Below are 56,565 nucleotides of genomic sequence, written 5' to 3' on the forward strand. Positions count from 1 at the left end.
CCCCGCACAGGGGCGACGCGTGAAGCTAGATAACGCATCGCGGATGCCAGCGAAAAGGCGTATAGACCGCCCGCGCGGCGGACACCTGAACCACGAAGGCAAAGCGCGAATGTCATCACAAACCATAGCAGACGACCCAGCGTCGCAGACAAAAAACCCATGCGTCGCATACAGACAAGTAAACGTCGCAAACCCGACCACCTGATGCATTCTGGTTAGCGATTCTAAAGCCACACCGCGGCAAGCGGCCACAAGGAGATCGACCATGAAGCACCTTAAAAAACTGATGTTATGCGGTGCACTGCTCGCCGCGATGAGCGCAATCGGCACGGGCACGGCGGCAGCCGACACCAAACCGACAATCAAGATCGGCTACGTAGAAGGCTGGGACGACAGCGTCGCCACATCGAACGTTGCTGCACAGATCATCGAAAAGCGCCTCGGCTATCCAGTGCAACTCGTACCCGTAGCGGCAGGCATCATGTGGCAAGGCGTGGCGCGCGGCGACCTGGACGCGACACTCTCGGCGTGGCTGCCCGTCACGCACGGCGCGTACTGGGATCAGTTCAAGGGCAAGGTGCAAGACCTGGGAGCCAACTATAACGACGCCAAGATCGGCCTGATCGTGCCCGCCGACGTGCCGGAAAAGACCATCGGCGATCTGCAGGCACACAAGGCAGACTTCGGCGGACGCATCGTCGGCATCGACGCCGGCGCGGGCGTCATGAAGAAAACCTCGGACGCAATCAAGGCCTACAACCTCGACTATCAACTCATGCCGAGCTCGGGCAGCGCCATGACAGCGGAACTCGCGCGCTCGATGAATGCCAATAAACCTGTGATCGTCACAGGCTGGATACCGCACTGGATGTTTGCCAAGTGGAAGCTGAAGTTCCTCGAAGACCCGAAGAAGGTGTTCGGCGAATCCGAGCATGTGGATAGCGTCGTCAATCCGGGCCTCGATACGAAGGCGCCACAAGTAGTCGCGTTTCTGAAGAAATTTCAATGGAAGCCGGGCGAAATCGACAGCGTCATGCTGGCGACCGAGAACGGCGCCAAGCCTGCCGACGCAGCCGGATCGTGGATCGCCGCACACGGCGACCGCGTGAACAGCTGGGTAGGCGGAGCACAATAACCGTCCTTCCTTAACGCGTTCTGATGAGCGTTTTGTGGTGATGCCGATGCGCTGCGCGCGCATCGGCATCACCGATGTGTCTTTCGGTTGTTCGTGTTCCAGCCAGCGCGCAGGCTCCTTCTCATTCTAAAGACGGAGACTCTGGATGGATCAGGCAAGACTGCGTACCCGCAGTATCGAAGGCGCTGCCGATAGCGCCGAACATGAAGGTCATTCGCTGCAACGCGGCCTGACCTGGAAAGACGCATTCTGGGTGACCAGCGGCGTGCCCGGCGGCGTGCTGTTTACGATCGGCGGCGTGTCCGCGACGATCGGTCAACCCGCGTGGGCCATATGGGTCGCCGCGATCCTGATGGGCCTGATTCAAAGCGCGACTTACGCCGAAATTTCAGGGCTTTTCCCGCACAAGTCGGGCGGCGCGTCGGTATACGGCGCGATGGCCTGGGTGCGCTACAGCAAGACGATCGCGCCCGTTTCGGTGTGGTGCAACTGGCTCGCCTGGTCGCCGATGCTCGCATTGGGCACGGGCCTCGCCGCCAATTACGCGCTGTCCAGTCTCTATGCCCCCGATGCTGCGATCAACACGTGGCGTCTGACACTGCTCGACCTCAGCTTCATCAAGCAAGGGCTGTCGCTGCGCATCAACGCGACGTTCATCATCGCGGCGATCTTTCTGCTGATCACATTCAAGCTGCAGCACAGCGGCGCGTCGAAGGCCGCGAAGACGCAGCGTATTCTCGGCATCGCTTCGCTTGCGCCCTTGCTGATCGTCGGCATCGTGCCGTTCGTGACGGGCGACGTGCCCGCTGCACATCTATGGCCGCTGCTGCCGCTCGGGCACGATGTGCAAGGCAACGTGACGGCGTCGACGTTCGGCTCGTGGAATGGCGCAGGCATCACGATGGCGTTCGGTGCAATGTTCATGGCGGGCTGGGCCGCGTACGGCTTCGAAACGGCCGTCTGCTACACGCGCGAGTTCCGCAATCCGCGTAGCGATACGGTCAAGGCGATCTTCTGGTCCGGCATGGCGTGTCTGGTCGTGATGACGCTGGTGCCGCTGGCGTTTCAGGGCGTGTTGGGCACGAAGGGCATGCTCGATCCGAAGATCGCCGACGGCACGGGCGTGGCGGCCGCCATGGCGCATATGGTCGGTGGCGGCGCGATCGTGTTCGACGTGGTCGTGATCATGCTGATGCTGACCATCCTGCTGATCGTGATGACCTCGATGATGGGCTCGTCGCGCACGCTGTATCAGGCATCCGTCGATGGCTGGCTGCCGAAGTATCTGTCGCACGTCAACGAGCACGGCGCGCCCACACGCGCAATGTGGACCGACCTCGGCTTCAATCTGATCCTGCTGCTGATGTCGGACTACATGACGGTGCTGTCGATCTCGAACGTCTGCTACATGATCTTCGTGTTTCTGAATCTGCAATCGGGCTGGATTCACCGGCTGGATCGCGCGGATGCGGACCGGCCGTTCCGTTGTCCGGCGTGGCTGCTCGCTGCGGGCGCGTTGTGCGGTTTTCTGGATCTCGCGTTCATTGGCGCGGGCGCGGACATGCAGGGCGTGGGAACGATGCGCAACGGCCTGATCGCGATGCTGCTGATCGTGCCCGTGTTCATGTTCCGTCATTACGTGCAGGACCGTGGGCGTTTCCCCGCACGCATGCAGCAGGATATGGAGTGGAAGGGCGGTATGCGGCCTGCGGGGCTGCGCGGCTTGCTGCCGTATGGTGCGTTGGTGCTGGCCGTGTTCGTCGTATGGTTCTCGCACTATCTGGCGAAGCCGTTCCTTTGAGCGCCCTCAGGTGATGTTGCCGCCGCGTCTGCCATGCAGCGCGGCGGCTTTTGCGCTCAGAGCACCACGGTTCGGTCGCCATTGATGAACACGCGTCGTTCGACGAACGCCTTCACGGCACGCGCCAGCGTGATGCATTCGACGTCGCGGCCCACGGCCAGCAGGCGCTCAGGCCCATACGAATGGTCGACGCGCTGCACTTCCTGCTCGATGATCGGGCCTTCGTCGAGATCGTCGGTGACGAAGTGCGCCGTCGCGCCGATCAGCTTCACGCCGCGCGCGTGCGCCTGATGATAAGGCCGCGCGCCCTTGAAGCCGGGCAGGAACGAGTGATGGATATTGATCGCGCGGCCTGCGAGCTTGCGGCTCGTTTCGTCGGACAGAATCTGCATATAGCGCGCGAGAATCATCAGCTCCGCGCCGCTCGAATCGAACAGGTCGAGAATTTGCGCTTCCTGTTGCCGCTTCGTTTCAGGCGTCAGCGGCAAATGATGGAACGGCAGACCATGCTGCACGGCTAGCGGCTCGAAGTCGGGATGATTCGATGCAATACCGACAATGTCCATTTTCAGTTCGCCCATGCGCCAGCGGAATAGCAGGTCGGCAAGGCAATGCTCGAGCTTCGACACCATGATCAGTACTTTGGGCCGCGTATCGAGATCGTGCATCGCCCACTGCATATCGAAGTCGGCGGCGATGGGGTGGAACTCGCGCCGCAATGTGTCGATATGCAGCGCCGCTTCGGGCGCGCTCGCCACGCCATGAAACACGCAGCGGACGAAAAAACGCGCGCTGATGTCGTCGTCGAACACAGTGAGTTCGTCGATATAGCAGTGGTGCCGATCGAGAAAGCCGACGACGGCAGCAACCTGGCCGGCGGCGCTCGGGCAGGAAAGGGTCAGCGCGAACTGATGCGGGCGTTCGGTGGTGGGCATGCGGGTCCTCTGTCATTCGATATGGGATTCCCGCATGACCGTGCCATTGAACCTGTAGCGCAGCGCGGCGCGGCAAGCGGGATGATCAAGTAAATCAGCCCAATTTGCGCGCGCATAGAACCGATGCGCCGTGCTCGTGGTATCGGAACGTCAGGCGTGCGTGTGCTCGCCGACGTCGATCAGTTCGTTGAAAACCCAGCGCCGGAACAGCGGCACGGCGGCCGGCGCGGGGCGCGCGGGCGGGCAGACGAGGTAATAGCCGCGTTCGGTGGTGACGGGCGTGTCGAGCAGGTGCACGAGCAGGCCGGATGCGATGAGTTCGTCGGTCAACGGCGTCCAGCCGAGCGCGACGCCCTGGCCCATCAGTGCTGCCTGCACGACGAGTGAATAGCTGTTGAACATCATGGCCTGGCTGTCTTCCGGCGCTTGCAGACCGTGCGCGGCGAACCATGTGTGCCAGGCAAGCCAGCGCTCGGGGTCGGTGGGCTGCACGTGCAGGAGCGGCAATGCGGCAAGGTCGGCGGCAACGCGCACGGATGCGTGAAGCTCGCGAAAAGCGGGCGAGCAGACGGGCGTGACGGCTTCGGCGAAAAGCCGCGTGGAGGTGCAGGGCGGCCAGTGGCCGTCGCCGAATGCGATGGCGATATCCGCGTGGTCGCGGTGCGGGTCGTAGCCGAGTTGCGACGTGACGATCTTCACGTTGACGCCGGGCATCGACGCCTTCAGGCGGGCTAGGCGCGGCAAGAGCCAGTAGGTGGCAAAGCCGGCGTCGGTGAGGATCGTCAATGCGCCTGTGGCGCGGCGCGCGCGGATGTCGGTTGTCGCTTCGCGGATCGTGTCGAGGCCGCTGCGCACGGCTTCATAGAGCAATACGCCTTCGGGCGTGAGTGTCACACCGCGATGACCGCGTTCAAACAAGGGCGCGCCGAGGTCTTCTTCGAGCTGCACGATGCGCTGGCTCACGGCAGGCTGGGTCGAACCGAGCTCTCGCGCGGCGGCCGTGAAGCTCGCGAGGCGCGCGGCTGATTCGAAGGCCGATAAGGTCTGCATCGGCGGAAGACGGTCTGGTCCCGGCATAACATTCCCTTATGGGCCGATAAGCGCACGCCGCCTTCACAACGGTTTAATGAGCGGCAATAGTGAAGTGGTCGCGGCGCTCGCTGAAAAGCGCCGCTGGACCTCGATACGTAACCACACGATTCTAATCCGCCCCGTTCATGAGCCTTAATACAAAGCAGAATATCGTTATCTTGATGGCCGACCAGATGACGCCGTTCGCGCTGCGCGCCTATGGCAATCAGGTCTCGCTGACGCCGCGCATCGACGCGCTGGCGAAAGACGGCGTCGTATTCGATTCCGCGTACTGCGCGAGCCCGCTGTGCGCTCCCTCGCGCTTTTCGATGATGGCGGGCAAATTGCCGGCCGCAATCGGTGCTTACGATAACGCCGCCGAATTGCCCGCGCAAACCCTGACGTTCGCCCACTATCTGCGCGCGGCGGGCTATCGGACGATCCTCTCGGGCAAGATGCATTTCTGCGGCCCTGACCAGTTGCACGGCTTCGAGGAACGCCTGACCACCGACATCTATCCCGCCGATTTCGGCTGGGTGCCGGACTGGGAACACCCGGACGTGCGGCCCAGCTGGTATCACAACATGAGCTCGGTGCTGGACGCTGGCCCATGCGTGCGCACGAACCAGCTCGATTTCGACGACGAAGTGACCTACACGACGCGTCAGAAGCTATACGACATCGTGCGCGAGCGTGCGGCGGGCGGCGACGCGCGGCCGTTTTGCCTCGTCGCGTCGCTCACGCATCCGCATGATCCTTACGCGATTCCGCAGCAATACTGGGATCTGTACCGCGATGAAGAGATCGACATGCCGCGTGTGACCTTGACGCGCGAACAGAGCGATCCGCATTCGAAACGTCTGCGCGATGTCTATGAAGCGGATATCACGCCGCCGACCGAACAGCAGATCCGCGACGCCCGACACGCATACTATGGCGCGCTTTCGTACGTCGACGCGCAATTCGGCGCGATTCTCGACACGCTGAAAGCAACCGGTCTCGCCGAAGACACCATTGTCATCGTCACATCGGATCACGGCGAAATGCTGGGTGAACGCGGCCTCTGGTACAAGATGACTTGCTTTGAAGGCGGTGTGCGTGTGCCGCTGATCGTGCATGCGCCAAAGCATTATCGCGCGCATCGCGTGGCTGCATCCGTCTCGCACGTCGATCTTCTACCGACTTTGGTCGAAATGGCAACGGGTACGCCGCGCGCAGAATGGCCCGACGCCGTGGATGGACGGAGCCTTATCCCGCATCTGCACAACGACGGCGGGCACGACGAAGCGATTGTCGAGTACTTTGCTGAAGGCGCAATTGCTCCGATGATGATGATCCGGCGCGGCAAGTACAAGTTCATTCATACGCCTGTCGATCCCGATCAGCTTTACGATCTTGGGAACGATCCGGGCGAGCGCATCAATCTCGTGCAAGATCCGAAGCATGCCGTGCTCGTCGACGCGTTTCGCAAGGAGATCGCGCAGCGTTGGAATATTCCCGCACTGCATCAAGCGGTGGTCGCGAGCCAGCGCCGCCGGCGCTTTCATTTCGAAGCGACGACGCAAGGCACGATCCGCTCATGGGACTGGCAGCCTTTCACCGACGCCAGCCAGCGCTATATGCGCAATCACATCGAACTCGATACGCTCGAAGCGATGGCGCGTTATCCGCGCGTCGCCGGCGGCCAATGACAGGCAAGAGAGAAGTCTTCAATACGGGAGCCACACGATGAACATACGCTGGAGAAGTTCGCTTGCGAAGGGCGCATTGATGCTGACCGCATGCTGCATTGCATTGACAGGATCGTCGCAAGCAGCAGAGCCGCAGAGCTGCACGCAGGTCCGCATGGCAGACCCCGGCTGGACGGATATCGATGCGACCAACGCGGTCACCGGCGTGCTGCTGAAAGCGCTCGGCTATCAGCAGAACGTGTCGAATCTGTCGGTGCCGATCACGTATCAGGGCTTGAAAAAAGGACAAATCGACGTGTTTCTCGGCAACTGGATGCCCGCGCAAGCTCCGCTCGTCAAGCCATTCGTCGATGAACGTTCGATCGACGTGCTGCATGCGAATCTGACCAACGCGAAGTTCACGCTTGCCGTTCCCGACTATGTCGCCGCTGCGGGCGTGCATTCGTTTGCCGATCTCGTCAAGCATGCCGACCAGTTCAACGGAAAGATCTATGGCATCGAGCCAGGTGCGCCCGCCAATCAGAACATCAAGAAGATGATTTCCGATAAGGCATTTGGACTTGGCGACTGGAAGATTGTCGAGTCGAGTGAAACGGGAATGTTGACGCAGGTCGAGCGTGCCGTGCGAGACAAGCAATGGATCGTGTTTCTTGCGTGGGAGCCGCATCTGATGAACACGAAATTCCACTTGACCTATTTGTCGGGCGGTGATGCGTATTTCGGTCCGAACTACGGTGGCGCGACGGTGAATACGGTAACGCGCGCCGGTTTTTCCAGTCAATGCACAAATCTCGCCAGGCTCTTTCAGCAATTGACATTCAATGTCGATCTGGAAAACCAGATCATCACGAATGTGCTGCAAAACAAGGTGGATATCAATACCGCGGCGTCGAATGCGTTGAAGAGCAATCCAACTTTGCTGAACACATGGCTCAAAGGCGTGACGACCGCAAATGGGAGCGACGGATTGCAGGCAGTGCAGACACAACTCGGCATTCATTGAATTGACATTGTCGGGACTGTCAACTGACGCGCGGCTCCGCAAGGGGTCGCGCGTTTTTTTATGCGGTACGTGTGTTCCTTTTGTTGTGTGTGTCGCTAACAGACCAAAGTACGTCGTGTTTGGTCGAGTTGCCCGAAAAATGGATTTGTACTGTGCATTCATCGTCGTGCGAATTGAACAAGCCGCGAAGTCAGCTTCGCATCCCTATCCCCTCAAAGTCAGGCAAGAGAGAACCACACAATGAAAAAGCTGAATGCCGCAGCACTGACGGGCGTCGCACTCGCGCTCGCTGGAATGTCGAACACGAGTCACGCGCAGAGCAGTGTCACGTTGTATGGGATCGTCGACGCGGGTATTACCTGGGTCAATAATACGGGCGGCTCGCATGTCGTGAAGTTCGACGACGGCATCTCATACGGTAACCGCTTCGGCGTCAAGGGCACGGAAGATCTGGGCGGCGGCTTGCAGGCGGTGTTCGTGCTCGAAAGCGGCTTTCACCTCGGCAATGGGCAACTGGGCTTCGGCAGTGCGTTATTCGGGCGTCAGGCCTATGTCGGGCTGAAGAACCAGTGGGGCACGATTTCGTTCGGCAATCAGCTGGATATGACAGAAGAGATGGTGTACCTGTACAACGTCTCGGCGTGGGGAAGCGGCTATGCGATTCACCAGGGCGACTTCGACCGCTTCAATGGCGACCGCCTGCCGAATTCGGTGAAGTTCCTGTCGAATGAATTCGCCGGCTTCATGTTCGGCGGCATGTACTCGTTCGGCAACGTCGCGGGCGATTTCCACCAGGACAGCGCATGGAGCGTCGGCGCCCACTATGCGAACGGACCGTTCACAATGGGCGCGGCCTATACGCAGCTGAATAATCCGCACGGCATCTACGCCTTCGATCCGTACGCCATGCTCGGCGTGCACACCTTCCTCGGCCAGCAGACGGTGACCGTCGATCCGGCGACTGGCGCGAGAACCGATCTCTTTGCGAGCAATCCGTTTCCCGTGGACAAGCAGGGCACATTCGGCGTCGGCACGAGCTACGCGATTGGCGACGTGACACTGATGGGTAACTTCACCTATACGACGATCAAGGGCCTGGGCGTCACGTCGCACATGAAGGTGGGTGAAGGCGGCGCGAGCTGGCAGGTGACGCCGGCGTTCAGCGTGGTCGGCGGGTACCAGTACACGAACTTCGAAGGGCATCACTGGAATCAGGGTTCGCTGGGCGCGCACTATCTGCTGTCCAAGCGCACAGACGTCTATATTTCAGGTGACTATCTGAAGGCGTCGAGCGGCGTGGATGCGGTGATCGGCTATAGCTTCACGCCGTCCACCACGACGACCCAGGCCGATGTGCGTATCGGCATGCGGCACTCGTTCTGACGCTGGTTTGATTTGCCTTGTTCGCAAAGAACAAGGCAAATCGGTCAAATAGCACCGCATTCAAGGCACTGCGCTTTCTCGTGGCATATTTGCATTGCCACCACCACCATGACGCAGCGGACTCCGGTCGCTGCGCGGACTCGTGCCGAACCGCGCGCGATAGGTCCGCGAGAAGTGTGACGGCGACTCGAATCCGCACGCCACGCAGATCGCCGTAATCGACATGTCCGTCTGCCTCAAAAGCTCGCGCGCGCGATCCAGCCGCAATTGCAGATAGAAATGCGTGGGCGTGTCCTTTAGCGATGAACAGAAAAGCCGCTCCAGCTGTCTGCGCGTGACGCCGATTTCCTGCGCGAGATCGGCGGGCGCGAGCGGTTCTTCCATGTTCTGCTCCATGACACCGATCACCTGAATCAGCTTGCGGTTATGCACGCCGTAACGCGCCGCGATTTCCATGCGCTGATGATCGGAGCGCTGGCGGATGCGGCTTACGACGAATTGTTCCGAGATCGACGAAGCGAGCGCCGCGCCATGACTGCGCGAGATCAGGTCGAGCATCATGTCGATCGAAGCCGTGCCGCCCGCGCAGGTGATGCGCCGCGCGCCGATCTCGAATAGCTCTTCGCTCGCATTCACCGACGGGTAGCGCTCGCGGAATGCAGAGAGCGCTTCCCAATGCAAGGTCACGCTGTCGGTGGCGCGCAGCAGCCCCGCTTCCGCCAGGATGAACGCGCCTGTGTCGATGCCGCCGAGCGTCGCGTGGGTGTGGTCGAGCCGCCGGAGCCAGTCGCCGAGCGCGCGGCTGTAGCACGCAAGCGGATCGAAACCCGCGACGATAAAGACGGTTCGGGCGTGATCGACATCGCCGAAGGCGGCTTCGGCGTTCATCGAAATGCCGTTGCTCGCGGCGACGGGCGCGCCGTCCACGCTCAGAATATGCCAGCGGTACAGGTTTTCGCGAAAGCGGTTGGCGACGCGCAGAGGCTCGATAGCCGACATGAAGCCGATGGCGGAAAAGCCCGGCAGCAGCAGAAACGAAATGTCTTCGGGCATCGCTCGATCTTCTGGATGTCAGGTTGGCCGGATTCGTCGAATCCGGCGAGCGTAGCAAGCGGCATGCAATGCGGCAAGCCGACAAAAAACCCTAGGCGTATGGCGCAGCGCACCATCGCGCCGACGCATGCTGGTTTTCCCTCATGGTCGCGCGCAAGCAAGAACGGGTCGCTGATAGTCGATTTTGCCGGAATATGGATTTGTACCTTTAATGCACGTCGCGTCTTTCCAGAGTCGTCTCACTCGCCGCCCGTCACGCGGGCGTTCCAGAACATTACGAGCTGTGTCGAAGGGGATCGTCATGAAGTTGATCATCAAAGCCGTTTCCGCATGTCTTGCTGGCCTGCTGGCCGCACTGTCGCTGCCCGCGCTCGCGCAGGACCCGCCGAGCTGTCGCGCCGTCCATTTCGCGGATATCGGCTGGACCGACATCACGTCGACTACGGCGCTCGCGTCGACGGTCTTCGAAGGGCTCGGTTATCAGCCGGTGACGACGGTGGCATCCGTGCCGATCTCGTTTGCCGGGTTGAAGAGCAAGCAGCTGGACGTCTCGCTCGGGTACTGGTGGCCTGTACAGGAGAAAGCGCTTGCGCCGTTCGTCGACGCGAAGTCGATCAACGTCTTGCAGCCGCCCAATCTGACGGGTGCGCGAGCGACATTTGCGGTGCCCACTTACGAATACGACGCCGGACTGAAGACTTTCGCCGATATCGCGAAGCATCGTGCGGAACTCGACGGAAAGATCTATGGCATCGAGCCGGGCAGCAGCGCGAATGCCGCAATCCAGAAGATGATCGCGACCAATCAGTTCGGTCTGGGCGGATTCAAGCTGATCGAGTCGAGCGAGGCGGGCATGCTCGTGACCGTCGACCGCGCGGTGCGTGAAAAGAAATGGGTGGTCTTTCTCGGCTGGCAGCCGCATCCGATGAACATTCAGATTGATATGAAGTACCTGAGCGGGAGCGAAGGCGTATTCGGTCCGAACGATGGCGAAGCGCGTGTTTATACGCTGACGTCGCCGGATTTTCTGACGCGCTGCCCGAATGCTGGAAAGTTGGTGAGCAATCTTCGCTTTACCACGCAGCTCGAGAACGTCGTGATGCAGTCGGTGATGAACAAGGAGAAGCCCGCCGAAGCTGCTAAAGCGTATTTGAAAAAGAATCCGCAAGTACTCGACGAATGGCTCGCAGGCGTCAAGACGTATGACGGCAAGGATGGTTTGCCTGCCGTGAAGGCTTATCTCGGTCTTTGAGATCCGACATTCGAATACGGGAAGTACTTTTCCATTGCAACCAGTCAGATCCCACAGTTAACAGGAATTTCACGCATGAACCATGAAGTGATCGTGACCTGCGCTGTCACGGGTGCAGGCGACACCGTCGGCAGACATCCCGCCATTCCCGTCACGCCCAAACAGATCGCCGATGCCGCAATCGAAGCCGCAAAAGCAGGCGCAACCGTCGCGCATTGCCATGTGCGCGATCCGAAAACGGGACGCGGCAGCCGCGATCCGAATCTGTACCGCGAGGTCGTCGACCGCATTCGCTCCGCGGATACGGATGTCATCATCAATCTGACGGCTGGCATGGGCGGTGACCTGGAAATCGGTCCCGGCGAAGATCCGATGCGCTTCGGCGCGGGCACTGATCTGGTCGGCGGGTTGACGCGGCTTGCGCACGTCGAAGAGCTTTTACCGGAAATTTGCACGCTCGATTGCGGCACGCTCAATTTCGGCGACGGCGACTATATCTACGTATCGACGCCCGCTCAATTGCGGGCGGGTGCAAAGCGCATTCAGGAACTCGGCGTCAAGCCGGAACTGGAGATCTTCGATACGGGCCACCTGTGGTTCGCCAATCAATTGCTGAAAGAAGGCCTGCTCGATGCGCCGCCGATGTTTCAGCTGTGCCTCGGCATTCCATGGGGCGCGCCCGCCGATACGACGACCATGAAGGCTATGGTCGACAACCTGCCGTCCGGCGCGCAATGGGCGGGTTTCGGTATCGGCCGCATGCAGATGCCGATGGTCGCGCAGGCGATGCTGCTGGGCGGTCATGTGCGCGTGGGTCTTGAAGACAACATCTGGCTCGACAAGGGCGTGCCTGCGAGCAATGGCTCGCTCGTCACGCGCGCCGTTGAAATCATCGAACGGCTTGGCGGCCGCGCGCTGACACCTGCGGAGGGCCGCAAGAAACTCGGCCTGCGCGCACGCGGCGAACGGCTGCTCGAAAAGCGCGCCGCAGAACAGTTCGCATAGCAGTTGCAATAACGCTTTGAATCATTCGAGAGGATCATCGGCAATGGCAGTGATTACGGATATCAAGACTTTTGCAGCAATCGGCGCAGGCGTGATCGGTAGCGGCTGGGTGGCACGCGCGCTCGCGCATGGGCTCGACGTCATTGCATGGGACCCCGCGCCGGGCGCGGAGAAGCAGTTGCGCGACAACGTCGCGAATGCGTGGCCCGCACTCGAACGTGTCGGACTCGCGGCGGGTGCTTCGCAGGAGCGCCTGCGTTTCGTGAAGACGATTGAAGCGTGCGTCGCGGATGCCGACTTCATTCAGGAAAGCGCGCCTGAGCGCGAGGAATTGAAGCTCGCGTTGCACGAGCAGATCAGCCGCGCGGCAAAGCCTGACGCGATCATCGCGTCGTCGACATCGGGCCTGCTGCCGACCGATTTCTATGCGCGTGCGCTGCACCCCGAGCGCTGCATTGTCGGGCATCCGTTCAACCCTGTGTATCTGTTGCCGCTTGTCGAAGTACTGGGCGGTGAACAAACCGCGCCGTCGACCATCGACGCCGCGATGAACATCTATCGTGCGCTCGACATGAGGCCGCTGCATGTGCGCAAGGAAGTGCCGGGCTTTATCGCCGACCGCCTGCTCGAAGCGCTGTGGCGCGAAGCACTGCATCTGGTCGACGAAGGAGTCGCGACGACCGGGGAAATCGACGATGCGATCCGCTTTGGCGCGGGCATCCGCTGGTCGTTCATGGGGACGTTCCTCACGTACACGCTTGCTGGCGGCGACGCAGGCATGCGGCATTTCATGCAGCAATTCGGGCCCGCGCTGGAATTGCCGTGGACGAAGCTCGTCGCGCCGAAGCTGACGGATCAGCTGATCGACCGCGTGGTGGACGGAACGGCAGAGCAGGTGGGTCCGCGTTCGATCAAGCAGCTCGAGCGCTATCGCGACGAATGCATCACGAACGTGCTGTCCGCGATTGCCGAAACGAAAGCGCGTCATGGCTTGCGTGCCGACGAATAAGGTCGAGTAATATCTGTGCGTGTGCGGGGCATTGAAACCGATATCCCGCGCGTGCCGTACCTCGTTCAAAGCGACGGAGACATTCGCCATGCCGCGACACGCGGAATTGCCTGCGTATCAGGACGTCGTGCGCGCCGAGTGGGTCGATTACAACGGCCATCTGCGCGACGCGTTCTATATGCTGATTTTCAGCTTCGCCACCGATGCGCTGATCGACCAGATCGGCCTCGACGACACCGTGCGCAAAGCGCGTGGCCGCTCGATCTACACGCTCGAAGCACACATTCACTATCTGCACGAAATCAAGGAAGGCGCCCGGGTGCGGGTGGAGATGCGTGTGCTCGCGCATGACGCCAAGCGCATGCACCTGTACCTCGAAATGTTCGCGGACGACGGCGCTGAAGCCGTCGCGGCGGGCGAGCAGATGCTGTTGCACGTCGATATCGGCGGGCCGCGTTCAGCGGTGTTCGACAGCGACGTCGAAGCGCGCGTGCGCGCGCTCGTCGATGCGCAAGCGGCGCTGCCTGCGCCGCAATACGCGGGGCGGGTGATTGGCTTGCCGGGGCAAACGCGCAAATAGCGCCGCGCGCATTCGCGTGCATGATCGGACAACCTGAGCGGAGCATGCCAGATGCTCGAACCTGAGATGATCGCGTTCGTTGAGCGCACGAAGGGTCTTTATCCGCGCGATCGATCTGTATCGACGTTTGCCGAACAGCGGGCGGTGTACGAACAGTACGCCGCCGCGCTAACGCCGCCATTGCCCGATGGCGTGACGACTCACGACGCGCCTTTCACATCGCCCGATGGACACACGTTCGGCGTGCGCCTGTACGCGCCAGCTGAGCGTGCGCGGTCGATGGGCACGGTGCTGTATTTTCATGGCGGCGGGTTCGTTGTCGGATCGCTCGACAGTCACGGCCTGATCACAGCGCGCATCGCGGCGGATACCGGCTTGTGCGTGGTGACCGTCGATTATCGGCTTGCGCCCGAGCACGCCGCGCCGGCCGCGCACGACGATTGCCTTGCCGTGACGCGTGCCGCGCTCGACAGCCGCCTGCCGTTCGGCCCTTTGCCGCGATCGCTGCAACTGGCAGGCGACAGCGCGGGCGGCACGCTCGCGGCGAGTGTCGCGATGCGTCTGCGCGACGAGGGGAAAGCGGGCGTGCACGGCGTCGCGCTGGTTTATCCGATGCTGGGCATCGAACCGCAATGGCCCGCGCGCGACTCGGAAGCCGATGCGCCGATGCTCACGCTTGCCGATGTGCGACGCTACGGCGCGCTGTATTGGTCCAGTCGGGCACGCGATCACGCGTGGACTGTTCCGCTCGAAGCATCACGCTATGATGGATTGCCGCCGACGCTTGCGATCGGCGTCGAGCACGACCCGTTGCGCGACGACGCGCGGGTCTTTGCGGAACGCATCCGCGCGGCGGGAGGACAGGCGAGTGCGCCCGTCGGCATCGGCCTCGTGCACGGATCGTGGCGCGCGCTGGCGACGAGCCCCGGCGTTCAATGGATGCATCGCGAAGTGTGCCGCTTCCTCGTCGAACACGCTGCCGGTTGACGGCGGGAATCCCGGCCGCCGATTGTTGCCAGAAACGCTGGTTATGCAGCGAATGCGTGCTCGAGCACTTCGGCCGCGATCATGGCGGCGGCGTTTGCGGGAGCAGGGCGTTCGGCTGGCTTGAAGACGGCGTCGCCGCGCCGGATCTTTCGGCGCGAAACGGCGCAGGTGCCGGAGGTGTGCGCCGAGCGGCGGCGCCAGCGCTGCTCGCCGTAGTGGCAGCGGCCGGGTTCGATCCAGCGGATCACCAGCGTCGTGTCAGAGTGTTCGAGAATCTCGATGCGCAACCCGTTAGCGCCCATCAACGGTAAACACTCCAGAGTGGTCATGGTCGGCTCCGTATTTGTGGTGTGCCGAATGTAGACCCACGCGCGCGTGAGAGCCATTGTGCCCGCGTAGAAACACTGTTCCCGATTCCGCAATAATGAGATGGTGGACATGCACACGAACGGTAATAAGGGGATTTGCGGCTCGTCATAGCGATTACTCGCAAATATGCAACGAACTGTTGTATGAAAGGCAGAAAAGGGCCGGACCGTTTGTCTGGTCTGCCGGGGAACGTTGCATCCTTTAAGATGGACGGCTGGCAACCCGCGGCGAGCACGCGCAGGCATCGCGCATGCGCGTGCGTTGACGATGCTGCCCGCCCCACCATTGCGATGCGCGATCGTTGAACGCGCATCGAGTTCCATCACGAGGTCACATGAACCAACGCCCGCCCGACGTTCCATCCGAGGCCGACATGCCGAATCGCCGCAAGGCGCAGCGGATTGCTTCGGCGGCGCTGTATGCCGTCATGGTGGCGCTGGCGATCTGGGTGATCCGCGATTTCGTGCCGGCCATTGCCTGGGCTTGCGTGATCGCGATTGCGCTGTGGCCGGCGTTTCACCGGATCGAAGAGCACAGGCTGTTCAAGGGGCGCTCGACGCTGATCGCAACCGTTCTGACCATTGCCATCGGCTTGCTGTTTCTGCTGCCTGTCGGAATCGGGATTGCGCAGGCCGCGGCCGAGGCGCACGACGTGATCGAATGGGCGCGCGACGTCCAGGAGAACGGCATTCCGTTGCCGGACTTCGTTCAGCATTTGCCGTTTGGCGCGGCGCAGATCGGGGCGTGGTGGCAGGAAAACCTGACGCAGCCGCTGCGCGATTCGCCCGCCATGAAGGGCTTGCACGGCGGCGCGGTCGTCACGTTCGGCCGGCATTTCGGCGCGCGGGCGGCGCACGCGCTGATGCTGTTCGGCTTCATGCTCGTCACGCTGTTCGTGATCTTTCAGGCGGGGCCGAAGCTGTCGGGCGAATTGATGAAGGGCGTGCGGCGCGCGTTCGGCTATGACGGCATGCATCTGGCCGAACGGATGGCGGCGGCTGTGCGCGGGACGGTGTCGGGGCTGGTGGTCGTCGGGATCGGCGAGGGCGCGCTGCTGTTGCTCGCGTATATGTTGACGGGCGTCCCGCACGCGGCGTTGCTCGGTTTCGTCACGGCGATCGCTGCGATGCTGCCGTTTTGCGCGCCGATCGTATTCTGCGGCGCCGCGCTGTGGCTCTTCATCGAGCAAGGCGCGCTCGTGCCTGCGATTGGCCTTGCTGTGTTCGGCTTCGTCGTCGCGTTTGTCGCCGAGCACTTCGTGCGGCCGGTGCTGATCGGCAGTTCCGCGCGGCTGCCGTTTCTGCTCGTGCTGTTCGGGATTCTTGGCGGCGCGGAGACGTTTGGGCTGCTCGGGCTGTTCGTCGGCCCGGCGCTGATGACGGTGCTGATGGTGCTATGGACCGAGTGGGTCGAGCGCTGATGTGGCTTTCCTGATTGCAGCGTTGAGTTTGGCGTGGCTCGCGTGACGGGCTGATCGCCGATCTCAGGCGGGCCCCGAGCCGCGCAGGCGCAGCGTCAGCACGCGCGAGATCGGCACCGATACCTTGGCGACGGCGAACAGCGAGCCGATCGCGACGGCATCTGCGACGAGACCGAGCGGTACGTTCAGATAGCCGTCTGTTGCCGTATAGAGCAGCGAGTCGACGACCAGCGAGATCACTGTCCCCGCGACGAAACACAAGAGGCCCTTGCGCCCGACAAGTCCTATCCACGGCAGGCGTTGAGCCAGCGCTCGCGCCCAGCCGATGCGCACCATATTCGCGACGAGCCATGCGATCGCGAGGAAATTGACGGCGCGCAGCCACGACAGATTCTGTTTCAGGCTGCTGTCCAGCGGCCCCACTTCCACGAACAGCTTGAACCAGGCGGCAGCTGCGACGATGCCGCAGGCGAACACTGTCAATAGCCACCCGTGGCGGTGCGCACTCGCGCGCTGATAGACGGGTTGCGTCTGCGCGATCACACCGAGCACGAACATCAACTGCCACGCGAAGGGGTTGAAGTCCCACTGCGCGTCTTCCGCGACAGGGAGATGGGGGAGCAACGACGGCGCAATCGACCACACGGCGAGGCTGCCCGCCAGCAGCAGCCACGGCTTGCTGCGCGCGAGCGGCAGGATGGCGGGCACGGCAAACGCGAAAAACGCGTACATGGGCAGTACCGACGCCAGGTACGGCTGGCGACGGAACAGCAGGATGTCGCGCAGGACCGCAGTGGGCGTGTCCATCATGTCGTCGAGATCGGTCGTGGCCATGTTGGGCGCGTCGATGCTGAACGCGCTCATCACGGCGCTTACGAGCAGCATCAGAACGGCTGTAATCAGAAACGCCCTATACAGCTCGAGCGAACGCTTGAAGAAGCGGTTGCGTGCGTCGGCTTCCGTGTGGCGTTTCGCAAGCGAAGCGTAAGCCGTGGCCGTCGCGAATCCACCGAGGAAGACGAAGACTTCGGCCGCGTCGCACAGCGCGTACGCGTGCAGCGTCGCGCGCGACAGGATGCTGCCGCCGATGTGGTCGACGACGATAAATACAAGAACTAGCCCCCGGAAGAAGTCCAGTTCGATCAGACGGTTTTTGGATGGTTGCATGCGGTTTTTTGGGCGAAAACGCCTCCGCGAGACGGTGCGCGGGTGACGCGCAGCGCAGGCTCGGTGAGGCTGGAATTTGGGGTGTTGCTGTGTGGCTGTTGCGCTGGTCGCGGTCCCTGCGATGTGCGTGGGAGGGCTTTGGCGCGGTGGCGCGGCGTTGCTTCGTGGCGGTTTCTATGCGGTTTCGCAGCATAGGGACCGGACGTGGAATCGCCGCACGACCCCATGTGGACCGACATTATCTCTCAGAGTTCCTCCTGGTTGTGTTTTTCTTGGGAACGTGGTTGGGGTGGGCGAGGTCGGGGCTTGAATTTGAGATGGGGGTTGGCGAAAACGGTTCGGGTATTGGCGGGAAAGGTGGTGGGTGGGTTCGTATGCTGGCGGGTCGCTGAAATGCAGCATGTTTTGTGATGCATAGGCGGAAGCGGGAATCCGACGGTACACATCGAACACCTATGGACGACGAGGGGAGTCCTGGCTCGATCGGCGTGACGGTGTGCATCGATGCTGAGCTCTGTGCGACAGAACCGCGACGCGATCGTCTGAGGGCGGGGGCGAGTGAAGATAAAAGGATGGGCAATGAAAGCGGCTTCAAATGTACCGCGCAATCGATCGAGCTTGGGCTGCTGGTTTGCAGCAGTGATCGCGGCGTGTGCGGGATTGTCTGGGTGTGCAATGGCGCCTGGTATGAAGATGACTCCCCCAGTCGAATTGTCGACGAGCGCGATGGGTGTTCAATCCAGCGTTAAGGACTCGTTCGTGCCCATCTCCACCATAGACGCCGCTCTGATCGCGCGGATGAAGGACGACCTGTCGCGTACAAGTTCGCTCCAGATACAGAGCCTTTTAACAACGGCCGAACCTTACGCGCTCGGTAAGGGCGATGTTCTTCAGATTACGGTTTGGGATCACCCCGAGTTAGTGCAGGCGCAAGGTCCCCTCGGCCAAACAGCTACTCGGCCTTCCGATCCTGTGCCCGGATTCGTGATTGACCAGGATGGCAATCTGGATTTTCCGTATGTCGGGCCAATTCATGTCGAAGGTCTGAAGCCTGAGCAGGTCCAACGACGTCTGGCCGTGGCGCTGACAAAAGTTTTCGTCAAGCCGCAAGTCACGGTGCGTGTTGCTTCGTTTCGCGCCAAGCAGATCTATGTCGATGGCGAGGTACACACGCCGGGCACGCTGCCGCTTAACGATATTCCGATGACCCTTTATGACGCTGTGAACCGGGCGGGTGGATTTGCAGCGACGGCGGATCAGAGCCGGATGGTACTCGTCCGCGATGGAAATTCTTATTCGCTTGACCTTACCGGGATGTTAGAGAAAGGAGTCAACCCCGCAAGGATCGTTCTGAAAAATGGCGACCTCCTACGTGTGGTCGCACGTGACGACAATGGCGTATTCGTAATGGGCGAGGTGAACAAGCCTGTCACTGCTGTGCCAATGAAAAGCGGAAGGTTGACGTTGAGCGAAGCGATTTCCCAGGCGGGAAGCTTGAATAACGCAACTGCAGATGCATCGGAAGTGTATGTCATTCGCGACTCCATGAGTCCGACCCCGCAGATCTATCACCTTGATGCAAAGTCCCCGGTCGCGATGATCTTCGCGAACCAGTTCGAACTCAATCCTCGTGACGTTGTGTATGTCGATGGTAATGGACTCGTGCGCTTTTCTCGCGTGCTGAGCTTGCTATTGCCCGCCGTCAACGCGGCGCTAGCTGGTGCGATCGTGGCCAAATGATCAAGTCGATACTAGTCGTATGCGTCGGCAACATCTGTCGCAGCCCGATGGCTCAGAACCTGATTAGTCGCGAAGTCCCCGGCGTCACTGTGGTGTCGGCCGGGCTCAACGCCGTCATAGGTTCGGCGCCTGATCCGATGGCGATACGCGTCGCTGCCGAAGCGGGGCTCGACATCGCCGCGCATCGAGCACAGCAGTTGAACGTCGAACTAGTTCGGTTCGCCGATCTGATCCTCACGATGGAAGCGACGCACAAGCACCAGATCATGCGCCAGCACCCAGTCGCATCGGGCAAGGTATTTCGGATTGGAGAGATCGGGCGTTTCGACGTGCCCGACCCGTACAGAAAGCCCGTGAAACACTTCCACGAGGCGTTCGAGTTGATCCGGATGGGCGCCGATGCATGGGCGCCACGCATAAAAGCAATGGCATAGCGAGAGAACAAGATGAACAAGCAGTCCGACCTGATGGTCGAGGATCACACTGACGAGCACGACGACCTCATTCGCTACCTGGACATACTGATCGCCGGTCGCTGGCTTATCGCGAGCGTCTTGGCAGCCGTTGTTCTGCTGGGGGGCGCTTATTCATTTCTAGCAAGGCCGACATACGAAGCGGACATCATGATTCAGGTCGAAGAGGATAACCCGACGAGTGCGAGTTCGCTGCTCGGCGACGTGTCTTCGCTGTTCGACGTGAAAACTCAGGCCGAAGGTGAGTTGGAGATCCTGCAATCGCGGACGGTGGTCGATCAGGCGGTGAATAACCTGCGTCTCTACATCGATGCGCGGCCACGTTATTTCCCGCTGATCGGCTGGCGTGTCGCCGACAACGCGAAATCGCTCTCCATTCCGGGCCTGATGGGGTGGGGGGGATTCTGCTGGGGAAACGAATCGATTGACGTGCGTGAATTCGACGTGCCGAAAGAACTGGAAGGCGAACGCTTTCGGCTAACGCTGCTCGGGAACCAGCGCTTCCGATTGACGCAGTCCGACCTAGACTCGCCGATCGAAGGCATCGTTGGCAAGCCACTGGACATCGAGCAGAGCGTCGGCCATCTTCACCTGCTCATCGCAGGCGTGCACGCGAAGCCGGGCGCCGCATTCTATCTGACTCGCGAATCGAAGCTCAAGACACTGACCGATCTGCAGCAAAGGCTCAATATGCAGCAGAAAGGCAAGCAAAGCGACATCATCACCGGCACGCTGCGTGGCGGCGATCCGCAGCAGATATCAGAAATTCTCAATGAGATAGGAGATGCGTACGTCGCACAAAACGTGAAGCGGAAAACTGCTGAAGCGGACAAGTCATCGCAGTTTCTTGAAGCCTTGTTGCCGGCACTGAAGCATGACCTCGAAGTCGCGGAGAAACGATACAACGCTATGCGCAACCAGAGCGGTACGTTTGATGTTAGCGTCGAGGCGCAAACCTATCTACAACAAAGCGTCGTCGCACAAAGCGGCCTGCTCGACCTGCAGCAGAAGCGCGCCGATCTCGCAACACGATACGCGCCGTCTCATCCTGCCATTGTTGCACTCGACCAGCAGATCGATGCGATGAAAGCCAAGGTGAGCGACGTGAATGACCGCATGAAGCTCTTGCCGAATCGCCAGCAGGATGCGGTGTCGCTGATGCGCGACGTGCAGGTCGCTCAAGACATCTACGTCGGAACGCTAAACAACATCCAGCAGTTGAAACTAGTTGCGGCGGGCAAGGTCGCCAGTGTTCGTCAGGTAGACGAAGCACGCGTCCCGGAAGAGCCGGTATCGCCGAAGAGGCCACTTTTTATCGGGCTTGCGGCAATCGCGGGTCTGATGCTCGGCATCGGCACCGCGTTTGTTCGGGAGATGCTATACGGCGGTGTCACAGACGCGCAGGACATCGAGCGTTACGCAGGCCTCAATGTATATGGCGCGATTCCCTTTTCGCAGGCTCAAAAATCGCTGAACGCGGGCATGCAATCAGGCAGGCCGGGCAAGTATCTGCTCGCTGAATCGAATCCAGACGAGCCATCAATTGAAAGTCTGCGTAGTCTGCGCACCGCGTTGAGCTTCGCGATGCTCGAAGCGCCGAACAATCGTTTGCTGCTGACCGGCCCTGCACCGGGTATAGGTAAGTCGTTCATCTCCGCCAACCTCGCCAGCGTGCTTTGTGGTGGCAACAAGCGGGTGCTGCTCGTCGACGCGGACATGCGGCGCGGTCACCTGCATCAGTATTTCGGCAGGGGACGTGGTCAGGGCCTGTCAAATGTGCTTGCTGGCCACTCCGCCGCCGAGACCGTCATTCAGCGCGAGGTGTCGCCGGGTCTCGATCTGCTGACGACTGGCAGCATTCCACCCAATGCGTCGGAGCTTCTATTAAGCGATAGGATGAACAGTCTTATGGAATTGCTTGGCTCGCGATATGACATGGTAGTCATTGATACGCCGCCAGTGCTAGCGGTCTCTGACACTCCGACAATGGCTGCCATCGCTGGTACGGTTTTCCTCGTTGCACGCTTTCAAAAGACGGCGATCGGTGAGATCAGTGAGAGCGCGCGACGACTGCAACGCGCAAACGCGTCGCTCAAGGGCGTGATATTCAATGGTGTAGATGCGCGCGCATTTGGATATCGATCGAAGTATGGCGCATATCGCTACATTGCTTATCAGTATCAGAAGACGAAGAGGTGAAATCATGAACGGAGTGCGCGCGAAGCGGCGTCGGGCTCTGCCCTTCCTTTGGTTGCTTCTCGGAGGCGGCGCGATCGCGTGTCTCTTCGCCGCGCTCTATCACGGTGATGCCGAGACGTTGACCGTCTGTCTTCTGCTGCTTGTCGCCGCGAGCATCTGGTGGATCAAGGCCGATAGCGAGTTGCTCCGCCTATGGCGGCTGTTCGCGCTTGCGTATTTTTGCGTGCTGCCAGCAGGCCAGTTGATCGCACGCGATGAAATCTATTTGACGCTCTTACCCGAACAAAACTCCGCGACGATCACGTGGTTTGTGTTGAACATCGCCGGAATCTGGGTGATGAACTTTTGGCTTCTCGCGATGCGTCGCAAGTGCAGGGCGTCCGCCGCGATGGCCGCCATGTGTCCATCCGCCGCCGTCGTGAGTCGCTGGGTATATGGATATGCGGTGCTCGCTCTGGCTGCACTCGCGTTCATCTACCTGAAGCTCGGCGGCTATGCTCAGATCGTACAGCTTTACGCGGATCGCCTCGAAACGTCGGTGACAACAAATGATCCCTTAGAGGGGCTCGGCGTCGTGCAGGCGTTCGCCAATACCGCCCCACTGTGGGTTTTTGTGTGTGTCACCCTCAGGCCGTGGCGCAGCCGTTTGATAAGGATTGTTGCATTCGTCCAACTGATCGTGCTTGGATGGCTATCGTCCGGTGTGTTCGGCAACAGACAAGGCATTGTGTTTGTCGTGCTGTTCGCCTGCCTCATCTATCACACGTTCGTTGTGCGCATCAGCCGTCGCGCAGCGAAGATCATTGGCATTTGTGTCGCCGCTGGTGGTCTGGCAATGCTCCCACTGAAGTTTGGCATCGACTATTCGCAGATTGGAAGTTTGTCGAAAAACTTCGCAGACCAGCGGATGCTCCAGTTGTCGATGGGGCCGCTTAGCTTTTTCCTGTTTCGCGATCTCTCACGTTTCGACGTGCAAGTGCAGGCACTCGATTCGGTGTCGAAGCCTGGCTACACACTAGCCATGGGCCGAAGCTTGGTTGGCGGGATGGCGGCAATTGTCCCGAAGGCAATCTGGAAAGACAAGCCTGAAACCTTCGCTCGCGAGAAGAGCGATATTGTTCGAGAAACAGAGACCAACCAGTCCGACGAGACGACACTGCTGTTTGGAATGCCGGGGGAGTTTCTCGTTAATTTCGGCATATTTGGTTATCTTCTGTCGTTCATCGTACTGGCATGGATGATCGCGAAGATCACGATGATGGGGGGCGGATCAAGCTGGCGATGGATGCCCGTCAAGATTGTGTCGTATCCACTGCCTTTCCTGTTTCTTCTGTTCGACTCGAACGTCCTTGCTTACTACGAAATGCGATGGATCGTGTTATTCGCTTTTCCAATGGCGCTGCTGCTCAGACAAAAGAAGGTGCGGATCATGCCGCTTTCATCGAAAGGCAGGGGTGCGCGTTGAAGATAGTCCACGTAGTTGAAACTTGGGTGGGTGGTATCTCGAGTTACGTGACAGCGCTGATGATCGAACAGCGCAGTTACGGGCACAACGTAGTGCTTGTATGCGACCCACACAACATGGACGCGGCAAGGTTCGAAGTTGATGGCATTAACGTCGTGCCTTACCGGTCTAGTCGCAATCCACTCAGGTTCGTCAGTATCTCGTGCGCAATACGCAAGACTATCAAGATGCTACATGCGGACGTGATTCACTGTCATAGCTCCTATCCGGGCGTATATGTACGTCTCGGCTCGTTCGGTGAAGCGAAGGTGCTGTATACACCGCACGCGTGGTCCTTTATGAAGAAGGACATCTCGCGCATGACCGCGTTCGCCTTCGCGATGATTGAGAAATGGCTGGCGCGACGTTGCACGCGGATTCTCTGCATGTCGTTTGACGAAGTGCGTGCGGCAAACAAGTATGGTATTGAGCAGGACAAGCTCGAACTTGTATATACGGGCATCCCGACGGACATGGCGGCTGAGCAAATCGACACCGATACGGAGGCGGTCGGACACTCTGCTCGGCATATACATGTTGGCTATTTCGGTCGACTCGACTATCAAAAGGGCTTTGACATTCTCGTCGACGCTTTGCCACTACTCAAGGATCACCTGCAGGTCCACGTGTTCGGGACCGCAGTACGCGGCGGCGTGGCGATGCCAGACGGAACCCCGTGCGTTACGTATCACGGGTGGGTTGGCCCGGAAGAGGCGGGGCGAGCGATGCGGAAGATGGATGCGATCGTAGTTCCGTCACGCTGGGAAGGACTCGCGCTTGTACCGATCGAAGCTATGCGAGCTGGCAAGGTGCTGGTCGTATCGAGCGAGAGTTCGCTGCCGGAGCAGGTCATTCATGGTTACAACGGTCTAATGCTGCGCCAACTCACGGGTGCTTGCCTTGCCGAGCAACTTAACTCACTGTCCATTGACGAATGTCGTCGCATGGGCGCGAATTCGCGCCACGTATTCGATCAGGCGTTTAGTGCAGAAAAGTTTTTCAAGTCCTTGATGAATTACTATGAGAGTGCCTGATATCTATCTGTTGCACGCGTACAGCTCGCGAAACAGTGGCGATGGGCTGTTGGTTAAATTGAGCTTGCGCGCTATTCGCGAGGCCGGTTTCAAGCAGATCGTCACTGTCGTGTGTCTGGATCCGGCGTCATTCATCGGCTATCTTGACGATTCGAAAATCAGCCTGATCTCACTAGGTCAGTTCGTTATACGAACGATGACGCATGCGTGGCGCCGGCGCGGCGCGATATTCTTCGGTGTCGGCGGCGGCTATTTGCGCGCTGGTACATGGAAAGAAGGCTGCAAGACGCTAACTGCGCATGGATTGCAGATTGTCTGCGCATCCTTATGGGGCCCCCGCGTGCGGATCTATCTCCCGCAAAGCGTCGGACCTTTTTCGACGGGGCCGGGCTGGGTGCTCAAGTGGCTCGTGCGCCATCATGTCGATACCATCTTCCTGCGCGACGACAAGAGCGTGCGTGAACTGAGTCATCGGCATGCGGTGCGGATCGGCGATCTTGTCGTGCTGGAAATAAGCAAGCGGCCGCATGCGTTGCAACTCGCGGCCGGAAAATCTTTCACATCCAGTGCGCGACGCAAGGTATATTTTGTATTTCGCGACTTGGGTGAGAAGCCGTACGCGGACGCCTATATCGCGAAGCTGCGGCATCTGATCGCACTGACGCCGGACGCAAGCCTCGCCCTACAGAGCGCGGGGCGTGGGAATAGCGATGACGTGTTCTATCACCACGTGCTCGGCGACGACTCGGCGCCTGCGCTGCGCGATGTAATCCGGGACGAGGATGCGATCGTTGTGTCCGTGCGGCTGCATGGCAGTCTCGAAAGTGTGCTTGGCGGGCTGCCAAGCATTCATATCGCATACGAGCGAAAAGGGCAGGCTGCGTATGGCGACCTCGGCGTGTCTGAATACGCGTTCCATGCGGAAAGCTTCGATCCCAATGCCGTTGCTTCTGCAGTTGAAGAACTCCGGTGTAACCCGGCCCCTTTTTGGCAGAAGTTGGCTAGCTCATCGGCGAATCGTTACGCGGAACTCGTGAAGGTGCTCCAGGACGAAAGCAGCCCGTCCGTAACACTTCTGATTGATGGTAACTTCCAGAAGGTCGGCGATCAGATATATAGCCCACACATGGGACATCGCAAGTTTGCGGCGCGCTTCACGGAGAGCTTCGCAAAGGTGAGGATCGCGGCCCGGTCGTTTCCGGTGCTGCACGCACGGGGCGAACTCGTTACCGGTACAGGCGTGCAATTCATTGATCTTGGCGATCCACGCGGCGTCAAGGCGTGGATCACACAGTTGCCGCAGTTGGTGTGGGGTATCTGGAATGTGATTCGCACTGCGGATCTGCTGGTATTGCGATTTCCGGGAAATCTTTCGCTGCTAGCGATGTTGCTGTGTCACGCGAGATGCAGGCCGTTTTCCGCGGAGATCGTTGCCGATCCGGCCGACTATTTCAGCGATTCAGCTTCGCGTCATCCACTCCGCCGTATCGCCCGCTGGGTACATTGCTGGGCTACGCGTCATGCGGCCAAGTACGGACGGACTGTGCGCTATGTAACAGACAGCGCGTTGCAGATAGCATATCCACCACGAACGCAGGCACGATCATTCGGTTTCAGTGATGTGTATCTCCCTGCCGAGTTGTTTGACCGCTGCGACGATGCGTGCAACGTGCACGACGACGGGGGTGTATTCCGCATCGTCAATGTCGCAATGATGCACAACGAAAGCAAGGGCCACGGGATTTTGCTACACGCGGTGGCTGCGCTGCGTGAACGAGCGCTGAATATCGAACTCACGCTTGTCGGCGATGGTGTGTTACGCAAAGATTTTCAACAATTGGCAGTGCGACTTGGCCTTAGTGATGTTGTGCGTTTCGCGGGTGCATTGAATGGGGACGATGTGCTCAGCACTGTGAGCCGACATGAACTCTTCGTTCTGCCGTCGCTACAGGAAGGCATGCCGAGAGCGCTGCTCGAAGCCATGGCGGTTGGAGTTCCGGTCATAGCGACACGCGTAGGCGGCGTTGCAGAGGTGCTTGATCCCCAGAGTCTAGTGGCGCCAGCTGACATTGGCGCGTTGACAGAAAGAATCGCGAACGCCTTGACGGATGTGAAATGGCGTGAGCAGCAGAAACAACGGCAGCGCGAAGTGGTGCGGCGGTTTTGCTATACGGAGTTGCAAGCGCATTACAGCCGCTATTGCGAGGCACTGAAAGCGCATGGCTGACATGAATCGAGATGTAGTCTACGTAATGCTCGCGTCGGCATTGCCCGCCTTCGGAAATTTCGTAGCGGTAGCACTTGCGCTGCGTTATCTAGACGCGGTGTGGCTGGGTAAATCGTACGCGCTGTTGGCATTCTTTTTCGTCGCAATCGACCTTTTTAACTTCGGATCGCCTCGGATCTTCACTGTCGAGAAAGTGCGATCGCGCGTATCCACATTGATTTTCCTTGATTGCATCAGCGCGGTGGGTTCGACGGTGGTGTTCTCGGTTTTTGGCACGCTGTTCGCGCATTACGGTGTATTTGCGAGCACGCAGCTTGGCGTGCCGATGGTGCTGGCGCCGATGTGTTATGGGTTGTCGCACTACGCGCTAGGCGTTATGCGGTTTTACAGGCGCAGCGGCACCGTCTGCGTGATCTCGACGGTATCCGCGGTCAGTCGAGTGCTGATCGTCGTATTGCTGATCAAGAAACGCTCTCTCGATCCATTTCTCCCAGATCTGCTGTTGTTTGTGGAAACCATCTATGGGGCGATGTTACTGATCGCGTATCTGCACTCGACGCGTCGCGGGCCTCCGTGCGGATCTGAATTCTTCCGCCCTGAAGCGGAACATTTCAATTTCCGCACTTTTGGATATCAGACGTTCTTCTGGGAGAATCGCAAAGAGATTCTAGGTAGTTGGTACGGGAATGCGATCTTTTCTGGGGCGAAGCACATAGACATAGTGATCGTCAATTTGATCCTCGGACCGGGGGCGGGATCGTTGTATCGCGGCGTGAAGAGCGTGCACAACCTCGCCTTTAATTGTGGCCAAGGCGTAGCCCTTGTTCTTACCGGTGGATTTATGCGGATGATGTCCGCGATTCTGTTTTTGCCGCAACGCCACGTCATGGCAGCGGGCGCTGTAATTCTCATGGTCTTCATGTCAACGGCGAGCTGGTTTGCATGCCGCGTCCATCTGTTTCCGACTGCAGTGCTTGGCTCCCATGCGACGCAGTTGGTCTTCATGTTCGTCGCATTCCTCGGCGCCACGTTGATTTTCCTGTGCCGCGTGCTGTCACTTATCGTTTTTTCCGCAGACCGCGCATCATTCGTCAGAATCTCAACATTTGAAGTAGGTGCATCGCTCCTTTTAGTTTCGGTACTGTCGCGGGGATTCGGGGTGCTCGGTGCGCTGATGGGTGTCGTGATCACAGGCATGCTCGTGCTGATTTTTTCGTTGCTATCTAGTCGACGCGCGGCGCGACATTTGCTCACGACGCCATACGTGGCCCCTGCACCGACGAGCGTCACGTCCCGAGGTCGCAGAAATGAAACGTAGAACGTTACTTTTGGGATGCTTGAGTATTCCGTCCGCCTGGATGGCTTCACGTGTATCAGCGCTACAGCCAACGAGCAAGCGGGTGTTTGCACACTATATGGTCGCGTGGCCGCGCGGCGGCCCGAACGCGAGCGTTGACGACTATATTGCTGAGTTCCGGGACGCACAGGAACGTGGCATAGATGGTTTCGCCCTGAACTGCGGCGGCTGGAATCGCAGCGAGCCGCTTTATCGCGCACGCGTGCTGAAGATGTATCGTGCCGCCGAGCAACTCGGAAGCGGCTTCAAGCTTTTCGTGTCGGCGGATGGTAAAGCTCAATACGAGCTGGACGACATTGTAAAAAGTACCGCTGGCCTCCCCGGGCAATTGATGGTCGGCGCACGACCGGTGGTTTCGGCGTATGCGTTGGGAGGAAAAAATCCTGCGCGCTGCGAATCACTGATCGAGCAAGCGGAATTGCTTGGTGTGTATTTCGTCCCTCACTTCGCACCGTCTACAGGTGAAGCAGAAATCACGGGTGCCGTCGCGAATGAAGTCGTGAATCGGTGCCTTTCGACGCAGGGCTATTTCTATTTCGGCGCAGCCGGCGAACCGGATTCACTGGCAAGGTCCGTTAAAAATCTGGCAACCTCGCTGAAGTCGGCAGGCAAGCTGTTTATGGCATCGGTCACGCCATATTATCGAGGCCTCCCGACCGGTACGAACTATCGTGCGTTCGAAACCGATGGTTTCGCGGGCATGGCGACCGAATGGCTCTCTGCGATTCGCTCGAATGCGGATTGGGTGCAAATAGTGACATGGAACGACTGGGCGGAATCAACATATGTCGCCCCGATCGGCAGTAATACCCGTGCGAATGTCTATGACCCTCGCTTCGGTGCTTTACTGAGTCACCGTGCATACCTTGATGCGAGCCGCTATTTTATTGAGTGGTTCAAGCTCGGTGCTGCGCCCAAGATCATTCAGGATAAGTTCTACTATTTCTATCGTCTGCATCCGGTGGGCGTGAGCGAAATGAAGGGAATCGGCGCGTCCTTGGGCATTTTCGCTGCACCACGATCCCGTACTATATTGACCGAACAAGTCCATGTAACGTTATTCCTGACCAGCTCTGCGACGCTCGTCATCGGACTGGGCGACAGATATACGACGCATGATCTGCCGGCTGGCGTCAGTGAAGTCACCTCACCATCATTACCTGGTGCCCCACGCTTCACGCTTATTCGCAACGGCAGGATAATCGCCGAAAAGAGAGGCGAGGAGCCCATTCGTACAGGCGACTTCAGTGGCGCATTCAACTACTTTGGCGGTTCGTGGGATCCGAGCTAGGTGAGATGCAGGGGCCACGTCCTTTTGCGTCGCCATTTGTGTACTGTATCACCTTACGCCAGTCGAGCCAGAGTAGGGGATCCCGGTCGCCGTCAGGGAGCATCTATCTAGCCTGTTATCGGAATCTGTTTGAGAGCGTGCCAAAGAGATGTGAGATAAAAAGCGAAAATAAAAAATGGGTTGCAACGTTGGTTTGGAAGAGGATGGCGGGCGAAAACAAACATATTAGTAGGCGCCGTTCCCCACAAAGCCTTTGAAAATAGTCAAAGCAATAATTTTCATATCGAACCAAAACGTCCAGTGCTGGATGTAATGCATATCGAACCTGACCCGGGCTTCCATCTGCTCGAGTTGCGCTGTTTCGCCTCGGTAGCCATTGATTTGAGCCCAGCCTGTGATCCCAGGCTTGATCCGGTAGCGAAACATATAGTGTTGAACAAGCTCTTTGTAATACTCGTCATGCTCGACAGCATGAGGGCGCGGCCCGACTACTGACATTTCACCCTTAAGGACGTTGAAGAATTGAGGTAATTCATCGAGGCTCGTGCTTCGCAGAAACCGACCCACTTTAGTCACCCGGGAATCGCCCTTGCGCGCCTGAACGACAGTGCCGGGCTTGTCTGCTCCATGGAACATCGTCCGAAACTTGTAGATCGAAAAGACGTCTCCGTTCATACCCTTTCGGTGTTGTCGGAACAACACAGGGCCTGGCGACGATAATTTCACGGCAATTGCGATCGCCATCAGAAGCGGTGAGATTAATAAAAGGACGCAAAAAGAAAATATACGATCGAACAATTCTTTAGGAACGACATCCCATCCTCGATCCGGCGCTGCCATGATGTTCAGGATGGGAACCCCACGGTAATCTCCCATTACGGCCGCATTCGAGATATTTCCATCGGACATGGGAAGGACTCTGATATTGATGAATGCGTCACGGAACTCATCGAATAGATGTTCGACAGAAATGGGTTCAAAAGGCGAATTGATGATCCAGATCTCCATAAGCTTTCGTGTCCGAACGATCTGCTTAAGGGTATTTAGTTCTCGAACTGCTGGAATGTGATCAATTATCGTGTCCATCGGTAGGGACGGATCGAAAATGACCTCTGGGACGAAGGCGTTTCGCGTCTGTGGAGCGATGCGTTCGAGCAAATCGCCGTTCGCGGCGAAAGGGGCGACGATTGCGATCCGGGGCGGTGCGAATCGCCGCGAGCGAAGCAGCAAGGGCAGTGCGTGGACAGCGAAACGTCCAACGATGATCGTGCACGCGGCTATGACCGTCCACCACAATAGCCATTGCTCCCGTATCTCCCGGCCAGGATAGCCGTGTGAGAGCGCAGTCAAAATGAATTGGGCCAGAAACCAGCCAAGAAGCGCCCGAAACGCGCTATTGAACGCCGAATCGTAGCGAAATGGCCGATAGACACGTGTCAATTGAAACGTGATGAATGGGAGCACAAGCCCGAGCAGTCCCAGTAGACCATCAACATTTGTGAATGTTGCGTGGTCGTGAAAGACGATGATTTGTGAAACATAAGCGGATGTCGAAATACATAGGAAATCGGTGGCTTTGGAAATAGGTGTTAGCATTGTTTTAATGTGCCAATTGCGTTCCGGAAGGCGTGTCTAGTCGATTCACGGATTGTCACGCTCCTGCGTGAGTTGCTTGAAATCCGTTCCGATACTCCGTCGGCGAAATGTGCCAAACCTGCCGAAAGAGTCTCGCAAGACACTCCCCACTGGTCAGCCCACAGCGCCGCGCGATCTTGTCGACCGGCAAGTCACTCGATATGAGCATCGCCGCAGCGAGCTCAACGCGCGACCGTCGCAGATGCTCAGACGGCTTCACCCCCATTTCCGCTCGAAAATGCCGCAAATACGAGCGGTCGCTCATCCCTGCCATCTGCGCGGCGACCGTAATCGAAATTGGCCTATTGCAGTTGCGCGTGATCCACCGCGCGCTCTCGTGGATCTTCTCCGTGATCGACTTGGCACCGTTGGCAGCGATGGCATTGAATTCAGCCAATCCAGTATCAGGAAGATGTTCAAGCACGCGTCGCAACACGGACAAACCAAAGTCCTGCCTGATCAATCCAAGCGCGTGCCGCACTGCTGACCGCGATGCATGATCTGACGTGTTGTTGCCCGTGGGGCCGCCTGGTTGGAGGCCACCAGCATCCGTCCGAACCCGTGGATTTTGAATTTGGCTAGACGCGACGACATCCAACGAAGCATCGCCGTTTCCAATAACGAAAACCTCATCAACGTGTGACGTCGTGCCGCGAAGCCATCCACTGATCTTCACATCTCTTGTAACGTCCACCGCCATTTCTCCGCCCGCGACAAATACCGCCCGACCGGACCGAAACAGCTCGACTGATTGTGTCAACACATCGATACGCGCGGAACTGGACACACAACCACCGTCGCTCGAAACAAAAACCGTCCTATACAGAGGCGCGTCATCATGCCCAGCAGCCAGAACCTGATTCGCCTTGTCGAATACGTCGACAACTTCCACTGCCGGCAACAGCGAAAACCCGTCGAAGACGAAGATCCCGATAACGTGAGTACCAGGGCTCGCAGTGTGATTTGAAAGTGGGCAGTTCGGACTCCGCGAAACATCGTGGTAAGTCGTTTTCATCAATGCCTCCCGGCCGCGTATCGATGAGCCTCGGCGCGACGCGGTGATTGAGCATTGAGACGAACGGTCTGGTTCGAAGCTCTGTCGTTAGCTTAAGCGCGCGCCACATAGAGGCGCAGAGAATACGAATCCCTTTCCGCAAGTCCTATCGGACGATTCCGATTCACAGTGTAGAAGTTTCGTGCGGGAGAGCTTTAGCGAAAATACGCGACGGGATTTCGAATTTTTCCTACGGACCAATTCAATCCCACGAATTGATGCACCATTCGTGGGCATTTCACAACGAATTTCGTCCCGGTCCGTAGTACAACTGGACTACATGGTTACGCTCGGGCAGCATCACGTCCGTTGCACGCAGCTGTACCAGGAAGCGCGTGCAAACAAAACGGCAACAAAGCTGAACGAATATTAAGCATGCCGAACAAAAATGTTAAAAACACAGCACGCACAAACCACCATATCTACCAAAATCGGAGATCGTCTAATGAAGAAACAGGTCATCGCGCTGGCTGCTACAGCCGCTTTCACAGCTCCCGTGTTCGCACAGAGCAGCGTCACGCTATATGGCGTGATCGATGAAGGTATCAACTATACAAATAGCGTCGGCGGCCACAGCGTCGTCGAATTGCAAAGCGGCTACGCACAAGGCAGCCGTTGGGGCCTGAAAGGGGCGGAAGATCTGGGCGCCGGCAACAAGGCGATCTTCCAGTTGGAAAACGGTTTCGACCTGAATAGCGGCCGTTTGGGGCAGGGCGGCCGCATGTTCGGCCGTCAGGCGTACGTTGGTGTGTCGAACGACCGGTTCGGTACGGTCACGCTGGGCCGTCAATACGATTCCGTCGTCGATTACCTCGCGCAAACGACGTCGAACGGCAACTGGTCTGGTTATCTGTTCTCGCACCCGTTCGATAACGACAACACGGACAACTCGTTCCGCGTCAACAACACGGTCAAGTACGTGAGTCCTGACATCGCCGGCTTCCAGTTCGGTGGCACGTACAGCTTCAGCAACGACACGAACTTTGCCAACAACCGTCAATACAGCTTCGGCGCACAATATGCAACGGGCAGCCTGTTGCTCGCCGCCGCTTACTTGCAGGCGAACAACACGGGCGCAACGTCAAGCGGCGCGATCGCAACCAACGACGCCAGCTTCCTCGCCCAGCGCATGCGTGTATTCGGCGCAGGCGTCAACTACACGTTCGGCTCGGCGACGGTCGGCTTTGCTTATACGAACTCGACCTACAACAACCCGACGGGCAACGGCTATCTCGGCACGCCGGGCGCGATCGTCGCGGCAGGCTCGACGCTCAACCGCCTGAGGTTCCAGAACTTCGAACTGAACGCGAAGTATCAATTGACGCCTGCGTTCTATGTCGGCGGTGAATACGTGTACACGCTGGAGAACTACGATTCGTCGACGGGCAGCGCAAAGCCCAAGGTTCACACGGTGGGCCTGATGGCGGACTGCAACATCTCCAAACGCACGGACTTCTACGTTCAAGGTGTGTACCAGAAGGTCGCAGGCGACAAGACGAATTCGATCATGGACAACGCGTTCATTCTCGGAACACAGGCTCCATCGTCGGCATCGAACCAGCTCGCGTTCCGCGCAGCGATTCGCCACAAGTTCTGATCGCGCGATGTAGCAAGCGACATTCGTGTCGTGAGATTTCCATGCATTTCCCGTCGCGCCTCATCAGAAGCCCGACGGTTTTTTTTATTCGCGCATTTCGTGCGCCGCTGTGCCTTCATTCACAAACAGATGAAGCGCCGCGTACTGCAACAACATGATGGTCTTGCCGTCCACTATGTCGCCGTTCGCGACCATTGCTAATGCATCGTCGAAGGGCAGTTCGAGTACTTCGATATCTTCACCTTCATCGGCGATTCCTCCGCCACGGCTGATGCGCGCATCGGCATCGTATTCGGCGACGAAGAAGTAGAGCTTCTCGGTCACCGAGCCCGGACTCATGAACGCTTCGAACACCTTGCGCACGCATGCCACGCGATAGCCGGTTTCCTCTTCGACTTCAGCGCGAATCCTTTCTTCCGGCGATGCCTCTTCGAGTAATCCGGCGGGCGTTTCGATCAACATCCCTTCGTGTCCATTGACGAACGCAGGCAAGCGGAACTGCCGCGTCAGCACGACGGTCCGTCGGCGTGGGTTGTAGAGCAGCAGCGTCGCACCGTTGCCGCGATCGTAGGTCTCGCGGCTCTGCCGTTGCCAACAGCCATCTGCCCGCCGGTAGTCGAACACGGTCTTCTTCAGGACGTACCAGTCGTCGGACAGCACCTGCACATCGACGATACGCACGCGGTCGGCCGTTTTGTCCATGAATCCTCCTTGTCCCGAACGGAACCATGGTATCGTGCAGATTCATGCAAAATCAAGAAAATTCGTGCAGTCCGGAAAAACGGCACCAACAGACAAATGCTGACTTCCCAACGTAAGAAGCTGATTCTCGATGCGCTCCAGCGCGACGGCCAGGTGCTGGCCAAACCGCTGAGCGAGGCATTCGGCGTCTCCGAAGACACGGTGCGCCGCGACCTGCGCGAGCTTGCCGCAGAGGGCAAGCTGCAGCGCGTGCACGGCGGCGCATTGCCTTCATCGCCGGCGGTGGCGAATCTCGCCGGGCGCCAGGCGATCGGCTCGGAAGCGAAGGCGGCGATCGGCCGGGCCGCCGCGCGGATGATCGCGCCGGGCCAGATCGCCTTCATTGACGGCGGTACGACTGCCGTTCAGTTGGTGCGCCATCTCCCCGCCGACCTGCGCGCGACGATCGTGACGCACAGTCCGAGCGTCGCGGTGGAACTCGCGGCGCACGAGGCGCTGGAGGTTGTGATCATCGGCGGGCGGCTGTTCCGTCATTCGATGGTGACAGTCGGCGCGGCCGCGATCGAAGCGCTCGGCCACATTCGCGCCGATCTCTATTTCATGGGTGTAACGGGCGTTCATCCCGAGGCAGGGTTGAGCACAGGGGATCTCGAAGAGGCTTACGTGAAGCGCGCGCTGGTGGCGCGCGCGGCAGAGACAGTCGTGCTCGCGTCGTCGGAGAAGTTGAATGCCGCGTCGGCGTACATGATTGCGGGCATCGACGCAGCGAGCACGATCATCGTCGAGAAGGGCGCGTCCGCGTCGACCACCGCGCCATTCGAAGCGCTCGGCGTGACGATCGTGCGCGCGTGAGTCCAGCGGACTCTATTGCTGCTCGAGAAAGCGCTTCAGTTCAGCGAGATCGCGTCCAACCCACTGCGCGTCCGCGGCGAATTGCGCGTCGCTCATGCCTGCTGTCCGGAACAGCGTAAACAACACTTCGCAGCCTTCGCGATTCGCAATCACGCGCATCGGTATGTAGATCTCGTCGCCCTGTCCGGTGCTCACATAGTGATCGAGCACGCCATATGGATTGCGCGGCGTGAAGCGTACATCGACGGGCTTGCCGTCCGCGCTTTCGAATGTCCATTGGGCGCCTTTGCCGCGCAATGGCTTGCCCAGCCCCGACGCCCACTGCGCGAATGACAGTGGATGCTCCATGAACGCGTAGACCTCCCGCCAGTCACGCGCGATCGCCACGCTGATCGTTTTCGATTCGCTGATGCCGGCCATTGATCTCTCCGTGTTGACTGCCTGGACGGGTGTGTCTCAAGTTTCACGCGCGTCGTGCCGATATGAGATAGAGCGGTTTTATGACGCGTGGTTTAAAAGACAGTCGATAGGGTAGGGATCTACCCGCAAACCACCGAAAATTACCGCGATTAAACATTTTGTATCAGAGTGTTCGCACGCCGCGTTTTCCGGTGGCTGCACTTTACAATGCGGCTTTGATTAAGAAGGCTATTCCGACCCCTTTAGCGGAAGATCGCATCAGATGTGACGCGGCTCCCAGCAGGATGACGGAATGGTCCCGGCATGGCGCCGGACGGTTGAGGCCGCAACGAGGCGGCATGCTGCACGCCTCCGTGGGTGTCTTTCGACATCCGCTGATTGGGCGAGCCGCGCGCCTTCGGTCATTGAACGAATCATGCGGGAGAGCATATGTCGAAGAATGGATTCGACAGGACCTGGGCCAGTTTCGCGAGCTTCACGCTCGCCTTGATGTTGGGCGCCTGCGCGCACGTCGGCGATCAGGACGCGAACAAGAACGACGCGGCATCGGTCGCGCAGACGGCAGCCGATCCGGCGCCTGCAGCGCCTGCGCCCCAGATGGTGGCGCAGCCGGTTCCGCCCGTCGTCTATAAGGTGCGTCGCGGCGATTCGCTGGCGCGGATCGCGCGCAGCCATAACGTGACTGTCAAACAAGTCCTCGCGTGGAATCATCTGAAGCCGTCATCTCGCTTGCATATCGGGCAGGCGCTGAAGGTATCGTCGCCGGATGCGGTGAAGATGGTCGCTGCTCCGGCTGCTCCTGTGGGTCCGGCTGCGGCGCAGGGCGCGACACCGCCCGGCGCAAATAGCGCCGCAGCGGCTTCGAACGGTGCGTCGAGCGCCACGGTGAGCAGCGCAGCGGCCGGCAACACGAGCGGCAGTTCGAGCACGACGGCATCGGCGCCCGCCGCAGGTGCCCCCGCGCCGAGCGCCGCCGACGCCCGTGAAGTCAACGCCGAACTGGCGCGTCACGCGAAGGGCGTGGCGCTGATCTGGCCGGCGCAAGGTAATGTGGTCGAAGGCTTTCAGGCTGGCGAGACACGCGGCATCGAAATCGGCGGCAAGCCGGGCGACCCGATCCGCGCCGCGGCCGACGGCAAGGTCATGTACGCCGGCATGGGGCTCAACGAGTACGGCAGTCTCATCATCGTGCAGCACAACAAGGATTTCCTGACGGCCTACGCGCATAACCGCAAGCTGCTCGTGAAGACGGGTGACATCGTGCGCAAGGGTCAGCAGATCGCCGAGATGGGCAGCGAGAACAATTCGCGCGTGTCCGTGCTGTTCGAACTGCGCCGCGACGGCAAGCCCATCGATCCGATGCCGTTCCTGCCGCATCAACGCGGATAAGGCTCGCGTCGGCCTAACCCGCTGACGCTCGGTCTATCCACCGCAACACAGCGGCGACGATCGCTTCCGGCGCGTCTTCCTGCATCAGATGCCCGGCATTCTGCACCGGCTGAAAACGCGCGTGCGGAATAACGCTGGCCAGATGCCGCCCGCGTTCGATGGGAATCCACTGATCCTCTTCGCCCCATAGAATCTGCGTGCGGCAGCGTATCTGCGGATAGCGCGCTTCGACCTCATCGGTGTAGCGCTGGTCCATTTGCGCGATCTGTCGATAGAACGCCGGTTGTCCCACGTCGCCTAGCCACGGCATGGCATAGGGCGCAAGCTCTTCGTCAGTGAGGGTCCTTGTGACCGCGCCGCGCAGGTACGCTTTGACGACGGCTTCATGGATATACGCGGGTACCCCGTCAAAAGCCGCCGCATGTTCGCGCACATGCCGCACGAACGGCGAGCCCCATGGCGCGACCGCGACGGGATCGATCAGCGTAAGGCTTTTGTAGTCGCAACCGTCGATCAGGTGCGCGCGCAGTGCCGTCGCCCCGCCGAAGTCATGTGCGACGACATCGGGCGCAGCGAGTCCCCAGTGTTCGAGCAGTGCAGCAAGCAAGCCGTTCTGCACGCCGAGCGACACATCCCCGCCTTCGCGCTTCTCCGATTGCCCATAGCCGAGCAGATCGTACACATGAACCTTGCGGTCAGGGGCGAGATGCGGCGCGATCCGGTGCCATACCCATGACGAAAACGGCGTGCCGTGTATCAGCACAATGGGCGGACCATCGCCGAAGACCCGATAACGAACGGTTTGATCGCGATACGTGAACTGCTGATCGAGCGTCCAGTGTGTCATGCGTGTTCCACTCCGTTCGATAATCGTGCGCGTGTGGTTCGTTTTTGAGTCGATAAGAGTACGGGTGCGCTGCGGCGTAGTGTGCGCTCCCGCAGATTCTCACCTTCGCGAATCTGAAGCCTGCCGGAGTCATTCTGCCGTGCCCGATTCCGCGTTCCACCGCACTTGAAGCGGACTATGCAAAGGTGAGGCAATACAGGAGCCTATGCGAGTTTCCGTTTCTCATACGTCGACTCAAATGCGAAACAAACGAGTCGATTAATCAACCCGCTTCAAGCGCTTTCAATATGGGGGCGATTTGTCCATGCGCATGCAGTATGTCGGGACTGTTCTGCAAAATTTGCCGATAATGCGGCAGGAAAAGGTTGCCTGGCAAATCTCCCGAGAAAAGAGCGGCCACAGATTCAACGGCGCCAATACGATCGGCGCTGGTTGCTTCATCATCATCGAGAATCTCGTCGACATTCGCGATCATTACCGACAACGGATTGAGCCAGCGGAAGCCCGACCCATTGATCAACACCTGCAGGAACGCGGCCGGCGTGACGGGTCCGAACTCCTTCTCATACAAGGCGCGCTCGTGATCGAGTATGGCCTTATGCAGCACGAGTAGCGGCTTGCGAATTTCGCCGAGAAACTGAATGGCGCGCTCGTCGTTGATCTTCATCGTCTAACTCCGGAAGCAGTAATGCATTGAAAGATACTTAAGCTGACTTGCCTCTAAGGCATGGAAGAAAATGCGTATTTCGAATGAAACATTCAATGAACTGCCCAGAGCCGACGCAAAAGAGCAAGCGCAAAATAAACGTTTCGTCGTCTGCCTTCCACATCAGAAACCATGCCGGTTGCTTTTTTATAGGCAACTGAACGATGCTATGCTGGCGACGCCCATTATGACCATTCGCTGAACATGGCAGTCTGTCTGCGTGACGGTGTCCGCTAGTGGAAGCAGCGTCTTCCCGTCAAATCCTACGCACACGTCATCAACCTCTCGGACATGCAAGACGAACACACGGCAACCTTGCTCGACTATTACACGCGACATCAGACTTCTGTGCAATGGCGCGGCTTTCTCACCGCACTCGCCGAAGAGTTCGAGACGCAGATCGACACGTCACAGTTGCGCATGCTGATGTCGCGCATTGGCGCGCGCTTCGCTGCAAAGCACCCGGCGGGCGAGTGCACGACGCTCGACGATCTCGCGGCGTTTCTCAACAGCATCTGGTCCGGGCTCGACTGGGGCTTCGTCCGCCTTGCCGAACGCGACGACTATCTGTCCATCGAACATTCCTGCGCGCCGCTTGCCGCATTCGGCGAACGGGCCGCGCCCTGGGTTTCCGCATTTCTCGAAGGCGCGTATCAGCACTGGCTGCACGAACTGGGCGCGGGCTCGCTGGCACTGCAGGAATATCGAGGCGTCAACGCGCACACATGCGAATTCAGACTGTTGAAAGCGCCCTGACTAAACTTGAGTCCAACGACGACGTTAACCATATAGTGAAACAGCGGGTGGGCAGCGAACGCTGTCGCAGTACAGGGATGCGCAGGACAAGCACAGGAAACATCATGAGCGTTTCAGACGACGTCGGTAATCTGTTCCGGCGCTTCGGCGGCGACGCCGGGCAATATCAGGAGGTGACGCGGGACGACGACGCGAAGCATGCCGCGCTGCGCTGGCCGTTGCTGAACGCGCTCGACATCGCGCACACCACGCCCGTGCCGGACGCGGGCCGTCCCGTGTCGCCGGCGGCACGCGTCGAGCCGGCAGCTCAGGCGTCGCCCGCAACCGCGGCGCAACCGGCCGCCGCGCCCGCCCGCTCCGAATCCACTGGACCGGCGCGCCCGCCGCTGTTCGCGCGCGGCCATCGCCACGCGTCGATGCCGCCGCCCGTCGCTCCCGCGCAAATGGGCGCGAACCGCTTCAGCGCGCCGCCCTCCGTCGCCGCTGCCGTGGACCGCGGCAATGCCGCCGCCAACGCGCCAGGCACGTCGGCTGTGCCCGCTGCTCAGGCACACGCAGCCGTCCCGCCTGCACCCACCGTCGACGCCGCGCCGTCAACGAAACCGGCGTCGCCCGATGCCGTGCCACGGCGTGAAGCACAACCCGTCCAGGCCGCCCCTTTTTTCGCGCGCCATCAAACGTTTGCTCGTGCCCCATTTGAAAATCCCCCGCTGGAACCGGCGCCCGCCAGGCCGCCGGCTACCTCGCAACCGCAGGGCGGTTCGATCCTCTCGGGGCTATTCGGCGGCACGAATGCATCCCAGCCGGCGACACCCGCCAATGCGCCGTCGAAAGACCTGTCATCGCTCTTCGCCCGCCTGTCGCATGGATCGGCGGCGCCTGGTCGTTCGTTGCGCGACACCTTCAGAGCGCGCTTCAAGGCGGATGGTGACGCATGAGAGTCGTTTCGGTTGTTTCGGCTAAAGGCGGTGTCGGCAAGACGACGCTCGCCGCGAATCTCGCCTCGGTGCTGGGCTCGAACGGACGCCGTGTGATTGCCGTCGACTTCGATCCGCAAAACGCGCTGCGTCTGCACTTCGGCATTCCCATCGACAACTACGACGGCGTCTCCCGCGCGACGCTCGCGGGCGCATCGTGGCGCACGGTGATGTTCGACGGCATCGACGGCATTACGGCGCTGCCGCATGGCGCGCTGAACGAAGACGACCGGCGCGTGTTCGAAGCGCAACTCGACGCCGATCCGTATCTGATCCGCGCATCGCTCGAAGCGCTCGCGCTCGATGCCGACGACATCGTGCTGATCGACACGCCGCCGGGCGCGACGGCCTACACGCGCGCCGCGCTGCTGGCTGCGGACTTCGTGCTGAACGTCGTGATCGCCGATGCCGCTTCCTATGCGGCGATTCCGCAGATGGAGCGTCTGATCCAGACCTATGCGTTGCCGCGTCAGGACTTCCTCGGCTACGGCTACGTGATCAACCAGGTCGACCAGAGCCGCAGTCTGACGAAAGACGTCGTCAAGGTGTTGCGCGATGCACTCGACGATCATCTGTTCCCCGGCGTGATTCATCTCGACCAGGGCGTGAGCGAATCGCTTGCGTACGACACGACCGTGATCCACTACGATCCGCACAGCCAGGCGGCCGCCGACCTGCGCGCCTGCGGCGACTGGCTGGGCACGCGCCTGAACGGTCAGGCCCGGCTGCCGAGGAACGCTGCATGAGCACCGCCCCCGAAGACATTCTCGACGCCGCCGACAACGCGGCGCCGCGCCGCTCGCGTTTCGATCGCCTCGCTTCGCATCTGATCGACGGACGCATTCTGGGCAGCAAGCCCGTTACGATCCTGCTCGTACTGTTCGCGCTGGCGGCGCTGTTCTTCGTGTTCACGGTGCCGCTCGCGTTCGGCGAGCAACTCACGTTTGCGATCTGCTGCTTTGTCTGCGCGCTGCTGTTTCGCCGCGCGCAAGGGCACTATGCGACGCTCGTGATGATCATGCTGTCGGTGATCGCGACGGGCCGCTACATGTACTGGCGTCTGACGGAGACGACCTACTGGGAACGGCCGCTCGACGCCGTATGGGGTTTGCTGCTGGTGTCGGCGGAAGTGTATGCGGCGCTCGTGCTGATGCTCGGATACTTCCAGACCGCGTGGCCGCTCAGGCGCAAGCCGATGCCGCTGCCTCTGGACCGCAGCGCCTGGCCGACCGTCGATATTTTCATTCCCACTTACAACGAGCCGTTGTCGGTGGTGAAGCCGACCGTCTACGCGGCGATCGCGCTCGACTATCCGAAAGACAAGCTGTCCATTCACGTGCTCGACGACGGCCGCCGCCCCGAGTTCAAGGCGTTCTGCGAGGAAGTGGGCGTGGCGTGGACGATCCGCTCGCACAACCGCCACGCGAAGGCGGGCAACATCAACGAGGCGCTGAAGATCACCGACGGCGAATACTTCGCAATCTTCGACTGCGATCACATTCCGACGCGCTCCTTCCTGCAAGTGGGCCTCGGCTGGTTCCTGCGCGACAGGAAGCTGTCGATGCTGCAGACGCCGCACCATTTCTTCTCCGCCGATCCGTTCGAGAAAAACCTCGGCACGTTCCGCAAGGTGCCGAACGAAGGCGAGCTGTTCTACGGTCTCGTGCAGGACGGCAACGACCTGTGGAACGCGACGTTCTTCTGCGGCTCGTGCGCGCTCCTGCGCCGCACGATGGTCGAGGAAATCGGCGGCATCGCCGTCGAGACCGTGACGGAGGACGCGCACACGGCGCTCAAGCTGCACCGCAAGGGCTACACGACCGCGTACCTGTCGATCCCGCAGGCCGCGGGCCTGGCGACGGAAAGCCTGGGCGGCCACATCGGCCAGCGCATCCGCTGGGCGCGCGGCATGACGCAGATTTTCCGGATCGACAATCCGCTCACGGGGCGCGGCCTGTCGTTCGGCCAGCGGCTGTGCTATCTGAACGCGATGATGCACTTCTTCTACGGCATTCCGCGTCTGGTGTTCCTCACCGCGCCGCTGTCGTTCCTGTTCTTCAACGCGCACATCATCCAGGCGGCGGCGGGCACGATCGCGATCTTCGCGTTGCCGCACATGTTCCACGCGAACATCACGAACTCGCGGATGCAGCAGAAGTTTCGCCATTCGTTCTGGTCCGAAGTCTATGAATCGGTGCTCGCGTCGTACATCACGGCGCCGACGCTGCTCGCGCTGATCAACCCGAAGCTCGGCAAGTTCAACGTGACGGCGAAGGGCGGGCGCATCGACGAGCAATACTTCGACTGGGGCATCTCACGCCCGTATCTGATTCTGCTGGCGCTGAACCTGCTCGGTTTCATCACCGGCTGCGTGCATATCGCGCTCAACGCCAGTTCGCACAGCGAAGTGCAGACGACGGTGCTGAACCTGGCATGGACGGGCTACAACATGCTGATCCTCGGCGCGAGCGTCGCGGCGGCGCGCGAGCAGCGTCAGGTGCGCTCGACGCATCGCGTGGCGATGCGCATTCCGGCGTCGCTGCGCTTCTCGACGGGCCGCACGCTCGTGTGCGAAACCGTCGATTACGCGGAAGGCGGCGTCGCGCTGCAACTGCCTGCCGCGATCCAGGTGCCGTTGCACGAGAGCGTGGTGGTGTCGCTGTTTCGCGGCCACGAAGAGTTCGTGTTTCCCGCCGACGTCACCTACTCGGTGCCGGGCCGCGTCGGCCTGAAGTTCGCGCCGATGACGCGCGAGCAGGAACTCGACTTCGTGCAGAGCACGTTCGCGCGCGCCGACGCCTGGACCGGCTGGGCGGAAGGGCGCGAAGTCGATACGCCGCTCAGGAGCCTGTCGCATGTGATGCGGGTTGGCGTGGGCGGTATCGGCGGGCTGTTCGAACATCTGTACGCCGACCTGCGCACATGGAGCGGCAGACGCAAGACGGCAGCAAACGAGACGAAGAACGGAAAATAAGTATGGGGATCTTGCGATACGACGACGCCTGTTCAGCGGCGAAGAGAGCGGGTTTGCGTCGAGCCGCGCATTCGCTGACGCGCAACGGCTTGCGCTTGCCGCTGCGCGCGACGCTGGCCGCGACGCTGTTCGCGCTGCTGTTCGTGACTACCGTGCCCACTGTGCAGGCCGCATCCGATGCAGCGCCGTCCGCCTCACCGGGCGCGATGCCCGCCACGCGCGCCGAACTGGCGGCGAAGCCGGGAACGACCCCCGCCACGACGCCGCTCGTGCCGTCCGCGCCCGCCAGCAACGGCTTGCCGCCGCTGCCTTCCGCGAAGCCCGTCGATTCGCGCGCCGGGCTGCAGCCCGCGTTCGCCGAGCCGGCGCCGCAACCCTTTGCCGTCGTGCGCGGCGGCCGCGACACGATGCCGACCACGGCCGACAACGGCACGGCCGTATCGGGCGGACGCCGTCAGACCTTCACGTTCGCCCAACTCGGCGCGCTCGATCCGCTGCAACTACGCGGCGTCGACGGCCAGAACGGCGTGCCGTTCTCGGTGCGCGCCGATGAAGTCGTGACGGGCGCGAACCTGCATCTGATCTATAGCTATTCGCCGTCGCTGCTCTCGAACCTGTCGCATCTCAAAGTGCTCGTGAACGGCGAAGTCGCCGCGACCCTGCCGCTGCCGCGCGAGCAGGCGGGCACGCTGCTCGCGCGCGACATTCCGCTCGAACCGCGGCTGATCACCGAGTTCAATCACCTGAACGTCCAGCTGATCGGCCACTACACGCAGGGCTGTGAAGACCCGGCGAGCAGCGCGCTATGGGCGACCGTCAGCAACGCAAGCACGCTCGATCTCACCTTCGCGTCGCTCGCAGCCAAGCCTGATCTCGGCGCGCTGCCGCTGCCGTTCTTCGACCGGCGCGACATCCGCCGCCTCGAACTGCCGTTCGTGTTCTCCGCCAGACCTTCGCCGCAAGCGCTCGAAGCGGCGGGCGCGGTCGCGTCGTGGTTCGGCTCGCTGGCCGGCTATCGCGGCGCGCTGTTTCCCGCGCAACTCGACAACGCGCCGCTGGCGGGTAACGCGGTCGTGTTCGCGACCAACGACGAACGGCCCGCAGGCGTGACGCTGCCCACCATCAACGGCCCGATGCTCGCGGTCGTCGATCGCGAAGCGCCCGCGCACGGCAAGCTGCTGCTCGTGCTGGGCCGCGACGCGCGCGAGCTGAAGATCGCCGCTAACGCGCTGTCGCTCGGCGAGGCGGCCCTGTCGGGCACCGTGCAGACCATCACGCATGTCGACGCGCCGCGCGCGCGTCAGCCGTACGACGCGCCCGGCTGGCTGCCGACCGATCGCCCCGTGCGCTTCGGCGAACTGGCCGTGCCGAAGGACCTGTCCGTGCGCGGCTATAACGGCGACGTCGTGCGTGTGGATCTGCGCATTGCGCCCGATCTGTTCACGTGGCGCACGAAGGGCGTGCCCATCGACCTGCGCTATCGCTTCACCGTGCGCCCCGCGCCGGACCGCTCGACGCTCAACATCAGCGTCAACAACAACTTCGTGCAGGCGCTGCGGATTCCCGCGCAGTCGTCGTCGATGCTCGATCTCGGCCGCTATCTGAACCGGATGCTGCCCGACCACACGGCGCCCGCATCGAAAGAAATCTACATTCCGCCGCATCTGCTCGCGTCCCAGGCGCAATTGCGCTTCCACTTCTACTACGACATGCCGAAGACGGGCGAATGCCAGGGGCAGGTGCTCGACAACGTGCGCGGCGAGATCGATCCCGATTCGACCATCGACCTGTCGTCGTTCCCGCACTACATGGCGCTGCCCGATCTGGCCGCGTTCGCGAACAGCGGCTGGCCGTTCACGAAGCTTGCCGACCTGTCGCAGACGGCTGTGATCCTGCCCGTCAACGCGAACCCGAGCGACTACAGCTTGTATCTGACGGTGATGGGCCGCATGGGCGCGTCGACGGCGTATCCCGTCACGGCCGTGACCGTCGCGACGTCCGCCGACGTGCAGCGTCTCGCCGACAAGGACCTGCTCGTGATCGGCGCGCCCGGCCAGCAGCCGTTGCTGACCAGCTGGGAAGCGAACATGCCGTTCTCCGCCGCCGACGACTCGCGCCGCATGCAGTTCTCGAACGTGTCGTTCCGCATCGCTAACTGGTGGCACGGCGATCGCGGCGGCGTGCGCACCGCGGGGCGCGCGGATCTGTCGCTGGTGAGTTCGTCGGGCGATGCGATCATCACCGGCTTCCAGTCGCCGCTAGAAAAAGGCCGCAGCGTGGTCGCGCTGATCTCGGCGCCCGGCCAGTCCGACACCGATCTGACCAACGCGCTGCTCGACGCCGATCTCGTCCAGTCGATCCAGGGCGGCTTGACCGTGGTGCGCGGCAGGACGCTCGAAGTCGTGTCGAACGGCGACGTGTATTACGTCGGCCATCTGTCGCCCATCGAGTACATGCGCTGGGCGTTGTCCGTGCATCCGCTGCTGTTGCTGCTCGCCGGGCTGATCGCGGCGCTGATCATCGCGGCCGTGTTCTACCGGTTGTTGCGCGCGGTCGCTGCGCGCCGGCTGAAGGATTGACATGGGGGCATCGTTCTTCTCACGCCCGTTGCGCGCCGCGCTCGCGTGCGCGGGCGTCATGGTCGGCATGTTGGGCGAGGCGCATGCCGCGGCGTGCGACGACTGGTCAGCGTATCGCGCGTTCGTGTCGCGTTTCGTGCAGCAGGACGGGCGCGTCGTCGATTTCTCGACGCCCACGCTGCAGACCACGTCGGAGGGCCAGTCGTACGGCATGTTCTTCGCGCTCGTCGCGAACGACCGCGCGACCTTCGAGCGCGTGCTGCGCTGGACGCGCGCGAACCTCTCGGCGGGACGTTTCGACGGCGACGACGTGAAGCTGCCTGCATGGCAATGGGGCAAGAAACCGGATGGCTCGTACGGCGTGCTCGACCCGAACTCGGCGGCGGACTCGGACCTGTGGATCGCCTACGATCTGTTCGAGGCGGGCCGTCTGTGGCATGAGCCGGCGTATACGAAGCTCGCGTATGCGCTCGTCACGCAGATCGAGAGGCAGGAAGTCGCCGATCTGCGCGGCCTCGGTCCGATGCTGCTGCCCGGTCCGCAAGGTTTCCGCAACGGCAACACGACGCGCCTGAATCCAGGCTACCTGCCGTTGCCGCTGCTGCGCGCGCTCGCCGCGCAGTCGCCCAACGGTCCGTGGGCGCGCGTCGCGGACAATGCTTTCAAGCTCGTCAAGACCACTGCGCCGCTCGGCTTCGCGCCGGACTGGGCCGCTTATCGTGACGGGCAATTCATCGTCGATCCGCAAAAGGGCGATGTGGGCAGCTACGATGCGATTCGCGTCTATCTGTGGGCGGGTTTGACCGCGCCTGCCGATCCGCTCGCCAGGCCGTGGCTCGCCGCATTGCACGGCATGCGCGACCGGATCGCGCAGACGGGCGTGCCGCCCGAGAAGATCGCGACGACCACGGGCAACGCGACCGGGGAAGGCCCGATCGGTTTCTGGGGCGCGCTGTTGCCGTATTTCCGCGCGTTCGGCGACACGCGCGCAGCGGGGCTCGCGCAAACGCATCTGGCCGCGCTCGCCACGCCGACACCCGCGCCTGCACCAGGCGCAGGCCAGGCCACGCAAAACCAGCCTGTCTATTACGACGAGGTGTTGATGCTCTTCGGTACAGGGTCGGCAGACGGCCGCTACCGCTTCGATGAAAACGGCCGTCTCGTGCCGCGTTGGGAGAACACATGCCAATCCGCCAACGCGCGCTCGTAATCGGCGTCGCGCTCACGCTCGGCGCGGGCGCGGCGGCGTCGGCATTCGCGCAGGCGCAGACGAACGATCCGATGAACGTCCTGATCGATCAGGGCAAGTACTGGCAGTCGCACAAGCGCGGCGACCTCGCCGAGCAGGCGTGGCTCAAGGTCTTGCGCATCGATCCGAAGCAGGCCGACGCACTGTACGGCATGGGCATCGTGATGGCCGACCGCAAGGACGGCGCGGGTGCGCAGCAGTATCTGGCGCGCCTGCGCCAGGCCGCGCCGAACTATCCGGACATCGACGAACTCGCGCGGCGTCTCGGGCAGTCGAGTCCCACGGACCAGGCCGTCAACGACGCGCGGCGTCTCGCGCAGGCCGGGCAGCAGGCGTCGGCGGCGCAGGCCTACCGGCAGGCGCTCGGCACGAAGCCGACCAATCCGCAGCTCGCACTGGAGTATTACCAGACGCTCGGTTCGTCGCCGCAAGGCTGGGAAGAGGCACGCCGCGGGCTGGAGCAACTGGCGCGCGAACATCCCGACGATCCGCGCTTCGCGCTCGCCTATGCGCAGCATCTGACGTATCGCGAAGCGAATCGGCGCGAGGGCATCGGGCAGCTTGCGCAGTTATCGAAGGATTCCGTTGTCGGCGCGCAGGCGAAGGCGGCCTGGCGCCAGGCGCTGTTGTGGCTCGGCGTGCGTGCCTCCGATGCGCCGCTTTTTCAGGCGTATCTGTCCACTGTTCCCGACGATGCCGCCGTCAAGGCGCGTGCCGATTCGATTGCGGAACAGGACCGGCGCGCAAGCGAGCGCGCGCAGCAGAACGCGGGCGCCGACGCGCGCGGCCGCACCATCGCCGAAGGCTTCACGGCGCTCGATCGCGGCGACCTCGTGACGGCGAAGGCGCGCTTCACGTCGGTGCTCGCCAGTGCGCCGAACGACGGCGACGCGCTCGGCGGCATGGGTGTCGCGTTGCTCAAGCAGGAGCAGTTCGCGCAGGCCCGCGACTATCTGCTGCGCGCATCGCAGGCGGGCGGCGCGGCGCGCTGGCGCGAGGCGCTCAATAGCGCGACGTACTGGATGTACACCAGCGAGGGCCTTGGCGAGCAGAGCAACGGCAATCTCGCGCAAGCGAAGGCGTCGTTCGAGAAAGCGATTGCCGTGAGTCCCGGCGATGTCACGGCGCAAACCGCGCTGGGCGATCTGCTGATGCAAAGCGGCGACCCGCGCGGCGCGGAAGCGGCGTTCCGGATGGCGTTGCGCCGCCAGGCCGACAACCCCGATGCGATACGCGGCCTCGTCGGCGCGCTTGCCGCACAGGGGCGCGGCGACGAAGCGCTCAGCTTCGCGAACCAGTTGACGGATGAGCAGCGCAAGAAAGTGGGCGGCGCGGACCGTCTGCGCGGCGAGGCGCAAGCGGCGCAGGCACGTGCCGCCGAAGCGCGCGGCGATCTGGGCAATGCGCGCAGCCTGTTCGAAGACGCGCTGCTGAGCAATCCCGACGATCCGTGGCTGAGGCTCGACCTCGCACGCATCTACGCGAAGCAGGGCGCGTATGCGAATGCGAAAAGCATCATGGATGGCTTGATCGCGTTGCATCCGGACATGCCCGATGCGTTCTATGCCAGCGCGCTGCTCGCGGCCGACATGCAGGACTGGCGCTATGGACTGTCGCAACTCGAACGCATTCCGCTCAACAAACGCACCGATGCAATGGCGGTGCTGCAGCATCGGCTGTGGGTTCATCAGCAGTGCGACGAAGCCGTGGCGCTGGCGAAGAGCGGGCGCGTCGCGCAGGCGCGCGGCTTGCTGCAGAACGCGGAGCCCATCGCGGGCACGAATGCCGAACTGATCGGCGCGATCGCGTCGGCCTATGTGAATACGGGCGATACGCCGCGTGCGCTGATGATGGTGCGCAGCGCCGTGGCGCGTTCGCCGAACGATCCAGGGCTGCTGCTCACCGACGCGGGCATTCTGCTGAACGCGGGCCAGGACATCGAACTGGGCGAGGTGATGCGGCGGCTTGCGTCGATGCAATTGACGGGGCAGCAGCGCAGCGACTTCGAGAAGATCAACGTGGCGATCGTCGTGCGGCGCACGGACGCGCTGCGTCAGGCGAACGACCTGGCGAGCGCGTATGACGTGCTGTCGCCGTGGCTTGCCGCGCGGCCGAACGATCCGGACATTCTGGCGGCGCTCGCGCGTCTGTACACCGCGAACAACGACAACGCGAATGCCCTCGCGACCTATCGCCTGGCGCTCGCCCAGAATCCGACCGACATGGGCTTGCTGCTGAACGCGGCGGGCGCGGCGACGCAGATTCGCAAGTTCGATTTCGCTGAATCGACGTTGCAGCGGGCGTTGCGCATCGCGCCGAACAATCCGGATGCGCTCGCTGCGATGGGCCGCATGTATCGTGCGCAGGGCAGGAACAGCCTGGCCGCGCAGTATTTCCAGCGTGCGCTGATTGCGCAGAACGCGCCGCTCGCGCGTCCCGGCGCGACGGCCGCGGGCGCCAATGGACAGCCCGTGCCGAGCGGCTGGGATGTGCCGTTGCGCCCGAGAGGGCCGATTCCGTTGCCTGGCACGAATCCTTTTGCGAACCGGGCGTCGGCGGATACGTCGAACAGTGTGCCGTTTCCCGCGCAGAATACCGGTCTCACGACCCAACCGTCTCCGATGTCAGCCATGCCTGCCTACATTCCGCCGACGCAGCCGGTCACCGCGCCTTATGCGCCGTACGTCGCGCCGCAGCCGCAGCCGGCCTCGCAGATCAACTCGCTGGAGACGCTCGCGCCGCAAGCCGCGGCGACGGGCAACCCGACACCCGGCGCGGACGGCTACGGCCCCGATCAATACGGCTCGTCGCAGTCGGGCGGTGGGCTCGCGCCGGGCCAGGCGTATCCGGCGCAAGGCTATGCACAGCCTTATCAGCAGCCTTATCAGCAGCCGTATCCGCAGGGTTATCAGCAGCCGGCGCCCGCGCAGCAGTATCAGCAGCCGGCGTATGCCCAGCCAAACGATGCGTACGCAAGCACGCCGTGGCCGATGTCGCCGCAGGCGCAGGCCGCCGCTCAGGCCCAGGCGGCACAGGGAATGAACGCGCAGCCGGTTTCGAAGAAGCGCACGACGAAGAATGCGCGTGCGACGAACGGCAATGCGGCGTATGCGCAGCAGCAGGGCGGGTATCCGTCGGGCGGCGCTCCGCAACAGGGTTATGCGCAGCCGTATCCACAACAGCAGGCTTATCAGCAGCAGCCGTATCCACAACAGCCGTATCCACAACAGCCGTATCCCCAGCAGCGCACGTACGCCCAGCAGCCGTACCCGCAGCAGCAGTCGTATCAGCAGCCTTACCAGCCGCAACCGCCGCAGCAGGCATATGCGCAGCAGGCCTACACGAATCAGGGCTACGGTCTTGTGCCGTACGTCCCGCAGCCGCCCGCGCCTTATCCGATGCGTAACACGCAGATGCAGGACGAGCAGACCCGGCAATATCCGCAGCCGGCGCAACTGCAGCCGTTGACCGTCGAGGAAGAACTCGCGCAGATCAACCGCGAGCAGACCAGCACGGTGAGCGGCGGGATCCAGTTCCGCAATCGCGACGGCGAAAACGGCCTGTCGAATCTGACCGATATCGAAGCGCCGCTGCAAGGCCGCATCCGCGCGGGCGACGGCCACGTGACCATCGAGGTCACGCCCGTCACGCTCGATGCGGGGACGCCGGCCAACAGCGTGAATACGCTGGCGCGTTTCGGTTCGGCCCAGGCGTTCGGCACCAGTACGGTGCTGCCCGGCTCGCAGACGGCGAGTGGCGTGGGTGCGGACGTCGGCTATGAGTGGCGCGGTCTGAAGGCAGATATCGGGGCGACGCCGTGGGGTTTCCGCGAGCAGAACATCGTGGGCGGACTGCAGTATCGCGGCAACATCACCGACAAGGTGTCGTACAAGCTGACGGGCGCGCGCCGCGCGGTCACCGACAGTCTCGTGTCCTACGCGGGCGCGCACGATACGGCGATGGACCTCGACTGGGGCGGCGTCACGTCGAACGGATTGCGTGGCGATCTCGGCTGGGACGACGGCACGAACGGCCTTTACGCGAATGCGTCGTGGGACTATCTGACGGGCCGGAATGTCGCGTCGAACAACTCCGTGAAAGGCGGGGGCGGTGTTTATACGCGGCTCGTGAAAGACGCGGACCAGACGTTGACGGTCGGCGTCAATGCGACGCTGATGCACTATGACAAGAACCTGTCGTACTTCACGTTCGGCCAGGGCGGGTATTTCAGCCCGCAGCAATATGCGATTCTGAATCTGCCGATCGAATACACCGGTCGAAACGGGCCGTTCACCTACGATCTGAAAGCGTCGATCGGCGTGCAGCATTATCGTCAGGATGCGTCCGACTACTTCCCGACCAACAGTACCTATCAGCGCGCGGCAGCCAACGCCGCCAAGGTGGCGAACGCGGCAGCGGGCTCGACGGTCGTCGATCCGGACGCCGTCTATCCTGGCCAGAGCAAGACGGGCGTGTCCTACTCGATCGATGCCGTCGGCGAGTACCAGCTCGCGCCGCAACTCGCGGTGGGCGCGGCGGCTTCGTTCGGCAACGCCTATCAGTACCGCGAGTTCGTCGCGGCCGTCTATGTGCGATATGCATTCACGAAGCAGACGGGCCTGAGCATGTTCCCGCCGTCGCCCGTACGGTCGTCGTACCTTCCTGTGAACGACTGAGCGCGTTCTCCGAAGACGCAACGCGGTGAGCCGTGTTGCGTCTCTCCACTCCTTACCGCAAGCATGCCTGCAGCCGTCCGCGATTGTCGCCGACAGCTGCAGGCACTTCGCACGCACGTTTTTTTACCTCCCACTACAATCGACCGACCCGATCCCTGAATGTGCATGCGTAACAGATCGACGCAGCGCGTATGCGCTCGCCGGACGCGCGTGATTAGCGCGCCACGTCTAACAAAGTGCGGTTGTCGAGCGGATTTTGTTGGGCGTCGCGGATAAACAAAAACTCCCCACTTACGGATACGCTCATGGCAACGCTGAACATCAACGGCCAGTCTCATACCATCGACGCGCCGCCCGACATGCCCGTGCTCTGGGCGCTGCGCGATATCGTCGGTCTCACGGGAACGAAGTTCGGCTGCGGCATCGCGCAATGCGGCGCCTGCACCGTGCATCTGGATGGCGTTGCCGTGCGCTCGTGCGTGCTGCCCATCGCAGCTGTCGGCGACAAGAAGATCACGACCATCGAAGCCGTCGGCGACACGCCCGCGGGCAAGAAAGTGCAGGCGGCGTGGCGGCATCTCGACGTCGTGCAATGCGGCTATTGTCAGTCCGGGCAGGTGATGCAGGCGGCGTCGCTGCTCGCGCAGAACCCGAACCCGAGCGATGCCGATATCGACGCGGCGATGGCAGGCAACATTTGCCGCTGCGGCACGTACAACCGCATTCGCGCTGCTGTGAAGCAGGCAGCGAAGGAGGCGTGACATGTCGCAGGGACTGCTCGATGCACAAAACGGCAAGCCGCGCGACGACGATGCTGCGCGAGTCACACGCCGTACGTTTCTGAAATTCAGCGCGAGTGTCGCCGCGACGGCGGGCGGCGGCCTGATGCTGGGCTTCAGCATGCCTGCTCAAAGCCAGGGCGATGTGCGCAAGTCCGTGATCGGCGGCGATGGTGTCGAGACGCCGCAAAGCGGCGTGCTGGCGCCGAACGCTTTCGTGCAGATCGACACGGCGGGCAAGGTCACGCTGATCATCCCGAAGGTCGAGATGGGGCAAGGCGTGTACACGTCGATTCCGATGCTGATTGCGGAAGAGCTCGAAGTGCCGCTAGACAGCGTAACGATCGACCATGCGCCGCCCGACGAATCGCGCTTCACGGACCCGCTGCTCGGCGGCCAGCTGACGGGCGGCTCGACGTCGATCCGCTATGCATGGGAACCGATGCGGCGCGCGGGTGCGACCACGCGCGTGCTGCTGATCAACGCGGCCGCGCAGCAATGGCAGGTCGACCCGGCGTCGTGCCATGCCGAGAACGGCCAGGTGATTCACGCGGACACGAAGCGCAGCATTGCCTACGGCCAACTCGTCGATGCCGCCGCGAAGCTGCCCGTGCCGCAGAACGTGCCGCTGAAGAACCCAAAAGACTTCAAGCTGATCGGCACGCAGGCGAAGCGCCTCGATTCGCCGGAGAAGGTGGACGGCAGCGCGATGTTCGGCCTCGACGTGCGTCTGCCCGACATGGTCTATGCGGCCATCGTCAATTGCCCGGTGTTCGGCGGGACGCTTGCCAGCGTCGACGATACGGCCGCGAAGAAAATTCCCGGCGTGCGGCAGATTGTGAAGATCGACAACGGCGTTGCCGTGATCGGCGATCACACGTGGGCTGCGAAACGCGGCGCATCGGCGTTGAAGATTACATGGAACGAAGGCGCGGGCGCAGCCGTGTCGATGAAGACGATCGTCGACGACATGGAGAAGGCGTCGCAGAACAACGGTGCGGTCGCGCGCAAGGACGGCGACGTGAACAACGCGTTCTCGCAGGCGAAGACACGCGTCGATGCCGTCTATCAACAGCCATTCCTCGCGCACGCAACGATGGAACCCGTCAACTGCACGGTTCACGTGAAGCCCGATAGCTGCGACATCTGGGTCGGCACGCAGGTGCCGACGCGGGCGCGCGATGCGGGCGCGAAGGTGACGGGGCTGTCGCCGGACAAGATCGTCGTGCACAACTTTCTGCTTGGCGGCGGCTTCGGACGTAGGCTCGAATTCGACATGGTCACGCAGGCGGTGAAAGTGGCAAAGCAGCTGAACGTGCCCGTGAAGGTGACGTGGACGCGCGAGGAAGACATCCAGCACGACATGTATCGCCCGTACTACTACGACAAGATCTCTGCGGGGCTCGACGCGAACGGCAAGCCGATTGCGTGGCAGCATCGCATCGTCGGTTCGTCGATTCTGGCGCGGTTCGCGCCGCCCGCCGTGAAGAACGGCGTCGACCCCGATGCCGTCGAAGTGGCTGCCGATCTGCCGTACGACCTGCCCAATCAGCTCATCGATTACGTGCGCCAGGAGCCGCACGCGATACCGACTGCGTTCTGGCGCGGCGTGGGTCCGACGCGCGGCACGTTCGTCGTGGAGAGCTTCATCGACGAACTCGCGGCACAGACGAAGACCGATCCCGTGAAGTACCGGCGCGATCTGCTCGGCAAATCGCCGCGCGCGTTGAACGTGTTGAACGTCGCGACGCAGGCGGCGGGTTGGGGCAGCACGGTGCCGAAGGGGCAGGGGCGCGGGGTGTCGGTGATGCACGCGTTCGGCAGTTTCTTTGCGATGGTGGCCGACGTCACGGTCGATCAGGGCGAGGTGCGGGTGAACCGCGTGGTGTGCGCCGTCGACTGCGGCATGGTGGTCAACCCGAACACGGTGGAGGCGCAGATTCAGGGCGGCATTATCTTTGCGATCACGGCGGCGCTGTACAGCGAGATCACGATCGATCGCGGCCGCGTGCAGCAGAGCAACTTCACGGATTACCGGATTCTGCGCATCAACGAAACGCCGACCATCGACGTGCATATCGTGAAGAGCAGCGAGGCGCCGGGCGGCATTGGCGAGCCGGGAACGGCAGCGGCGCAGCCCGCGATCGCCAACGCGATCTACGCGGCGACGGGCAAGCGGTTGCGGCAGTTGCCTGTCGGTAACCAGTTGATGAACGCGTAAGGGGCCGACGATGAAAACGACATTGAAGGCATTGGCGCTGGCTGCTGGATTGACCGTTTCGCTCGCGCTTCCCACGTTGGCTCACGCCGCCGACGACGCGCTCGTCGCACGTGGGGAATATCTGGCGAAGGCGGGCGACTGTATTGCGTGTCACTCTACGCCGCACGGCAAGCCATTCACCGGCGGCCTGAAAATGATGACGCCGATGGGCGCGATCTACTCGACCAATATCACGCCTGATCCGCAGACGGGCATTGGCCAGTACAGCGAGGACGACTTCAAGCGCGCGATGCGCGAGGGCGTTGCGAAGGATGGACACAACCTGTATCCGGCGATGCCGTATCCGTCGTACGCGAAGGTCAACGACGACGACATGCATGCGCTTTACACGTATTTCATGCATGGAGTGGCGCCCGTCAAACAGGCGAACCGCGAGCCGGATATCCAATGGCCATTGAACATGCGCTGGCCGCTGAAGTTCTGGAACATGGTCTTTCTGGAGAAGGGCGTGTACCAGGACAAGACGGGCAAGGACGTCGCATGGAATCGCGGCGCGTATCTGATTCAGGGGCTTGGGCACTGTGGTTCGTGCCATACGCCGCGGGGCATTGCGTTTCAGGAGAAGGCGCTCGATGAGAGTGGGGCGCTGTATCTGTCGGGCAGCCCGATCGACAACTGGTTTGCGTCGAACCTGACGGGCGAGCATAACGTTGGTCTGGGTCGCTGGTCCGAGGCGGATGTTGCGCAGTTTCTGAAGACGGGGGCGAATCAGCACGCGTCGGCGTTTGGTTCGATGACGGATGTGATCAACAACAGCACGCAGGCGCTGACGGATGTCGACGTTGCTGCGATGTCGCGGTATCTGAAGTCGCTGCCGGCGGCGGGCGGCTCAGGCGGGGCGGCTTATGCGTATGACGCGAAGGCGACCAAGGTTTCGCTGACGCGGCCTGCTAATGATGCTGGTGCGCGGGTTTATACCGCGTTCTGCATGCATTGTCATGGGGTGGATGGGCGTGGGTTTGCGCCTATGCTGGCGCCGCTGGCTGGGAATCCTAATGTGCTCGAGAAAAATGCTGCTTCGTTGATCAATGTCACGCTTAATGGTACGGGCGATCTCGTGATTGGTGGGGTTCCGGCTGCTTATCCTATGCCCAAGTATGGGCCTGTGCTGAATGATCAGCAGATCGCTGATGTGCTTACCTTTATTCGGGCTGGATGGAATAATGGGGCGCCTGCTGTCGGCGCTGGGGATGTGGCTAAGGTTAGGAAAGCTACGCAGTAAAAGGGCTTTTTTGTCTGCGACGCTGGGTGGTTTGCTTCGGTTTTGTGCTGGCATCCGCGTTTTGTTAGCGTGCTTCAGGCGTCGTGGTTTGGTGTATTGGCCTTTGTGCTGGCATCCGCGATTTGTTATCTCGCTTCACGCGTCGCCCCTGTGCGGGGCGGCACCTACTTTTCTTTGCCGCCGC

General features: G+C 61.2%; 43 protein-coding genes. 32 read left to right on the plus strand and 11 right to left on the minus strand.

Going from position 1 to position 56,565, the window contains the following annotated elements; all coding sequences use genetic code 11:
- Positions 1–265 precede the first annotated feature (265 nt).
- Positions 266–1,135 (plus strand): glycine betaine ABC transporter substrate-binding protein, encoded by an 870-nt coding sequence (locus tag KFO72_RS22640; RefSeq protein WP_054934617.1) that lies wholly within the window; start codon positions 266–268, stop codon positions 1,133–1,135.
- Between the two features lie 145 nt (positions 1,136–1,280).
- Positions 1,281–2,936 (plus strand): APC family permease, encoded by a 1,656-nt coding sequence (locus KFO72_RS22645; RefSeq protein WP_225033083.1) that lies wholly within the window; start codon positions 1,281–1,283, stop codon positions 2,934–2,936.
- A 56-nt stretch (positions 2,937–2,992) separates the two neighbouring features.
- Here the strand turns inward: KFO72_RS22645 and purU are convergent, their stop codons facing one another.
- Entirely contained in the window at positions 2,993–3,871 is an 879-nt protein-coding gene (gene purU, locus KFO72_RS22650) for a formyltetrahydrofolate deformylase (RefSeq protein WP_054934619.1), read from the minus strand.
- Positions 3,872–4,021: 150 nt separating this feature from the next.
- Positions 4,022–4,948 (minus strand): choline sulfate utilization transcriptional regulator, encoded by a 927-nt coding sequence (locus KFO72_RS22655; protein WP_225033084.1) that lies wholly within the window; start codon positions 4,946–4,948, stop codon positions 4,022–4,024.
- Positions 4,949–5,088: 140 nt separating this feature from the next.
- Between KFO72_RS22655 and betC the strand changes: the two genes are divergently transcribed.
- From betC to KFO72_RS22670, 3 genes are all read left to right on the plus strand, one after another.
- A complete protein-coding gene (betC, locus tag KFO72_RS22660) occupies positions 5,089–6,633 on the plus strand; it encodes a choline-sulfatase (RefSeq protein WP_225033085.1) in 1,545 nt (514 codons plus the stop codon).
- Positions 6,634–6,670: 37 nt separating this feature from the next.
- Positions 6,671–7,636: a choline ABC transporter substrate-binding protein gene (locus tag KFO72_RS22665; protein WP_176054560.1), complete on the plus strand. Its 966-nt coding sequence runs from the start codon at positions 6,671–6,673 to the stop codon at positions 7,634–7,636.
- A 240-nt stretch (positions 7,637–7,876) separates the two neighbouring features.
- Positions 7,877–9,019 (plus strand): porin, encoded by a 1,143-nt coding sequence (locus KFO72_RS22670; RefSeq protein WP_054934622.1) that lies wholly within the window; start codon positions 7,877–7,879, stop codon positions 9,017–9,019.
- A 60-nt stretch (positions 9,020–9,079) separates the two neighbouring features.
- Here the strand turns inward: KFO72_RS22670 and KFO72_RS22675 are convergent, their stop codons facing one another.
- Complete coding sequence (locus KFO72_RS22675) at positions 9,080–10,072, minus strand: GlxA family transcriptional regulator (protein WP_054934623.1); 993 nt, start codon at positions 10,070–10,072, stop codon at positions 9,080–9,082.
- Between the two features lie 301 nt (positions 10,073–10,373).
- Here KFO72_RS22675 and KFO72_RS22680 point away from each other — a divergent pair, with 301 nt between their 5' ends.
- The 5 genes from KFO72_RS22680 to KFO72_RS22700 all read left to right on the plus strand — a co-directional run bounded on the left by KFO72_RS22680 (position 10,374) and on the right by KFO72_RS22700 (position 14,905).
- Positions 10,374–11,324 carry a choline ABC transporter substrate-binding protein gene (locus KFO72_RS22680; RefSeq protein ID WP_054934624.1) on the plus strand — a complete coding sequence of 317 codons (951 nt, stop codon included), beginning with the start codon at positions 10,374–10,376 and terminating at the stop codon, positions 11,322–11,324.
- Positions 11,325–11,399: 75 nt separating this feature from the next.
- Entirely contained in the window at positions 11,400–12,329 is a 930-nt protein-coding gene (locus tag KFO72_RS22685) for a 3-keto-5-aminohexanoate cleavage protein (protein ID WP_054934625.1), read from the plus strand.
- Between the two features lie 43 nt (positions 12,330–12,372).
- Positions 12,373–13,338: an L-carnitine dehydrogenase gene (locus KFO72_RS22690; protein ID WP_224101425.1), complete on the plus strand. Its 966-nt coding sequence runs from the start codon at positions 12,373–12,375 to the stop codon at positions 13,336–13,338.
- 88 nt (positions 13,339–13,426) lie between these two features.
- A complete protein-coding gene (locus tag KFO72_RS22695) occupies positions 13,427–13,918 on the plus strand; it encodes a thioesterase family protein (RefSeq protein ID WP_225033086.1) in 492 nt (163 codons plus the stop codon).
- A gap of 51 nt (positions 13,919–13,969) precedes the next feature.
- On the plus strand, positions 13,970–14,905 hold the full coding sequence (locus tag KFO72_RS22700) for an alpha/beta hydrolase (protein WP_225033087.1): 936 nt from the start codon (positions 13,970–13,972) through the stop codon (positions 14,903–14,905).
- A gap of 41 nt (positions 14,906–14,946) precedes the next feature.
- Here KFO72_RS22700 and KFO72_RS22705 read toward each other — a convergent pair whose 3' ends face one another.
- Entirely contained in the window at positions 14,947–15,234 is a 288-nt protein-coding gene (locus tag KFO72_RS22705) for a DUF3331 domain-containing protein (RefSeq protein ID WP_035991149.1), read from the minus strand.
- Positions 15,235–15,608: 374 nt separating this feature from the next.
- Between KFO72_RS22705 and KFO72_RS22710 the strand changes: the two genes are divergently transcribed.
- Positions 15,609–16,694: an AI-2E family transporter gene (locus KFO72_RS22710; protein ID WP_060603138.1), complete on the plus strand. Its 1,086-nt coding sequence runs from the start codon at positions 15,609–15,611 to the stop codon at positions 16,692–16,694.
- 63 nt (positions 16,695–16,757) lie between these two features.
- Here KFO72_RS22710 and KFO72_RS22715 read toward each other — a convergent pair whose 3' ends face one another.
- Positions 16,758–17,861, minus strand: coding sequence for an OpgC domain-containing protein (locus KFO72_RS22715; RefSeq protein WP_225033088.1), 1,104 nt, complete (start codon positions 17,859–17,861; stop codon positions 16,758–16,760).
- A 687-nt stretch (positions 17,862–18,548) separates the two neighbouring features.
- Between KFO72_RS22715 and KFO72_RS22720 the strand changes: the two genes are divergently transcribed.
- The 8 genes from KFO72_RS22720 to KFO72_RS22755 are packed head-to-tail and all read left to right on the plus strand — an operon-like array spanning position 18,549 to position 29,686.
- The gene (locus tag KFO72_RS22720) at positions 18,549–19,601 is read left to right on the plus strand and encodes a polysaccharide biosynthesis/export family protein (RefSeq protein WP_412101796.1); all 1,053 of its coding nucleotides are present in this window, start codon (positions 18,549–18,551) and stop codon (positions 19,599–19,601) included.
- Positions 19,598–20,035, plus strand: coding sequence for a low molecular weight protein-tyrosine-phosphatase (locus KFO72_RS22725; RefSeq protein WP_054934632.1), 438 nt, complete (start codon positions 19,598–19,600; stop codon positions 20,033–20,035). Before KFO72_RS22720 ends, KFO72_RS22725 begins: the two co-directional genes overlap by 4 nt.
- 12 nt (positions 20,036–20,047) lie before the next feature.
- Positions 20,048–22,273, plus strand: coding sequence for a polysaccharide biosynthesis tyrosine autokinase (locus KFO72_RS22730; protein WP_225033089.1), 2,226 nt, complete (start codon positions 20,048–20,050; stop codon positions 22,271–22,273).
- A gap of 4 nt (positions 22,274–22,277) precedes the next feature.
- A complete protein-coding gene (locus KFO72_RS22735) occupies positions 22,278–23,738 on the plus strand; it encodes a hypothetical protein (protein ID WP_054934634.1) in 1,461 nt (486 codons plus the stop codon).
- On the plus strand, positions 23,642–24,811 hold the full coding sequence (locus tag KFO72_RS22740) for a glycosyltransferase (protein WP_225033090.1): 1,170 nt from the start codon (positions 23,642–23,644) through the stop codon (positions 24,809–24,811). The genes KFO72_RS22735 and KFO72_RS22740 overlap by 97 nt, the downstream gene beginning before the upstream one ends.
- Positions 24,798–27,038, plus strand: a complete 2,241-nt coding sequence (locus KFO72_RS22745; RefSeq protein WP_225033091.1) for a glycosyltransferase — start codon at positions 24,798–24,800, stop codon at positions 27,036–27,038. The genes KFO72_RS22740 and KFO72_RS22745 overlap by 14 nt, the downstream gene beginning before the upstream one ends.
- Positions 27,031–28,356 (plus strand): hypothetical protein, encoded by a 1,326-nt coding sequence (locus KFO72_RS22750; protein ID WP_225033092.1) that lies wholly within the window; start codon positions 27,031–27,033, stop codon positions 28,354–28,356. The genes KFO72_RS22745 and KFO72_RS22750 overlap by 8 nt, the downstream gene beginning before the upstream one ends.
- Complete coding sequence (locus KFO72_RS22755; protein WP_054934636.1) at positions 28,346–29,686, plus strand: glycoside hydrolase family 71 protein; 1,341 nt, start codon at positions 28,346–28,348, stop codon at positions 29,684–29,686. The genes KFO72_RS22750 and KFO72_RS22755 overlap by 11 nt, the downstream gene beginning before the upstream one ends.
- A gap of 225 nt (positions 29,687–29,911) precedes the next feature.
- On the opposite strand, the gene KFO72_RS22760 is transcribed toward KFO72_RS22755, so the two are convergent.
- Together KFO72_RS22760 and KFO72_RS22765 are read right to left on the minus strand one after the other, a co-directional pair.
- Entirely contained in the window at positions 29,912–31,282 is a 1,371-nt protein-coding gene (locus tag KFO72_RS22760; RefSeq protein ID WP_225033093.1) for an undecaprenyl-phosphate glucose phosphotransferase, read from the minus strand.
- 55 nt (positions 31,283–31,337) lie between these two features.
- Positions 31,338–32,336: a helix-turn-helix domain-containing protein gene (locus KFO72_RS22765; protein ID WP_225033094.1), complete on the minus strand. Its 999-nt coding sequence runs from the start codon at positions 32,334–32,336 to the stop codon at positions 31,338–31,340.
- A 484-nt stretch (positions 32,337–32,820) separates the two neighbouring features.
- On the opposite strand from KFO72_RS22765, the gene KFO72_RS22770 reads away from it, so the two are divergent.
- Positions 32,821–33,972, plus strand: a complete 1,152-nt coding sequence (locus KFO72_RS22770; protein ID WP_225033095.1) for a porin — start codon at positions 32,821–32,823, stop codon at positions 33,970–33,972.
- Positions 33,973–34,056: 84 nt separating this feature from the next.
- Here KFO72_RS22770 and KFO72_RS22775 read toward each other — a convergent pair whose 3' ends face one another.
- Positions 34,057–34,674: an NUDIX domain-containing protein gene (locus KFO72_RS22775; protein WP_225033096.1), complete on the minus strand. Its 618-nt coding sequence runs from the start codon at positions 34,672–34,674 to the stop codon at positions 34,057–34,059.
- 96 nt (positions 34,675–34,770) lie between these two features.
- Here KFO72_RS22775 and KFO72_RS22780 point away from each other — a divergent pair, with 96 nt between their 5' ends.
- Positions 34,771–35,526, plus strand: a complete 756-nt coding sequence (locus KFO72_RS22780) for a DeoR/GlpR family DNA-binding transcription regulator (protein WP_107203671.1) — start codon at positions 34,771–34,773, stop codon at positions 35,524–35,526.
- Positions 35,527–35,538: 12 nt separating this feature from the next.
- Here the strand turns inward: KFO72_RS22780 and KFO72_RS22785 are convergent, their stop codons facing one another.
- Positions 35,539–35,946 carry a hypothetical protein gene (locus KFO72_RS22785; RefSeq protein WP_054934642.1) on the minus strand — a complete coding sequence of 136 codons (408 nt, stop codon included), beginning with the start codon at positions 35,944–35,946 and terminating at the stop codon, positions 35,539–35,541.
- Positions 35,947–36,375: 429 nt separating this feature from the next.
- On the opposite strand from KFO72_RS22785, the gene KFO72_RS22790 reads away from it, so the two are divergent.
- Entirely contained in the window at positions 36,376–37,335 is a 960-nt protein-coding gene (locus KFO72_RS22790) for a peptidoglycan DD-metalloendopeptidase family protein (RefSeq protein WP_224101437.1), read from the plus strand.
- Positions 37,336–37,348: 13 nt separating this feature from the next.
- On the opposite strand, the gene KFO72_RS22795 is transcribed toward KFO72_RS22790, so the two are convergent.
- Entirely contained in the window at positions 37,349–38,182 is an 834-nt protein-coding gene (locus KFO72_RS22795) for an alpha/beta fold hydrolase (protein ID WP_225033097.1), read from the minus strand.
- A gap of 262 nt (positions 38,183–38,444) precedes the next feature.
- On the minus strand, positions 38,445–38,849 hold the full coding sequence (locus KFO72_RS22800; protein ID WP_263627776.1) for a hypothetical protein: 405 nt from the start codon (positions 38,847–38,849) through the stop codon (positions 38,445–38,447).
- 330 nt (positions 38,850–39,179) lie between these two features.
- On the opposite strand from KFO72_RS22800, the gene bcsD reads away from it, so the two are divergent.
- The 10 genes from bcsD (at position 39,180) to KFO72_RS22850 (ending at position 56,381) form a co-directional block, all read left to right on the plus strand.
- On the plus strand, positions 39,180–39,644 hold the full coding sequence (bcsD, locus tag KFO72_RS22805; RefSeq protein WP_225033098.1) for a cellulose biosynthesis protein BcsD: 465 nt from the start codon (positions 39,180–39,182) through the stop codon (positions 39,642–39,644).
- Between the two features lie 104 nt (positions 39,645–39,748).
- On the plus strand, positions 39,749–40,582 hold the full coding sequence (gene bcsP / locus KFO72_RS22810) for a cellulose biosynthesis protein BcsP (protein WP_225033099.1): 834 nt from the start codon (positions 39,749–39,751) through the stop codon (positions 40,580–40,582).
- The gene (gene bcsQ / locus KFO72_RS22815; protein WP_035989276.1) at positions 40,579–41,367 is read left to right on the plus strand and encodes a cellulose biosynthesis protein BcsQ; all 789 of its coding nucleotides are present in this window, start codon (positions 40,579–40,581) and stop codon (positions 41,365–41,367) included. Before bcsP ends, bcsQ begins: the two co-directional genes overlap by 4 nt.
- Entirely contained in the window at positions 41,364–43,595 is a 2,232-nt protein-coding gene (bcsA, locus tag KFO72_RS22820; protein ID WP_225033100.1) for a UDP-forming cellulose synthase catalytic subunit, read from the plus strand. The genes bcsQ and bcsA overlap by 4 nt, the downstream gene beginning before the upstream one ends.
- A 2-nt stretch (positions 43,596–43,597) precedes the next feature.
- Complete coding sequence (gene bcsB / locus KFO72_RS22825) at positions 43,598–46,174, plus strand: cellulose biosynthesis cyclic di-GMP-binding regulatory protein BcsB (RefSeq protein WP_225033101.1); 2,577 nt, start codon at positions 43,598–43,600, stop codon at positions 46,172–46,174.
- Between the two features lies 1 nt (position 46,175).
- On the plus strand, positions 46,176–47,384 hold the full coding sequence (gene bcsZ, locus KFO72_RS22830) for a cellulose synthase complex periplasmic endoglucanase BcsZ (protein ID WP_054934649.1): 1,209 nt from the start codon (positions 46,176–46,178) through the stop codon (positions 47,382–47,384).
- Positions 47,357–52,099 carry a cellulose synthase subunit BcsC-related outer membrane protein gene (locus KFO72_RS22835; RefSeq protein ID WP_225033102.1) on the plus strand — a complete coding sequence of 1,581 codons (4,743 nt, stop codon included), beginning with the start codon at positions 47,357–47,359 and terminating at the stop codon, positions 52,097–52,099. The genes bcsZ and KFO72_RS22835 overlap by 28 nt, the downstream gene beginning before the upstream one ends.
- A 305-nt stretch (positions 52,100–52,404) precedes the next feature.
- The gene (locus KFO72_RS22840; RefSeq protein ID WP_007579117.1) at positions 52,405–52,860 is read left to right on the plus strand and encodes a (2Fe-2S)-binding protein; all 456 of its coding nucleotides are present in this window, start codon (positions 52,405–52,407) and stop codon (positions 52,858–52,860) included.
- Between the two features lies 1 nt (position 52,861).
- Positions 52,862–55,099, plus strand: a complete 2,238-nt coding sequence (locus KFO72_RS22845; protein ID WP_225033103.1) for a xanthine dehydrogenase family protein molybdopterin-binding subunit — start codon at positions 52,862–52,864, stop codon at positions 55,097–55,099.
- Between the two features lie 10 nt (positions 55,100–55,109).
- Positions 55,110–56,381 (plus strand): cytochrome c, encoded by a 1,272-nt coding sequence (locus tag KFO72_RS22850; protein ID WP_054934652.1) that lies wholly within the window; start codon positions 55,110–55,112, stop codon positions 56,379–56,381.
- Positions 56,382–56,565 lie beyond the last annotated feature (184 nt).

The organism is Paraburkholderia sp. XV (genome assembly GCF_020177535.1).
Lineage (GTDB): Bacteria > Pseudomonadota > Gammaproteobacteria > Burkholderiales > Burkholderiaceae > Paraburkholderia > Paraburkholderia caribensis.

What these genes read in the sequence shown, in the direction of transcription:
- KFO72_RS22640 (WP_054934617.1), top strand. Translation starts at nt 266, where the DNA reads ATGAAGCACCTTAAAAAACTGATGTTATGCGGTGCACTGCTCGCCGCG.
- KFO72_RS22645 (WP_225033083.1), top strand. Translation starts at nt 1,281, where the DNA reads ATGGATCAGGCAAGACTGCGTACCCGCAGTATCGAAGGCGCTGCCGAT.
- purU (WP_054934619.1), bottom strand. Translation starts at nt 3,871, where the DNA reads ATGCCCACCACCGAACGCCCGCATCAGTTCGCGCTGACCCTTTCCTGC.
- KFO72_RS22655 (WP_225033084.1), bottom strand. Translation starts at nt 4,948, where the DNA reads ATGCCGGGACCAGACCGTCTTCCGCCGATGCAGACCTTATCGGCCTTC.
- betC (WP_225033085.1), top strand. Translation starts at nt 5,089, where the DNA reads ATGAGCCTTAATACAAAGCAGAATATCGTTATCTTGATGGCCGACCAG.
- KFO72_RS22665 (WP_176054560.1), top strand. Translation starts at nt 6,671, where the DNA reads ATGAACATACGCTGGAGAAGTTCGCTTGCGAAGGGCGCATTGATGCTG.
- KFO72_RS22670 (WP_054934622.1), top strand. Translation starts at nt 7,877, where the DNA reads ATGAAAAAGCTGAATGCCGCAGCACTGACGGGCGTCGCACTCGCGCTC.
- KFO72_RS22675 (WP_054934623.1), bottom strand. Translation starts at nt 10,072, where the DNA reads ATGCCCGAAGACATTTCGTTTCTGCTGCTGCCGGGCTTTTCCGCCATC.
- KFO72_RS22680 (WP_054934624.1), top strand. Translation starts at nt 10,374, where the DNA reads ATGAAGTTGATCATCAAAGCCGTTTCCGCATGTCTTGCTGGCCTGCTG.
- KFO72_RS22685 (WP_054934625.1), top strand. Translation starts at nt 11,400, where the DNA reads ATGAACCATGAAGTGATCGTGACCTGCGCTGTCACGGGTGCAGGCGAC.
- KFO72_RS22690 (WP_224101425.1), top strand. Translation starts at nt 12,373, where the DNA reads ATGGCAGTGATTACGGATATCAAGACTTTTGCAGCAATCGGCGCAGGC.
- KFO72_RS22695 (WP_225033086.1), top strand. Translation starts at nt 13,427, where the DNA reads ATGCCGCGACACGCGGAATTGCCTGCGTATCAGGACGTCGTGCGCGCC.
- KFO72_RS22700 (WP_225033087.1), top strand. Translation starts at nt 13,970, where the DNA reads ATGCTCGAACCTGAGATGATCGCGTTCGTTGAGCGCACGAAGGGTCTT.
- KFO72_RS22705 (WP_035991149.1), bottom strand. Translation starts at nt 15,234, where the DNA reads ATGACCACTCTGGAGTGTTTACCGTTGATGGGCGCTAACGGGTTGCGC.
- KFO72_RS22710 (WP_060603138.1), top strand. Translation starts at nt 15,609, where the DNA reads ATGAACCAACGCCCGCCCGACGTTCCATCCGAGGCCGACATGCCGAAT.
- KFO72_RS22715 (WP_225033088.1), bottom strand. Translation starts at nt 17,861, where the DNA reads ATGCAACCATCCAAAAACCGTCTGATCGAACTGGACTTCTTCCGGGGG.
- KFO72_RS22720 (WP_412101796.1), top strand. Translation starts at nt 18,549, where the DNA reads ATGAAGATGACTCCCCCAGTCGAATTGTCGACGAGCGCGATGGGTGTT.
- KFO72_RS22725 (WP_054934632.1), top strand. Translation starts at nt 19,598, where the DNA reads ATGATCAAGTCGATACTAGTCGTATGCGTCGGCAACATCTGTCGCAGC.
- KFO72_RS22730 (WP_225033089.1), top strand. Translation starts at nt 20,048, where the DNA reads ATGAACAAGCAGTCCGACCTGATGGTCGAGGATCACACTGACGAGCAC.
- KFO72_RS22735 (WP_054934634.1), top strand. Translation starts at nt 22,278, where the DNA reads ATGAACGGAGTGCGCGCGAAGCGGCGTCGGGCTCTGCCCTTCCTTTGG.
- KFO72_RS22740 (WP_225033090.1), top strand. Translation starts at nt 23,642, where the DNA reads ATGGATCGTGTTATTCGCTTTTCCAATGGCGCTGCTGCTCAGACAAAA.
- KFO72_RS22745 (WP_225033091.1), top strand. Translation starts at nt 24,798, where the DNA reads ATGAGAGTGCCTGATATCTATCTGTTGCACGCGTACAGCTCGCGAAAC.
- KFO72_RS22750 (WP_225033092.1), top strand. Translation starts at nt 27,031, where the DNA reads ATGGCTGACATGAATCGAGATGTAGTCTACGTAATGCTCGCGTCGGCA.
- KFO72_RS22755 (WP_054934636.1), top strand. Translation starts at nt 28,346, where the DNA reads ATGAAACGTAGAACGTTACTTTTGGGATGCTTGAGTATTCCGTCCGCC.
- KFO72_RS22760 (WP_225033093.1), bottom strand. Translation starts at nt 31,282, where the DNA reads ATGCTAACACCTATTTCCAAAGCCACCGATTTCCTATGTATTTCGACA.
- KFO72_RS22765 (WP_225033094.1), bottom strand. Translation starts at nt 32,336, where the DNA reads ATGAAAACGACTTACCACGATGTTTCGCGGAGTCCGAACTGCCCACTT.
- KFO72_RS22770 (WP_225033095.1), top strand. Translation starts at nt 32,821, where the DNA reads ATGAAGAAACAGGTCATCGCGCTGGCTGCTACAGCCGCTTTCACAGCT.
- KFO72_RS22775 (WP_225033096.1), bottom strand. Translation starts at nt 34,674, where the DNA reads ATGGACAAAACGGCCGACCGCGTGCGTATCGTCGATGTGCAGGTGCTG.
- KFO72_RS22780 (WP_107203671.1), top strand. Translation starts at nt 34,771, where the DNA reads ATGCTGACTTCCCAACGTAAGAAGCTGATTCTCGATGCGCTCCAGCGC.
- KFO72_RS22785 (WP_054934642.1), bottom strand. Translation starts at nt 35,946, where the DNA reads ATGGCCGGCATCAGCGAATCGAAAACGATCAGCGTGGCGATCGCGCGT.
- KFO72_RS22790 (WP_224101437.1), top strand. Translation starts at nt 36,376, where the DNA reads ATGTCGAAGAATGGATTCGACAGGACCTGGGCCAGTTTCGCGAGCTTC.
- KFO72_RS22795 (WP_225033097.1), bottom strand. Translation starts at nt 38,182, where the DNA reads ATGACACACTGGACGCTCGATCAGCAGTTCACGTATCGCGATCAAACC.
- KFO72_RS22800 (WP_263627776.1), bottom strand. Translation starts at nt 38,849, where the DNA reads ATGAAGATCAACGACGAGCGCGCCATTCAGTTTCTCGGCGAAATTCGC.
- bcsD (WP_225033098.1), top strand. Translation starts at nt 39,180, where the DNA reads ATGCAAGACGAACACACGGCAACCTTGCTCGACTATTACACGCGACAT.
- bcsP (WP_225033099.1), top strand. Translation starts at nt 39,749, where the DNA reads ATGAGCGTTTCAGACGACGTCGGTAATCTGTTCCGGCGCTTCGGCGGC.
- bcsQ (WP_035989276.1), top strand. Translation starts at nt 40,579, where the DNA reads ATGAGAGTCGTTTCGGTTGTTTCGGCTAAAGGCGGTGTCGGCAAGACG.
- bcsA (WP_225033100.1), top strand. Translation starts at nt 41,364, where the DNA reads ATGAGCACCGCCCCCGAAGACATTCTCGACGCCGCCGACAACGCGGCG.
- bcsB (WP_225033101.1), top strand. Translation starts at nt 43,598, where the DNA reads ATGGGGATCTTGCGATACGACGACGCCTGTTCAGCGGCGAAGAGAGCG.
- bcsZ (WP_054934649.1), top strand. Translation starts at nt 46,176, where the DNA reads ATGGGGGCATCGTTCTTCTCACGCCCGTTGCGCGCCGCGCTCGCGTGC.
- KFO72_RS22835 (WP_225033102.1), top strand. Translation starts at nt 47,357, where the DNA reads ATGCCAATCCGCCAACGCGCGCTCGTAATCGGCGTCGCGCTCACGCTC.
- KFO72_RS22840 (WP_007579117.1), top strand. Translation starts at nt 52,405, where the DNA reads ATGGCAACGCTGAACATCAACGGCCAGTCTCATACCATCGACGCGCCG.
- KFO72_RS22845 (WP_225033103.1), top strand. Translation starts at nt 52,862, where the DNA reads ATGTCGCAGGGACTGCTCGATGCACAAAACGGCAAGCCGCGCGACGAC.
- KFO72_RS22850 (WP_054934652.1), top strand. Translation starts at nt 55,110, where the DNA reads ATGAAAACGACATTGAAGGCATTGGCGCTGGCTGCTGGATTGACCGTT.